Source organism: Pantoea sp. OXWO6B1, assembly GCF_001641135.1.
GTDB lineage: Bacteria > Pseudomonadota > Gammaproteobacteria > Enterobacterales > Enterobacteriaceae > Pantoea > Pantoea allii.
Genome location: NZ_LWLR01000001.1, coordinates 3703959 through 3761629, shown reverse-complemented (window position 1 = coordinate 3761629; position 57671 = coordinate 3703959). Strand labels below are relative to the sequence as shown.

Genomic DNA, 57671 nt, shown 5'->3' with positions numbered 1-57671 from the left:
AGCGACCTTGCGAGAGAAATTACACCGGTTAATATCGAAGAAGAGTTAAAAAATTCTTACCTCGATTACGCCATGTCGGTCATCGTTGGCCGAGCTTTACCCGATGTGCGTGATGGCCTGAAGCCAGTGCATCGCCGCGTACTTTTCGCGATGAGCGAACTGGGTAATGACTGGAACAAACCCTATAAAAAATCTGCCCGCGTCGTCGGTGACGTTATCGGTAAATATCACCCGCATGGTGATTCTGCCGTTTACGACACCATTGTACGTATGGCCCAGCCTTTCTCCCTGCGTTACATGCTGGTGGACGGTCAAGGCAACTTCGGCTCCATCGACGGCGACTCCGCTGCGGCGATGCGTTATACCGAAGTGCGCATGTCCAAAATCGCCCACGACCTGTTAGCTGACCTGGAAAAAGAGACCGTCGATTTCGTTCCGAACTACGACGGTACAGAGCAGATCCCTGAAGTTCTGCCCACCAAAATCCCTAACCTGCTGGTAAACGGCTCGTCCGGTATCGCAGTGGGTATGGCAACCAACATTCCGCCGCATAACCTGCGCGAAGTGATCAACGGCTGCCTCGCTTATATCGAAGATGAAAACATCAGCATTGAAGGGCTGATGGAACACATTCCGGGGCCTGACTTCCCGACAGCGGCAATCATCAATGGCCGCCGCGGCATTGAAGAAGCCTATCGCACCGGCCGTGGTAAGGTTTATATTCGTGCCCGTGGCGAAGTAGAAGTGGATGCCAAAACCGGGCGTGAAACGATCATCATTCACGAACTTCCGTATCAGGTGAACAAAGCTCGCCTGATCGAGAAAATCGCCGAGCTGGTGAAAGAAAAACGCGTCGAAGGGATCAGCGCCCTGCGTGATGAGTCCGATAAAGACGGCATGCGCATCGTCATTGAAATCAAACGCGATGCAGTCGGTGAAGTGGTCCTTAACAACCTCTATTCACTGACTCAACTGCAAACCTCTTTCGGCATCAACATGGTGGCACTGCATCAGGGCCAGCCGAAGATTATGGCGCTGAAGGAGATTCTTGAAGCCTTCGTTCGCCATCGTCGTGAAGTGGTGACGCGTCGTACTATTTTTGAACTGCGTAAGGCGCGCGATCGCGCACATATCCTTGAAGGCCTGGCGATTGCGCTGGCTAACATCGATCCGATCATCGAACTGATTCGCCGTGCACCGACGCCAGCGGAAGCCAAAGCGGGCCTGATTTCACAAGCGTGGGATCTGGGCAACGTGTCAGCCATGCTGGAGCGCGCAGGTGACGATGCAGCCCGCCCGGAGTGGCTGGAGGCGCAGTTTGGTATTCGTGACGGCCAGTATTACCTGACCGAGCAACAGGCTCAGGCCATTCTGGACTTACGTCTGCAGAAACTGACCGGTCTTGAGCATGAAAAGCTGCTGGATGAGTACAAACAGCTGCTGGATCAAATTGCCGAGTTACTGCACATCCTGGGAAGCTCAGAGCGCTTGATGGAAGTCATCCGCGAAGAGCTTGAACTGATGCGCGATCAGTTTGGTGATGAGCGCCGCACGGAAATCACCGCGAACAGCGCTGACATCAACATCGAAGACCTGATCAATCAGGAAGACGTGGTGGTTACGCTGTCGCATCAGGGTTATGTGAAATACCAGCCACTGACGGATTATGAAGCGCAGCGCCGTGGTGGCAAAGGCAAGTCAGCCGCACGCATTAAAGAAGAAGACTTTATCGATCGTCTGTTGGTGGCCAACACCCACGATACCATTCTGTGCTTCTCCAGCCGTGGCCGACTCTACTGGATGAAGGTCTACCAGTTGCCGGAAGCCAGCCGTGGTGCGCGTGGACGTCCCATCGTCAACCTGCTGCCGCTTGAAGCCAACGAACGTATCACGGCGATTCTGCCCGTGCGCGAATATACCGAAGGCTTCAACATCTTCATGGCAACCGCAAGCGGTACAGTGAAGAAAACGGGTCTGCAAGAGTTCAGCCGCCCACGCAGCGCCGGTATCATTGCCATTAACCTGCGCGATGATGATGAGCTGATTGGTGTCGCGCTGACCAACGGTAACGATGAAGCGATGTTGTTCTCGGCTGCGGGTAAAGTGGTGCGCTTCGCCGAATCTGCCGTGCGTGCCATGGGCCGTACCGCCTCGGGCGTTCGTGGTATCAAGCTGGCGCAGAACGATCGGGTGGTTTCACTCATCGTGCCGCGCGAAGAGGGCGCTATCCTGACGGTCACCCAGAACGGCTATGGTAAGCGTACAGCTAACAGCGAATACCCGACCAAGTCGCGTGCTACGCAGGGCGTTATCTCCATCAAAGTGACCGAGCGTAACGGTCCGGTGATTGGCGCAGTGCAGGTGGTCGACAGCGATCAGATCATGATGATCACCGATGCAGGCACTCTGGTGCGTACGCGGGTATCTGAAGTCAGCATCGTGGGCCGTAATACCCAGGGTGTGATTCTGATTCGTACTGCGGAAGACGAGAACGTGGTCGGACTGCAACGCGTTGCGGAGCCGGTGGAAGAAGAAGAGCTGGATTCTATCGACGGCAGCGTCGCGGAAGGGGATGAAGATATCGTGCCTGAAGTCGACAACGACGACGACGATGTCCCCGCAGCGGATGACGACGTGTAAGTCATCCAACGCACGTGAGTCATGAACGGCAGGTCAGGGGCAACCCGACCTGCCGTTTTTTTTGCGCTGGTGTTTTAGCAAGGATGATTTCCGGTAAGGTCAAACATTCCCAAACTGCGGTCGCGCTCCGCAGCCGACTGGCTTTTTTGCTGCGATAAAGCTAGTGTATGAGCATTAAAAATCCAACGATGCGACTAACCTTGCCACCTGCGAGTCACCTTTGAAATATCTAGTCTCTTTCCGCACGACGCTTCGCATTTCGCGCTATCTGTTCCGCGCGCTGGCGCTGCTAATCTGGTTACTGGGCGCGGTGCTGACCACCTTCTATATCATCAGCGTACTGCACGATAAAGAGAATAAGGTTCGTCAGGAATTCGCCAGCAACTACGGGACAATTGACTGGTACGTGCGCCACTCGGCGGGCATGATGCGTGAGCTCAAGTACATCGCTGAAAACCATTTAACCAGTAGCGGGGCCGATCCCTCAGGTCGGTTACCGGCCGGCAAAACCATTCAACCGCAGTTTACGCCACTGTATTCAGGCGACGACTGCGCCTCCATGAGCACCACCTGGCGCACCTCACTGGACTCACTTGGCAACTACATTAATTACTGGAAAAGCAACTTTGCCTCATCTTATGATCTCAGCCGGGTTTTCCTGATTAGTGGGGATAGTAAGTGCCTGGCGGATTTTGCTATCGGCAATAACGTCAGTCGCGATCGCAGTCTGAAACTGCTGCAAGAAAACCTACAACGCTACCGCAACAGCTCGGAAGAGGACCGGCGCAATCCCGCTTACTGGGTAAACAGTAGCGCGCAGCCTGGCGTGGGTAGCTTCTCTGTTGTGATGCCGATATACGTTGCCGATAAGCTTCAGGCCTTGCTGGGGGTGGAACAAAACATTCAGCTTGAGGAGTTTATTCAGCCCGGTAGCCTGCCCGTAACAGCCACGATCACGGATGAAAACTATTATCCGCTCCTGACCTCGCGCCGGGGTGGTTTAGGTTTTTCACTAAATGAATTGCCCGATGACAAAACCTGGTTTGGCTATCTTGACGGTTATCGTCAACTGGTGCTGAAAAAACCGCTGCCGCCCTCGAATCTTAACGTGGTGTGGTCGGTATCGACCGATGTACTGGTCGATCAGCTTAAGCTGATGATGATTAATGCCTTATTGCTTAATATCCTGAGCGCGATTGTGCTGTTTACGCTGGCCTGGCTATTTGAGCGGCGCATGTTTCTGCCAGCGGAAGAAAATGCCCACCGGCTGGAAGAGCATGAGCAGTTTAACCGTAAAATCGTAGCCTCGGCCCCGGTCGGGATTTGTATTCTGCGCACCAGCGATGGCACCAACATTCTCAGTAATGAGCTGGCGCACAACTATCTCACGCTGCTGACGCAAGAAGATCGTAAGCGATTGAATGAGATTATCGGTGGTCAGCAGGTTAACTTTGTCGATGTGCTGACCGGCAGCAACACCAACCTGCAAATCAGTTTCGTGCATTCCCGCTATCGAAATGAGAACGTAGCCATCTGTGTGCTGGTGGACGTGTCCGCGCGTGTCCGTATGGAGCAATCGCTACAGGAAATGGCCCATGCTGCTGAACAGGCCAGCCAGTCGAAATCGATGTTCCTCGCGACGGTCAGCCACGAACTTCGTACGCCGCTGTATGGCATCATTGGCAACCTGGATCTGCTGCAGACGCGCCAGTTGCCGAGCGGGATAGCGTCGCTGGTCACTGCAATGAATAACTCCTCCAGCCTGCTGCTGAAAATCATCAGCGACATTCTCGATTTCTCCAAAATTGAGTCGGAGCAGCTGAAGATAGAACCGCGTCCTTTCTCGCCGCGAGAAGTGATTACCCACATTGTCGGTAACTACCTCTCCCTGGTGGTAAAGAAACGTCTGACGCTTTACTGCTATATCGAGCACGATGTGCCGCAGGCGCTTGATGGCGATCCACTGCGCCTGCAACAGGTGATTTCTAACCTGCTGAATAATGCCATTAAATTTACCCATACGGGCTGCATTATCCTGCATGCCTATGTCACACAAGGCTATCTGGCGTTCCGCACGCGGGATACCGGCGTCGGCATTCCGGCAAAAGAGTTAACCCGACTGTTCGATCCTTTTTTCCAGGTGGGTAATGGCGTACAGCGTAATTTCCAGGGCACCGGGCTGGGTTTAGCGATTTGCGAAAAGCTTATCAATATGATGGACGGTGACATTGAGGTTGAGTCTGAGCCAGGAATGGGAAGCCAGTTTATTGTGCGCATTCCCATCTATAACGGTAAGCAGCCTTCAATCCCGCTGCTGGATGGGTTACAGGATAAGAAAATCTGGCTGGCGATGCGTAATGAATACCTGGCGCAGTATCTTGAACGGTTGTTAAAGCAGCATGGTATTCAGGTCGCCGAATATCAGGCTGATCCCGGCAGTGATGATGTGGTGTTAACGGATTATTCGTTAGACGTTAGCTCTCCGGTTCGCGCAGTTATCACCGTTGACGGCTCACACGTGGACATGCCGCGTGAGCCCCAGGCCGGGCGCTGGATTCACAGCACCGCTACCCTGCATGAGCTGCCAACCCTGCTGGCGCGCATTTACCGCATTGCGGTTGAATCCGACGTGAACGATGCGTTGTCGCTGGCCAGTCCGGTGGAAGAGAAAATTCATAACGACGACATTATGGTGCTGATCGTTGACGATCATCCTATCAACCGTATGTTGCTGTCAGAGCAGCTTGGCACCCTGGGTTATCAGGTTAAAACGGCACAGGATGGCGTTGATGCGTTAAATGTCCTCAGCCGTAACAGCATTGATATTGTGCTGACCGATGTGAACATGCCGAATATGGATGGCTATCGCCTGACACAGCGGTTGCGTCAGCTTGGGCATGTATTCCCGGTGGTGGGCGTGACGGCGAATGCGCTGGCGGAAGAAAAACAGCGTTGTATGGATGCCGGAATGGACAACTGTCTGTCGAAGCCAGTGACGTTAGACGTGCTGAAAACGACGCTGGGTATTTATGCGGAGCGGGTACGTAAAACGCGGGAAGGATAGCCGGGAAGAGAGGCGGTGCGTAAACGCACCGCCTGCGGACTTAATCTTTATCGATTTGGGTCGCACTCACCGATGACAGGTAGTTGAGCAGGGCGATATCGTTATCCACACCCAACTTCATCATGGCTGATTTTTTCTGGCTACTGATGGTTTTAATACTGCGGTTCAGCTTCTTGGCAATTTCTGTGACCAGGAAACCTTCAGCAAAGAGGCGCAATACTTCGCTCTCTTTTGGCGACAAACGTTTGTCGCCATAACCGCCCGCACTGATTTTCTCCAGCAGTTTAGCCACGCTTTCTGGCGTATATTTCTTGCCTTTCTGCAGGGCTGCCAGCGCTTTTGGCAGATCGGTTGGCGCACCCTGTTTCAGTACGATCCCTTCAATATCCAGATCCAGTACCGAGCTCAGAATCGCCGGGTTATTGTTCATGGTAAGAACAATAATGGACAGGTCGGGATAGTGACGTTTGATATATTTAATCAGCGTAATACCGTCACCATACTTTTCACCTGGCATGGAGAGGTCGGTGATCAGAACATTCGCATCAAGCTTGGACAGGTTGTTGATCAGCGCCGTTGAATCTTCAAATTCGCCTACAACGTTAACCCACTCAATTTGTTCCAGAGATTTTCGGATACCGAAAAGAACAATTGGGTGATCATCCGCAATAATTACATTCAAGTTATTCATCTTATTGGTTACCTTGCTGCAGCAGTTGATTGACATAAGCGTCAATATTACTGGTGGTATTTGTAATGTTTGAATCGTCACACACTTTAATGTGGTGTTCTAACTCTTCACAAAGCTGTTTGCCCGGTGTCAAATTGAGCATAGCAAACACGCCTTTAAGGCGATGAGCTGTCTGAGCAAGCGAGGCATAATCTGATATCGCTGACTCAGTATACAATCTCTTTACATCATCCGGTACTGTCTCAGTAAACAGCTGGAAATAGCCACCACTTAACAGTGGCGTGCTGGCGTCATCGTCGGTGTCATCCTCCATCACATCGTGGGACAATTGCTTCTCAATCAGTGCCAGTAATGCATCAAGTAGTGCATTGCTGAGATTGAAATTGACGCGATACTGTTGATCGTTTAAAGCATGATGGCCGGGTTCATCTTCCGCCAGCAATAAAGCCCAGCCACATAATTTGCTGGGGTCGTCAGTAATTTGTACATCATGATCCTGGCCTGAGATGCGTTCATCTGGCGTCAGGCAACGTGCGCCCCAGTTCTCCAGATGGCGACAGACGATCTTGTGAACGTCTTCAACCGCGATCTCCACCAGGGCGGTAATCCCTTCGAGAATTTTCTCTTCATCCTCTTCGCGCTTTTCTTCAAGCGTAAGCGGAAGCTGAATATTATAGCGAGTACCAATATCCGCTTTGGCGACGATTTCCAGACTGCCGCCCATCTGCTTACACAGCTGTTTACACAGGAAAAACGCCATCCCGGAAGCCTGACCATAACGATCCTGGCTGGTATCGCCCAGGAACGGGAAGTCGACATTCGCCAGTTCATCCACGGTGAGTCCGGCACCGGTGTCCACCAGCTCGATATAAAGGCGGTCGGGATGGTGCTCCGCCGTTTTCACTTCGAGCGTTATCTTGCCCCAGCGCGTCGTGATCAAGGCATAATGCATCAGCGTCGTCAGCACTTTGCGCAGGGCACGGCGATCGCCAAACCGCATTTCATCATTCGCCTGATGATTATTCACCACGAGCGATAATCCCTTGCGACGCAGCAGCGGCAGACTTTCCAGAGTGATCTCGTCCAGCAGTTCCTGCAGGTTAAACACCGAGGCATCCGGGGACCAGTCATGCGCTTCAAGGCGATTGAGCAGCACGATATCGTCAACCAGGCGGGCCAGTGACTGACTCTCATCCAGAATATCCAGCACGCTCTCGTCGTTCTCACGCTGGCTCAGGTGAACCAGCTGCGAAACGATCTTTTCCAGCGGCTGGTTTAACGCGTGACCAAGGTGATGGAGCAACTGCTGACGCATCTGGTGGTTACGATCTAACACCTGTTGCGCTTTCTGCAGCTTCTTGTTCACCAGTAGCTCACGATCCTGATCGCGCATCATAAACAGCTGAGTATGCGGTGATAAGACGCTGCGCGCGTGGCGGATTTCATACACCTCATTGTTAATCGTGGCTTGCAGTACGCCCTGATGCTGATCGGACATATTGATGATCTTCTGCAAATTAAGGTGAGGCAAAAGATGCTCAGCGATTTTATTGCTTAACAAGGTGCGATTGCTGGCGAAGTCATAGACCAGCAAGCCAACCGGTAAACTGGCGACAATCTCCTGATTGAGCACACGGAGCGAATCCAGCTCGGCGCTCTGGTTTTCACTCGGGCGCAGAGACTGTTGACGTAATAACAACATTCCGCCAAGTGACAGCAAGAACAGCACCAGGTTAATCAGCAACGGCCACATCAAATTATGCGCGCTGTCGAGCAACAGGCGTAAGAAGGGCACCTGATAGACCAGCTGTAACGATGTGCTCGGGAGCGTTGCGGCTATTTCGATATTGTGACTGACCAACGAAACCTGCGTGGTTTCGACATCTTCCTGGTTGCTGCTGGCGCTGTTATTCAGCGGAGCATCCTGACGCAGCTGGAAGTTTTCCACCGGCATATTGAGTGGAATCAAGTCATTAACAGGTAAATCAAATGCCACCACGGTGGCCAGATGGCCCGGCTGATTGAACGTCGTACGCAGGGTAAAATAGTGGTCATTCTGGAAAGCGAGATGACGCAGCGGTGAAAAGCTTTCACGCTCATCCAGCGCATTAGCCTGTTGCAGCATTTCTGCACGCCGTGCCTCAACCAGAGAACTGATGGCGTTCTCTTTGTAGCGCGTGGTCATGTCTTTCAGGGGCAGGGTGGAAATCATGATCAGGCTGTTGTCCTGACCATTTAAAAAATACATTGACCATGTCGGCGTTTCTGCACCCCATAACGTATCCAGGTAACTGGACATCCGCATCGACATATCCAGCGTGCTGCTGTCATGCGAACCGAAAATCAGCGCTTCGGTTTTGCGTCGGGTTTTTTCCAGATAGTAGACATCCGGACGCAGGCGCGTCTCTTGTAAATTCGTGGCGGGTGTCGAACCGGCGGCGCTGGTCGACAGGTTTTCATAGATCTGCCAGGTCACAAAGCGATAGGCATCAATGCGTTTTTGAATATCACGCGCCATATCCGCCATGGCATAACGTTTATCCGTCAACCAGGCATTGACGGAATTTTGCACCATAAAGCCCAGCGCCAGTAACAGCACCAGATTAAATACGATAAAAAAGCGAGTGACATTACCGGATGTCAGCGGAAACTTATACAACATAGCGCTCAGATACCTGAATTATCGCGCAACGTTGCGCGCACTGACAGCCACAGCTAACAATAACAGTGCAATAAGCAAAAATGCACCGCTAAGGCTAATCCATTGAGAAATGAACCCGATCAACGCCGGACCAGAAAGAATACCTGCATATCCCAACGTTGTCATGGCAGAAATCGCCAGGTTCGCCGGCATATCATGCTGATTACCTGCCGAATTAAATAACATGGGCACGGTGTTCGATAAACCAAAACCCACCAGTAAGAAAGCCAGCAGTGAGGCTTCTGGCCAGGGCAGGAGCACGGCTAAGGTCATGCCTGAAGCCGCCGCCAGCGCGCCCATCAACATGACCGGGTAGCGGCCAACGCGGTGAATGATTTTATCGCCGCTAAAACGTCCAATCGTCATGGCGACGGAAAACAGGGCATAGCCCAGCCCGGCATGCGCCGTTGTCATTGAGGGGTTTTGTAACAGCAGAAGTGCGCCCCAGTCGAGCACGGCTCCTTCCGCTAAAAACAGAATAAAACACAGCATGCCCAGAAAGGCGACGCGTCCACGCGGAATCACCAGCCACGACTGATCGGGCTGATGTAAGCGCTGATTCATATAGGTTGGCAGACGCCAGAGCAACAGTACCCCCATCACGGCCATAATGATTAACACGGCTATTAACGGGGTAAACGTCAGGCTTAACAGCAGGCTAACCGCACCGGCACCCAGAATACCGCCCAGGCTAAAAAAAGCATGGAAGCCTGACATCATCGGTCTGCCGGCTGCTTTTTCCACTTCTACCGCCTGATAGTTCATGGCGACGTCCAGCATGCCCAGTCCGGCACCAAACAGCATCAATGTTGCTGCCATTAACAGATGTGTTTGCACTGTGGCGAGCAGCGGCATCATGAATAACACCACTAACGTCGAACAGACCATCACCCTGCGGCAGCCAAAGCGCGCCACTAAGGTGCCGGTCACCGGCATGGCAAGGAGTGAGCCAATTCCCAGACACAGCAAAAGCGCACCCAATGAGGCGCCATCTAAGTGCAACCGATCGCGTGCATAGGGCACCAACGGAGCCCAGGCAGACATCCCCAATCCGTTGATCAAAAAAATAGTACGGGTGCCCCCGCTCAGGCGGCTGTCAGATTGGCTTGATTTTGCGGCATCCAGTGCTGTCATGGCTCTAATTCATCAGTAGCAAAGCAGAAAAGTGTAGCATCAATTTCCTGTAAAACGCTGTGAGAACACAGGTTTAACAGGTTAAGCGGCCTGCTGTAACAGGTCATGAGAAAAGCCAGTGTACCGACTTTTATCCTGATGGATTTGTTTTCCAGAACTTTCCTGGCACAGCCCGCGAATAAACCCCAAACAGCTCCCTTTCCAGGACGATCTTCATCACAAATTCGCAAGGTGAATAGCTTAGCTGAATTTGAGTATCTGGCAGAAAGCCAAGAACCCAAAAAAGAGAGTCTTTTCCGTCACTTTTGCTCTTTACTGGAAACATTTAGCAATGTTTTGACATGGGAGATCATCTTTCCCACCCTGTGCTCTACTGATTAATCACAAATATGGCTAATGTTATTTTGATTAATTCATAAATAAAACTGCATCTTATGATTGATTTTTAAACGCGATAAGTTAACTATTGATTGCATGGTGTTGCTGTTTATGAACATCGGTTAACAAGAATTTTAAAAAATAAAGTAAATGCTTAGGACATGGTCGGTTTTCTGTGTCTTTTTGTCGCACTGCCCACACCAGACTGAAACGTTTTCTGATACACAGCATGAAAAAACGTCAATGTGAAATCATAACTTATTTTTATGGTTTTACATTTCAGATAATTAGATATTCTGGTGGAGCAAGGTCAAGATGGCAGAACTCACTCAAAGTCGCGTCGATATCATTTCTCGTGCAAATGGTACGCTCACGTCTCAGGTCAACGGCGGCATAACACAAACGATTACGCTCAGTGAACCCAGCGTTGTACGCATCAACGGGACACGTGAGGCCGTCGTACAATACCAGCGTCAGGGCGACGATCTTATCGTCCAGATGCGTGACGGAAGTTCTGTTCGCTACAAAAAATTCTTCCTGGATGATGCCGCAGGCGATCACAGTGAACTTGTCTTTGACGATGGCGTGAACCCGCCCGATCATGCGCTCTTTCCCACCACGGCTGGTGCAACCGATTTAGCCACGACAACCGTGACGCCCAGCTATGAGTCGCTGGATAGCGTGGAGCCGCTTCTGCTGGCAGATAACAGCAATATTTCCACCGGCCTGATGACGGCGAGTGGTGTCGGCTTGCTGGGTCTTGCGGGCGCTGCACTTGGCACCCGCCGTGGCGGTGGTGGTGGTGGCGGAGAAGACAACGCGGCTACGCCAGGAACTCCAGGTACACCGGGAACGCCAGGCACACCCAATACACCTTCCCTTAGCGTTAATCCGTTTGCCGGTGACAACGTACTGAACAATACCGAGAAGGCCAGCGATCAGCCGGTGTCGGGCACCACCACCAACGTCGAGGCGGGGCAGACCGTTACCGTAACGCTGGGCGGGCAGACCTACACCACCACCGTCGGGCCAGACGGCAGCTGGAGCGTGACGGTGCCGTCGGCGGCGCTGACCGCGCTGGCGGCGGGCACCACCACGCTTAACGTCACCGTCAGCAATGCGGCGGGCACTACCGCCAGCGCAGAGCAGGTTGTGACGGTGGATGCTCCGGTTACCACGCCGGGCGCACCGACGCTGACCGTTGATCCGTTTGCCGGTGACAACGTTCTTGATAATACCGAGAAGGCCAGCGATCAGCCGGTGTCGGGCACCACCACCAACGTCGAGGCGGGCCAGACCGTCACCGTAACGCTGGGCGGGCAGACGTACACCACCACCGTCGGGCCAGACGGCAGCTGGAGCGTGACGGTGCCGTCGGCGGCGCTGACCGCGCTGGCGGCGGGCACCACCACGCTTAACGTCACTGTCAGCAATGCGGCAGGCACTATCGCAAGCACGCAGGAAACCATTACGGTGGATGCCCCGGTTACGCCACCGGGCCCACCGACCATCACGGTGGACAACTTCGCCGGTGACAACGTACTGGATAACGCCGAAAAGGCCAGCGATCAGCTGGTATCGGGCACCACCACCAACGTCGAGGCGGGGCGGACCGTCACCGTAACGCTGGGCGGGCAGACGTACACCACCACCGTCGGACCAGACGGCAACTGGAGCGTGACGGTGCCATCCGCAGCGCTCGGGGCGCTGGCAGCCGGTTCCACCACCATTGACGTCAGCGTCAGCAATAGTGCAGGCGCCAGTGCAACCAATAATGAATCCATTACCGTCGAACCGGCAACGGGTACGCCTGGTACATTGACCATATCGCAGCCACTGGGCGGTGATGGCTTCCTCAATGCCCTTGAAGCAGGACAAGGATTAACCGTAAAAGGGTCGATCGCGGGTGGTTCGCCAGGGCAGCAGGTTGCAGTCAATTTTAATGGCGTTAATTACAACGGAACGGTAGATGCGAATGGCCTCTGGTCCGTCACCATTCCGTCAACCGCGTTTAACGGGGTAAGCGATGGGCTGAAGCAGATCACCGTCAGTACGGTAGACGCCAACGGTAATCTGTTATCCGATACTGCAGACGTTACGTTGCAGGCTACGACCCTGCCAGCCATTACCCTGGATGCCGGATCGGTGAGCGATGGGGTGATTAACAACCTGGACACCGCCAGCGATCAGGTGCTGAGCGGCAGTACCGGGATTACCGGTGCCGGGCAACAGGTGCAGGTTCAGTTGGGTGGCAAAACCTATGATGTTCCGGTTAACAGCGACGGCAGCTGGAGCGTGACGCTACCCGCAGGCGATCTTGCTGTGCTGCCCCAGGGCAACAATTCACTGATCGTTAGCGCAATCGATCAGGCCGGAAACGTGGTTACCCAGACCAGCACCGTAACCATTGATACGCTGCCACCCTCATTGGGCGTGGACCCCGTGGGCGGCGATAATACGCTCAGCGTAAGCGATTTGACGCAACCGCTGGTATTGAGCGGTACCGGTCAGAATGGCGATCAGGTCACCATGTCACTCAATGGCCGGTTCTATCGCACATTTGTCACGACTAATGGGCGCTGGTCGTTACGCATCGATCAGTCCGATCTGGCTGCGTTGCCTTCAGGTAATAATCCTTTTACGGTGACCATCACCAACGCGAATGGCAGTCAGACGACCTATACCAGCGAGCTGAATGTCGCCACAGCACCAGAAGTGCAACCCACGCTGAGCGTTGACAGCGGGACTTTTGCTGGCAACGGTGTGCTGGATGGGTCAGAGCAAAAACTCCCTCAAACCCTTACCGGCACATCGACTAACGTAGAGGCCGGCCAGCAAGTCACCGTAACCATTAACGGTGTCACTTACAGCGGCACCGTTGAGGCAAGCGGAAACTGGAGCATCAGTATACCGCCAGCCGCACTGGCAACCCTGAATGAGGGTAATCAGGCCCTGACCGTCACCGTGGTGAATGCCGCAGGTAACACGACCAGCACTGAGCTTAACTTTGTGGTTGACGCAACGGGAAGCAGCGTTGCTCTGGCTCCTGCAGGCAACAACAACTATCTCAATGCCGATGACGTGGCAAGCGAGGTGGTGCTTAGCGGCAGCACCAGCAATATTCCGGCGGGCAGCATTGTTAACGTCAACGTTAACGGCACGAACTACACCGGTACGGTGGGTGCGGATGGCAACTGGACGGTTACGCTGCCGGCCGGCAGCCTCGTGGGATTACCTAACGGTGCACTTCCGGTGACGACCACCATCACTGACGCTGACGGCAATACGCTGGCGACCAGTACCTCAGATATTAATGTCGTGGCGACGGACGTGCCGGTTGCCACACCGGGTGATGCCTTTGTTGATGGCGTACTGAATGCCAGTGAAGCGGCAGCGGGCGGTTTTATCACCGGCAACAGTGGTGTAACCGGAGAAGGGCAGCGCGTTGTCGTCAGTCTTAATGGCGTCAACTACACCGGTATCGTCGATAACGCCGGTAACTGGCAGGTCAATATTCCTTCTGGCGTGCTCACCGCCTTACCCCAGGGAACGGTGCCTTATACAGTGACCGTTACCGACATTGCCGGTAACACCAGCAATGCGTCCGGCAATGTCACAGTGGATACCTTACCGCCAGCGCTGACGGTGGCTACGCCGTCTGGTGATGGCGTTCTCAATGCTGCTGAACTTCAGCAACCACTGGTCTTGAGCGGTAACAGCGAAGGCAATGCCGTTATCGTGGCGAATATTAACGGCACAACGGTCAGCACCACCGCCAATCCAGACGGTAGCTGGACGCTGGAAGTACCGCCTGCTGCGTTCAATGGGCTGACCAACGGCAGTTATCCTTTAACCATTACCGCCACCGATCCGGCGGGCAATATCACGACCGATACCAGCAACCTGACGGTCAAGGCAGATGCGGCTTCATTACCCACACTCACGCTGAATGCTTTTGCCGGTGACAATCTGATTGATGGGGCGGAACGACAGGTTAATCAGGAACTGTCGGGTACCACGACGAACGTCGAGGCCGGGCAGGTGGTGACACTGACCGTGGGTAGCGATGTGTTTAGCGGTACCGTTCAGGCAGATGGAACATGGCGGCTGACGGTGCCAGCTACCGTTCTGTCGTCCCTGGCGGATGGCAGTGCCACCTACACGGTTGCCGTCAGCGATGCAGCAGGAAATACCACGACAGCGGATCTTGCTCTCACGGTTAACAGCAATGCATCTGGCGTGGCGCTGGATATCATAAGCGGTGATAACTTCCTGAATGCCAGCGAAGCTGGTGAGCCGTTAATCATCACGGGAACCACCGTGAATGTGGCACCAGACAGCACCGTCACGCTGCAGTTTAACAATGTCACTTATAACGCCGTGGTCTCCGCTGGCGGTACATGGAGCGTGATCATCCCGGCTGCTGCGCTGGCGAGCCTGGCGGATGGTCCTGCCACGTTGACGGTGACAGCGACGGACACGACGGGTGCCGCCCTGAGCAGTTCAGGCACCTTAAACGTTGCGATCAACAACCTGCCTAATCCTGTCGTGATTACGGCATTCGGTGACGGCACCCTCAATGCCGCTGATATTTCCAGCACACAACAGCTGAGCGGAACCACGGGCGTAAGCGGTGTGGGTCAGACCGTCAGTGTTTCACTGGGCGGCAATGTTTATAACGGTACGGTAGACGGCAATGGTAACTGGCGTGTGAGTATTCCTGCCGATGCCTTAACTACACTGAATGAAGGCAGCGCCAACTACAGGGTTACGGTCACTGACGCCGCGGGTAACAGCCGTGAGGTAGACGGTAATGTTAACGTTGATCTCACGCCACCAAACCTGACGCTGGACCCGGTCGCCGGGGATAATATCGTTGACGCTTCAGAAAGCACCGCGCCCATCGTGCTCAGCGGCAGCAGTGACGCCGGTGAAGGCCAGGTGGTGACCATCACCCTCAATAACCAGGTGTGGAATACCACGGTCGATGCGAACGGCAACTGGAGCTTTACTCTGCCCGCGGGTGCCCTTGCCGATGTTGCGGCGGGAAGCTATACCCTGGCGGTGACCGTCAGCGATGCGGCGGGCAACAGTTTTACAGAAACCCGTGATATTACGGTCGCGACGGGGACCTTAGCGATAAGCATTAATACGCCATTTGCCGATGATTATATCAGTCAGGTCGAGGCGGCCAGCGAACAAACGCTCACGGGCACGACCGGTCTCACCGGTGCGGGCCAGATTGTGACCATCACGCTGGGCGGTAATGACTATGCGGCAACGGTGGATGCACAGGGTAACTGGACGGTCACGCTTAGCAGCGCAGTCTTGCAGGCACTGCCTGAAGGCGCGAATACGGTCGTCGTCAACGTCAGTGATGCCACGGGCAGCAATAGCGGCAGCCTGAGCACGTCGGTCACGGTCGACTTCACACCACCTGAACTCAGCCTTAATCCTGTTACCGGTGATAACCAGATTAACGCGCTGGAAATCCAGCAAAATATTCCGATTACCGGCACCGCATCGCTGGCCGATGCAGGGCAAACGGTGACGGTGACACTGCAGGGTGAAACCTATCAAACGCTGGTTTTGTCGGACGGCACCTGGCGTCTTGAGATTCCAGCCAGCGTGATGCAGGGCTTGCCGGATGGCACCTATCAACTGGACATAACGCTGACGGATGCCGCAGGCAACCAGACGGCGTTAACCCAGACGCTGACGCGCGTTGCAGACAGCGCGGCATTGCCTGTACTGACCGTTGATGCCATCAGCGATGATAATTATGTTAACCGGGTTGAAGCGGCTGCAGAGTTAACCATCAGCGGCGGCAGTACTAATCTGACGGCGGGTCAGGTGGTAACGGTCTCGCTGAATGGTCAGAATTATACGGGTGAAGTGCAGAATGATGGCCGCTGGACAATTACCGTCCCGCAGGCGGATGTGAGTGCATTACCTGACGGACAGCTGAGCGTCGTCGTCAGCGCCACCGACGCTGCAGGCAACCCGACCAGCAGCAACGTAACCCTGAATGTCATTGCCAGTGACGCTGCCCAGCCGACGCTGAGTGTGGACGTGGTCGCCAATGATGACATTATTAACGCAATCGAAGCGGGTTCGGACCTTGACGTGAGCGGCGGCAGTACGCATCTGGCGCAAGGAACGGTAGTGACCGTCACGCTGAACGGCGTCGGCTATACCGGTTCGGTGGATGCCAGCGGCAACTGGACGGTGTCAGTGCCGTCTTCAGCCCTGAGTGGCCTGCCTTCTGGTTCACAACAAACCTTTGTCGTCACGGCGGATGATGTGGCAGGCAATACGGCCCTGACCAATCACAATGTGGCGGTTGATACGACCCTGCCGGTATTGAGCGATATCAACCTGAGCGCAGGCGCGTCACTTAACCAGGCGGAGTCGTTGCAGGATTTAACCGTCAATGGCAACAGCGATCCGGGCGCGCAGATTACCGTCGTGCTGAATCAGATCACTTATACCACCTTTGCAGACGGTAACGGCGCCTGGTCACTGGCGATCCCGGCTGCGGATTTGCAGCAACTTAATGATGGACGCCAGACGTTCACCATTACCGCCACGGACGTCAACGGCAATATCACGACCAATAACAGCACCACGCTGGATGTGGCCTTCCGCACATTGCCTGAGCTGACGCTGGATACGCCGTTTGGTGATGGGCTTGTCAGTCAGGCTGATGCGGCGGGCGAGCTTACACTCAGCGGCAATGCCACCAATCTGCCAGAGGGCACCCCGATCACGGTGACGATCGGCGATCAGACGTTTAATACGGCAGTCGGCGCCAACGGTGCCTGGACCTTAACGCTGGCACCGGGCGCGCTGGACGCATTACCAGATGGCGCAACGCAGGTGGTTGTCACCGCCAACGATGCAGCAGGGAATCCGGCTGAAGTCAGCGCAGGTGTAGAGATCCTGGTGACGACACCGGCCGATCCAACGATAACCCCAACGTTGTTTGGCGATAACGTCATTAACACCAGCGAAGCGGCCTCGGTGCAATTAATTACCGGCACGGCGCCGTTTGGCGACGGACAAACCGTCAGCGTCAGCGTAGATGGCACACCGCTTAACGTGACCATTGATGCGAACGGCAACTGGAGCGCCAGCCTGCCGCCAGACGTGATAGCCGGGCTGGCGGATGGAACGCACACGATCAGCGTGACCACCACTGACCGTGCCGGAAATACTTCGGCGACTGCCACGCAAGACTTCACGACGGCCACTGCCCCCATTGCGCTGCCGACGCTCAATACGCCATTTGGTGATGGCCGTATCAACGCTGTCGAAGCGCAAACCGATGGCACGTTAAGCGGCAACCTGAATATCGATAATGCAGCATCCGTTACGGTAACGGTTAACGGCACAGCCTATGCCGCGACCATCAATGGTGATGGGACCTGGTCACTGGGTCTGCCTTCAACCTTATTGCAGTCACTGCCAGACGGTAACTGGCCGGTCACGCTGACCGTGACAGACACCAACGGCAATACGGCATCCATCAACAGCAACATCGTGGTTGCCATACAAACGCTGCCAGATGTCAGCCTCAATCTGCCGTTCGGTGACGGCGCATTGAATGCCAGTGAAGCAGCACAAAATCAGACACTTACCGGTTCGACAGGCATTAGCGGGGATGGTCAGACGGTAACGGTCATCCTTAGTGGCTTTAATAATGATCAGCCGCTCAGTGCCACCGTTCAGCCTGACGGAAGCTGGTCACTGGTGCTGACGCCCGATCAAATGGCGCAGATCCCTAACGGCAGCCATGTGATTACCGTCACCGCCACGGATATTGCGGGCAATACCGACAGCACCACGCTTAATGTGGTCACCGCCGTCACCGTTCCTGTGCCAACCTTTGCCGACCTGCAGTTTGGTGGCGACAATGTGCTGAACATCAGCGAGGCCGCCGCAGGCGTAACGCTGACCGGTACGACCGGCAGCACCGGCGCAAACCAGGCAGTAAGCATCAGCGTGGATCTCAACGGAACACGCTATCCTGGGACTGTCGATGCGAATGGCAACTGGAGCGTCACGATTCCACCTAATGCATTAAATGCGATTGGCACGGGTCCCCACAGCGTCACCGTGAATGTGGTGGATGCCACGGGCAACCCCGCCACCGCGCAGTTTACCTTTAACGCCGATCTGACCCCGCCGGCACCGAGCGTCGATCCGCTGCCACGTGACGGCTATGTCAACGCCGCTGACGTGGCGAGTGGCATCTCTCTGACGGGCAGTACTGGTGAGGCTGGTGACGGGCAACAGGTGGTGGTGACCATTGGCACCACCACGTTCAATGCCCAGATCGCGGCGGACGGTAGCTGGACATTGCCGTTGAGTAACGCGCAGCTGGAAGCCTTTACCGACGGCACCTATCCGGTTTCCATCACCGTCACCGATCCCGCCGGAAACAGTACGACGCTCAGCGAATCGCTGGTGATCGATACCACGCCACCTTCGATCACCGGGGTGACGTTTGCGGGTGATAATGCGCTCGATTACGCCGAGAGTATTCAGTCTCAGGTATTGACCGGGGTCGCTGAGGGCGCGGAAACCGGCACACAGTTAACCGTTTCCTATAACGGCACCGTGCTGGGTACGGCGGTCGTGGGCGCGAATGGTGCCTGGAGCCTGACGCTGACGCCAGAGCAAATGAGCACCTTTACACAACCGACCACCACCTTAACGCTTGCCGTTAGCGATCTGGCAGGCAATCCGGTCACCCAGGATCTGACGCTACAGGTTGATCTGACACCGCCACCAGGCCCGCTCGTCACGCTGGGCACTGTGTCGGGTGACAATATCATTAGTACGGTCGATCAGCAGGCGGGCGGCGTTGTGGTCAGCGGAACATCGCAAAACCTGGGGGATAGCGGCGTCGTCACCGTCGTGATCAACGGGGTGGAGTACAGCACCACGATCGACGCTAACGGTAACTGGACCACGGCAACGCTGCCGGTCAGTGATTTCGGAAGCACTGACGGACCTGTCACCATCACCGTCAACGCCACCGACGGAACGGATACCGTGTCCACCAGCGGTACCGTTCAGATCGATCTGACGGCACCCACACTGACGATTAACAGCTTCGCAGGCGATGATGTGGTTAACGCCAGTGAGAGTTCAACGCGTCAGACGATCAGTGGTACAGCAGACACCAGCGAAACGGGCCGCACGGTGACCGTGACGCTGAACGGTAAAACCTATACAGGCATCGTCCAGAGCGACGGAACCTGGTCCACCAGCGTGCCAGCCAGCGATATGCAGGCACTGGCCAACGGTGAAACGACCATTACTGCGCAGTTGACCGATGCCGCCGGTAACACAGGCACCGCCAGCCGTAATATTGACGTTGATACGAGCGCACCATTGATTGAAATTGATAGCTTCCTCGGCGATAACCTGGTTAATGCCGCCGATCTTGCCGTCGGGCAGGTGTTAACGGGCCGTGCCACGGGGGCAGAAGAGGGACAAACCATTTCTCTGTATGTCGGAGATGGTGCCCCCATCGCGACAGGTGTCATTGGTGCTAACGGCGTCTGGAGCATTGATTTAACACCGGAGGTGCTGTCCAGCCTCAATGATGGTGCGCTGGTGTTTGGCGTTCGCGTCAACGATCAGGCGGGTAATCAAACGGATGCCACTATCACCGTGAACAAGGTGGTTAACGCCGCCTTAACGCTGGTGGTTGATTCCGTGTTTGGTGACGGCACGCTGAGCGCGATCGACACGACGGTTGCTCAGACCATTACCGGTACGGCAACGTCGGCGGGTGTAGGCGCAACGGTCGCGGTTACGCTTGGCGGCACCACGCTGACCAGCACTGTCGGTCAGGACGGTAAATGGGCGATTGTCGTGCCGCCATCTGTCCTGGGTTTGCTGAGCGATGGTGAACTGGCTGTGAACGTGACGCTAACCGACGCGGCAGGCAACACCCGCAGCGTTGGCGAAACGGTCACCGCGATTGTCGATGCCGTGCCTGTAGTGGGTAACCTGACCGGCCTGTTTGGCGGTGATAATTTGCTGAACATTGCCGAAGCGGCGGTCAATCAACAGATTGGCGGGGTGATTGAGAACGCGGCGGTAGGTTCACGCGTGACCGTTATCCTGGGAACTCACACTTATAACACCACGGTTCAGGCCGGTGGTAACTGGAGCGTGACGCTGCCGTCCAGCGATCTGACGTCGTTACTTGATGGTAATCTGACCCTGGGCGTTACCGTTACCGATGCCGTTGGCAATGTCGCCAGCAACAGCGCGACTATCGGTATCTTTACGCAAACCCCAACCATCAACCTGACGTCACTGTTCGGCGATGGTGTGCTTAACCTGGTCGATATTGCCACCAGCCAGACCATTAGCGGCGTGGTGAACAACGTTGCTGCAGGTTCACTGGTCACGCTGAACGTGGGTAACAGCCAGGTAACGGCAACAGTGGGCAGCAACGGGGCTTTCACCGCCACCGTAACGCCGGATATTCTCGGCACCCTGGCACAGGGTAATCTCACCGTTAGCGCAACGGTCACCGATCCAGCAGGAAATACCGCCTCCACCAGTGCCGGTATTCGTGTGGATACTCTTGCGCCTACGCTTACCATCAGCCCGCTGTTTGGTGACGGCTTGCTGAATGCCGCCGATGCGCTGCTGGGGCAGACCATTGGTGGCGTCGTGAGCGGTGCAGAAGCAGGTTCTCGTGTCGTGGTGACCGTGGGTGGTCAGCAAATCGTCACGGCAACCGACGCCAGTGGTAACTATTCGGTGGCGCTGACGCCAAGGCTGCTCCAGGGCCTGACGGACGGTACCTTGACGGTCGGCGTCAGCGTCACGGACAGCGCCGGTAATACCGCCAATAGTTCAGCTTCTGCCACTGTAGGTATCAACAATTTACCTAAAGTGACACTCAACCCACTGTTTGGGGATGGCGTACTGAATATTGCCGAGTCGCTGATAACCCAGACGGTTAGCGGCACCGCAACCGGTGTAGCCGCCGGCGGTACTGTAAGGCTGGCGATTGGCAGCACCACGTTAACCGCGGTGGTCAACAGTGATGGCACCTTCTCGGCAACGGTTTCACCGGCCATTCTGTCAACCCTGCTCAGCGGTAATTTTACGGTGGGTGCCTCGGTCACCGATGCTGTGGGTAATACCACGTCCACCAGCGCAGGCGTGCAGCTGGCCCTGACTCAGCCTTCTCTGACGGTCAATACCGTGTTTGGTGACGGCATTCTGAGCGCCGCCGATCTGGCTTCTAACCAGACCATCAGCGGCACATCAAACCTGTCTGCGGGGGCGACAGTCAGTGCAACGCTAAACGGCATCACCTATTCAACGAAAGTCATCAGCGGCGGCAGTTGGACGATCAGCGTGCCAAAAACCGATTTGACGGGCATCAGCGATGGCGTTAAAGCCGTTGCGGTGACCGGCACGGATGTTAACGGCAATACCGTGACGGGCAGCGGTAGCCTGAGCGTCATCAGTAACACCGCGCCTGCCTTGACGATTACCTCGCTGTTTGGCGATAACGCGTTGAACGTGGCGGATGTTAAAACCACCCAGACCATCAGCGGTACAGCCACTAACGCCGAAGGTTCGGTGGTGCAGGTGACGATTGGCAACCAGACCTTTACGACCACGGTCAGCAGCAATGGAAACTGGAGTATTCCTGTCGCTGCTTCCAGTCTCGCGGCGATTGCAGATGGGCTCTATACCGTCTCGGCCAGCGTGATCAACGGCGTGGGTAACACGGGCAATGCATCGGCTTCGCTGGGCGTCGCCAGCCGGACTACGCCAACGGCGGGCATCAACAGCTACTTCGGTGGTGATGGTTATCTGAATATCACTGAGGCGAATGTTGCAGAAACCATCAGCGGCACCAGCAGTAATGCGGTTGGGGGGCAGGTTTCCGTTAACGTGGCGGGTAATATTTTCACGACCACGATAGGCAGTAACGGTACCTGGACGATAAGTGTGCCGTCAGCCACCCTGAAAGGCATTGCAGACGGAAGCCATTCTGTTGCCGTCACCGTTACCGATGTGGGCGGTAACAGCACCACGACCACAAGTAGCTTTACGGCACTGTCGCACAACCAGCCCCTTGTGGGCGCGGACCCCGTTCTGAGCGTAGTGTCATCGTTGGTAAATGGACTCACCGTGCAAGGGGGTTCGCTTAACGCGGCTCAGGGTACAAAAGTCAGCGTCACCTTGCTACTGGCGAACGGCAACAACGGACCGACGATCAATACCACGACGGATGCGCTGGGACGTTACTCCGCTAACTTCAGCCCTTCGCTGTTGTCGGTAGGTGGACTGCTGCTGTCCTTAAATACGCTGGCTAAGATCACCATTACGGATGTGGCCGGTAACAGCTACACCACAACCAATACGTTGCTGGCAGGTGCTGTGTTGCCGGTGGCCACCACGTCGGCGACCGAATCCGTTGCGCTGTTCTCGGTGGTGGACGACAGTGCTGCGTCCAGTCTGGATACGCATCACAACACGCAGTCCACTGAACAGGCAACACCTACGGTGCATGTGGCTTCAACCCTGACTACCGAGGCCGATGTGGCCGCGCCGGTCAGTGCGGCGGAGGAGAATACGGCTGTCGCGGCGGCTGCCGTGGCAGAAACCGCAGTAGATCAAACGCCAGCAGAGGAAAGCTACAGCATAGGAGGCGTGGTGATTACGCTGGCCGATGGCACGACGTCAGAAGGTGCAACGGTCAACGGTAGCAGTGGTGCTGATACGGTCACGGTAAGCGATCTGCACTTTAACCATATTGATGGCGGAGCCGGTACCGATACGCTGGTGCTGAACGGTGAACATCTGACGCTGGATCTGACCGATCTTGGTCTGAAAGTGGAAAATATTGAAGTGCTTGATCTCGGTCAGAGCGGGACGAATTCAGTGAAACTGGATCTCAACGAGGCACTGAATATTACTGACAAACAGAGCGATGATCTGATGATTAAAGGGGCTGACGGCAGCCTGGTCACCCTGGTTAACAGCCTGGGCGGTACGTGGGAGATCAGTGGAGAGCGCATGGTGAATGGCCAGTCCTATGAGGTCTACCATAACTCGGCACTCACCAATGACAACACGCTTGGGGATGTGCTGGTCCAGCACAATCTGCAGGTACACGTCGTCTAAATTGCCACATCGTAGTTAAGCAGTGACTCACAGCAGCGGTTGCGTAAGCACCCGCTGCTTTTTTCTGCAAAATTGCGGGCCGCCACGCTCTGTGAGCGATGCGCAAAATGGACGCACTGGCTGGAGGCCAGCCTGCTTATAAACCTGCACCAGGCCTTGCGTTGCCGTTTCGGGCAAAGGCTTCCTGTCTGAGTAAAGTGGGCCGCATAGCGCAAACCCGCGGGCCGTGGAAACCTCTGCGCAGTTACCTGTATCCATACGACGGGTTGGCCGCAGCCTTACTTTTGACGCTTTGGCATCCTGCATTGCCGCTTTTAAGAATGGTAAGCCCTGCAACTTATTCAAACAGGTTGTTGTTTATTTTTTCTTAACTGGTAAAGGAGGATGTAACTGATTAAAAAATCGCCTTTCAGTAAAGATATTTGATAATTGGTGATTTTTAGAATGAACCGCTGGGGGATATGTACTATTAATATTAACTCGTGCTTAGCGGTCTCTATTAAACGCATTAAGTAAATTAACAATAAAATGCGTAATGCTCATCGTGACCTTGCTTTTTTGTATGCTGAAATCACCAGGACGTCATTCAAATGATCATAAGAAAACCTGTTGGTATGAATAATGAACAAAGCGCGTTTAGCCCTGTTTTTTTACGCCCTGAATGGCGTGGTATTACCCGCGGCGTTTGCCGCACCGCTCCCCAAAGCGGAATTTAACTGGCGAGCGGCACCGAGTGAAGAGCAGGTCGCCATTTTAACGCTGCGAGATGCCATATTACGCGCCTTCTCACGTAACCCGAAGATTTCGGAGGCGGCAGCGCAGATTCATATCGGTGAAGGCGATCTCAGTGCTGCGCAGAGCGCCTGGTATCCTCAGCTATCGCTTCAGGGGGCGGCGGGGCGCTCTCATCAAACCGACTCCTCTGGCAGCCTGAATAATAATGGTTCCGGCGGGATCGTGCTGAGCCAACTGCTGTATGACTTTGGCCGCACCAATGGCGCAATAGACGAACAGCATGCCTTGTCGGATGCCTACCAGTTTAGTTTATTCGACGCGATGACGCAGGTCGCTAAAGAGGCCTTGCAGTCGTATCTGGAGGTCAAACGCTACCAGGCGCTGGCCGCTACCGCGCAGACCAATATCGCCTCGCTTGAGCACGTGCGTGACATCGCCAAAATGCGCGCGGATGCCGGGTTAAACTCTCAGTCTGACGTCCTGCAGGCCGAAACACGGATCGCCGCCATGCATGCCACGCGTGAGCAGTATCTGGCGCAACTGCGCTCTGCTAACGCACAGCTTACCGTCCTGACCGGCGTGGTGCCTGCCACGCTGCCTGAACTGCCCCAGGCACTGCTACAACAGCAAATTACCCTGGACAAAATTGCCTATGAAAGCAGTGCTGCGGTGCGCAGTGCACAATACAAACAGGAAGCCGCCAGGGAGCGGGTACGTCAGGCTCAATCGGGGCACTGGCCCAGCATCAAGGTCCAGGCCGGTCGGACACGTTATGAAAATGACACTCGCTCATACTGGGATGATGAAGTCCAGCTTCAGGTCGAAGCGCCGCTCTATCAGGGCGGTCTGGTCAATGCCAAAACACAGTCAGCAGAAGGCGATCGTCTCGCCGCGCAGGCTGCGGTACAGCAAGCCAAACTTACGATTAATCAAAATGCCTCCACATCTTACGCCGACATGATTGGCGCTCAGCAGCGTCAACTGGCGGGTGAGGCGCAGTTAGCCAGCGCTGAACATACACGCAACGTTTATGCCGATGAATACCGGCTGAGTAAACGCAGCCTGAATGATCTGCTCAGCGTCGAGCAGGATGTTTTTCAGGCCGACAGCGCGCGGATAACTGCGCTTTATGACGGCTGGGATGCCACCGTCCGCTACGCCGCTGCGGTTGATAACCTGCTCGACATCATGGGTATCGACCGTCAAAAAAGCAGTGGCGATCTTCTTCCTTCGTTGCAATAGCGAACCCGTTTTAAAAGGCGTTTACGATGAGTGCACAAAACCCGACGACCGATAACTGGATTGCTGCGATGTTGCGCGTGGCGGCCCGTTTCGGCAAACCTGCAGATGGAAAAACGTTGCGCCAGCAAATGCGCTGGTTTGAACACCTGCCGGTGGCACAGCAGCTGGAGCGCCTGTGTGGTCTCCTTGGACTTCATCTCACGATGGTGCCACAGAACAAACTACGCTGGCGGCAGGAGATCACGCCCGTTGTGCTGGTCATGGAAAATAACAGCGTTGCCGTGCTGGAAGAGATCGATGCTGACGGCGGCGCACGCTACTGGCTGAGCGAAGGCGGTGACGTGATTCGCGAAGGCGAGCTGGCCGGTCTGCTCTCCAGAGCGCAGGGTGATATCGGCGTGATTGGCGTAGCCGCACGCGGCAGAGATGCCCGTATCGATGAGTTCGTCCAGCCCTATGAACCGCACTGGTTCTGGAAAAACTTTCGCGGCATGGGACGTCGCATCGCGGAAATCTCCGTGGCGTCGGTAATCAGTAACGTGCTGGCGCTGGCCGGTATTCTCTTTTCAATGCAGGTCTACGACAGGGTGATTCCCGCCCAGTCCGAGGCCACCTTGTGGGTGCTGTTTGTCGGCGTACTGATTGCCGCCGCCATTGAATATCTGATTCGCCTGATGCGCACGCAGGTGTCTGACCTGATGGGCAAACGCATCGATTTAAAAGTTTCCGCCATGCTGTTTGCCCGGGCAATGAATATCCGCAATGAGTCACGGCCCAAATCCACCGGGTCCTTTATCTCTCAGCTGCGCGAAATCGATCAGGTGCGTGAGTTACTGACCTCAACCACCGTCGGCGCGGCTGCAGACTTGCCTTTTGTCATTCTGTTCCTGTTTATCATGTCGTTTATTGGCGGCTGGCTGGTACTGATTCCATTGGCCGCTATTCCGTTAATCATTATTCCGGGCATGTTAGTCCAGTTCCCGATGGCACGGCTGGCGAAAGCCGGATTGCGCGAAGGCGCGCTACGAAACGCCGTGCTGGTTGAAACAATCGAAGGCATTGAAGACATCAAAGCGCTGCAGGCCGAACCCTATTTTCAGCGCCAGTGGGAGCAGACACATGAGGTCAGCGCCGCGATCGGTAATCAGCAACGCCTGTGGGGAGCCAGACTGACCGGCTGGGCAGCGACCGTGCAACAACTGACCTATGCGGGCATGCTGGTGTTTGGGGTTTACCTGGTGCTGGACTCACAAATCACCACCGGAACGCTGGTCGCCTGTAGCATGCTTTCTTCGCGCACTATCGCGCCGCTGATGCAGTTAACCATGGTCTTTTCACGCTGGCAGCACGCCAAAACCGCCATGAAAGGGCTGGATGAGCTGCTGAAAAAACCACTCGATAAACCTGATTCCGCCACCATGGCGCACTGCCCGACGCTGACCGGGCATTATGAACTGCGCAACGTGCACTATACCTACGACGAAGAAAACGAAAAGAACGTGCTTAATGTGCAGCAGCTGAACGTCAAGCCGGGTGAAAAAATCGCCATTTTGGGGAAGGTCGGTGCGGGGAAATCCACCTTACTGAAGATTCTGGCGGGCCAGGCGCAGGCCAGTCAGGGAAAAGTGCTGGTAGACGGCGTGGATATGGCCCATATCGATCCGACCGACCTACGCCGACAGCTCGGCTGGCTGTCCCACGATTCCCGTCTGTTTTTTGGCACGCTGAGGCAGAATTTGCTGCTCGGCAATCCCCACGCCAGCGAGCAGGACATGCTACAGGCATTACGCATCAGTGGGGCACTGTCGCTGGTCCAGCAGGATGCGGCCAGTCTGGATCGCATTATCAATGAGGGCGGGCGCGGGCTGTCAGGCGGACAGCGTCAAATGATTATGCTCAGCCGACTGATTCTGCGCCAGCCGCAGGTCGTGCTGCTGGATGAGCCGACCGCCTCCATGGATGAGCAGCTTGAGGAGCATGTTATCCGCCAGATGCAGGGCTGGATCAGTGGACGCACGCTGATTCTGGTGACGCACCGTCCCGCCCTGTTGAAGATGGTCGATCGTATTGTCGTAATGGAAAACGGCCGCATCATCGCGGACGGCGCAAAAGATCAGATTTTACGGCGCGCGACCCACAACGTTGCGGATGCCAGTCAGGGAGGTGCGGCATGAGCGTGGTGATGGACAAAGATCTGGCCAAACATGAACGGCGTACGTCGGCAATCATCTGGTTATGTACGGCGGCGCTGGCCATTTTTCTTGTATGGGCGCACATGGCGATTCTTGATGAGGTCACGGTAGGCACCGGAAAGGTCACGCCATCCACCCGCGCACAGGTGATTGACAGCCTGGACGGCGGCATCGTTAAGCAGCTCAATGTGCATGAGGGGGATATCGTCGAAAAGGGCCAGATACTGGCCACGCTTGATCCCACCCGTTTTCAGTCAAACTTTGGCGAAGTACAAGCCAGAGTGCGCACGCTGCGTGCGTCATCAGAACGGCTCAACGCTGAACTGTCGGGGATTCCGCTTACCTTCAGTGCAGAGACGCAGAAAGAGCCGCAACTGGTGGCGCGCGAGAGGCAACTGTATGAGTCGCGCCGCCGTAATCTGACCGAAACCATCAGTAATCTGCAACAGTCTTTACGGCTGGTACAGGATGAGCTGCGTTTAACTGAACCGCTGGTGGCTAAGGGGGCAGCAGGGCAGGTAGAAGTGATCCGCCTGCGCCGCCAGGTAAGCGATCTGCGCGGTAAGATCGATGAGGCGCGTAACGACTATCTGGTCCGTGCTCATGAAGAGCAGGTAAAAAACAATGCTGAACTGGACGCCCAGCTTCAGGTCGCCGCAGGCAAAGAAGATCAGCTGACGCGCGCGACGCTCTATTCACCGGTGCGTGGGATTGTGAAGGATATTCAGGTTACGACAGTCGGCGGGGTACTTGAGCCGGGCGGAAAGATAATGGAGATCGTTCCTCTGGAAGATCAATTGTTGATTGAAACCCGCATTAATCCTCGTGATATCGCCTATATCCGGCCCGGCCTGGCCGCGGTGGTCAAAGTCACCGCCTATGACTCGTCGATTTACGGTGACTTAGCAGGCGTGGTGGAAACCGTTTCTCCTGACACCTTGCAGGATGAGGTCAAGCGCGACCAGTTCTATTACCGGGTTTATGTGCGTACGCAAAAAGCGGAGCTGACGAATCGGGCGGGACGGCGCTTCCCGATTGTTCCTGGTATGGTGGCGAACGTTGAGATTAAGACGGGACAAAAATCCGTAATGGACTATTTGCTTAAGCCATTGAATAAAGTCAAAGAATCGATGCGCGAGCGCTAATATCGCCAGTCCGAATCGGGCGGCCTGTTATAGTTTCATGGAGTGACTAATTACCTGATAAGCTTTACCTGCTGACGCACTATATTTTCTTAAATCAACAAATAAATTTGGTGATAAAAACGGCAATAATCAAGGCTATTTAGCGCGTATGAAACCAGAGCAGAGGCGATCAGGCAAAAAAAAGCCGGGCAATAAGCCCGGCGATATATAAGGGTAAAAAAAAATCATTCGGGGTGAATGAAGATAAGAAATAAATGATGATAGCGGGAGTAAGTATATTGGCTGGGGCGCAATAAGTTTTACCATTGAGTGCTTAGGAATATTCCCATTAAAATCATCCTGATAACTATTATTTTCGATTGGATTATCATTTTGTGCTTTATTTTTTATCACTCTGTGCGGCTAATAAGTTCCGTGTTATTTACATGTAGAAATAAATTTTACAGATTATGAAACAGTTTCGGAAATTTAGTAGCATTTTTACGATGGATTATTACTCGCTATGAAACAACAATGGTTTGCCGACCGATATTACCATCGGTTTGCAGTGGCAAATATAAAAGGCACATAACAGAGGGTAATAAAATGAAGCGTCACATTCTCTCCCTGGCGATCCCTGCATTACTGGCAGCAGCGGGATCGGCAAATGCGGCTGAAATATACAATAAAGACGGCAATAAATTAGATTTGTTCGGCAAAGTAGACGGTTTGCACTATTTTTCGGATAACGACAGCGCCAATGGCGACCAGTCCTATGTCCGTTTTGGCTTCAAGGGTGAAACCCAGGTCACCGATCAACTGAGTGGCTATGGCCAGTGGGAATACCAGGCCGCACTCAACAATTCTGAGGCACAAGGCACGGCTGACAGCTATACCCGCGTTGGCTTTGCAGGGCTTAAGTTTGGCGATGCAGGTTCATTTGACTATGGTCGCAACTACGGCGTGGCTTATGACATCGGCGCATGGACCGACGTTCTGCCAGAGTTTGGTGGTGATACTTATGGCGCGGACAACTTTATGTTCCAGCGCGGCAACGGCATGGCGACCTATCGTAACAACGGTTTCTTCGGTCTGGTCGATGGCTGGAACTTTGCCGTCCAGTATCAGGGCAAAAATGACAACCCAACGGAAGCGAGCGGTGGTCGTGATGTGCTGGGTGAAAACGGCGACGGCTGGGGCCTGAGCACCACCTATGATCTGGGTTCCGGTTTCGGTATTGGTGCCGCAACCTTCCAGTCCGATCGTACCAGCAACCAGAATGGTAATGCTGCGGGTATTCTGGGACGCGGTGATAAAGCGGAAGCTTATACCGGCGGTCTGAAATATGATGCCAATAATATTTATCTGGCTGCGATGTATACCCGGTCGTATAACGCGACCAGCTTCGGTGACAGCACCAGCCGTAACCAGCCGAATACGGCTTACGGTTATGCGGATAAAGCGGATAACTGGGAATTAGTGGCTCAGTACCAGTTTGATTTTGGTCTGCGTCCTTCTCTGGCCTACGTGAACTCACGCGGTACCGATGTGCAGAACTGGGGCAAGCAGAATCTGAAGAAATACGTCGACGTCGGTGCGACTTACTACTTCAACAAAAACATGTCGACCTATGTTGATTACAAAATCAACTTACTGGACGACAACGACTTCACCAAAGCGGCGGGAATTAATACCGACGACGTGGTGGGCGTAGGGCTGGTTTACCAGTTCTAAAAGTCACAGGGAGCGCAAATGCGCTCCCTGGTTTTATTCATTCGTTATCTGTTCTGGCCCGGTTTCATCCTGCGGCACGATAACGTTGCCATATCTCGCCCCCTCGAATGCCACACCCGACAAGGTGAACGCAGCAAAACTTAACCAGTTTTGCATCGTAGTCATCGCAGTCTCTGTCTTCTCCATCCTACACCTCTCAGCAAATCAGACGATATGACTGGTGCAGGAATCGTGCCAGTCCGACCGCTCTCATAGCCACGGAAAAACAGGGGATCTTGCTACAATAGCGCGCGGATAAAGGGGCGGATGACCTTAAATGGTGCAGAGGCGATCAACGGCGGCGCAGATAGGCTGTCGCCACATTGCGGTTTCGACGCTGCTGCCACGTTTTATAACTTCCTAACACGAACAGGCCCAACGCAGCGGCAAGGATTAATAAAATCATCTGTTACTCCTTTTTCTGACGCCCTCAAGATCGAGCGGAACGAGCTAGTCTGGTAGAACGCATAAGTTTTATCAACCATATTTAAGTTACTTTACTTAGTGTTTGTGCTTTGAAATATGCATAAATTACCTGTTACGGATGAATATTGATGACCTTTAAGATAAATCTGCTGTTAGTGGCCGCAATGGTGCTGCTGGCAGGGTGTGATAACCCGTCGTCAAAAGAGCAAGACGCCATGGTGCTGGAAGGGAAAACAATGGGGACGGTGTGGCGAGTTAGCCTGGCAGGGGTTGATGCCGGACGTAAAGCCGTGCTCCAGCAGCGCATTCAGCAACGGCTTGATGCCGATGATGCGGAACTCTCAACCTGGAAGCCCACCTCTGTGCTGTCGCGCTTTAATCAGAGCCGTGCCACGACGCCACAGCCAGTGAGTGAAAACATGGCTGATATCGTGACGCTTGCCCTGCGAATCGGCAAGAAAACCGCAGGGGCCATGGATATTACCGTCGGTCCGCTGGTTAATTTATGGGGCTTTGGTCCCGATAAGCAGCCCAGCCATATTCCTGACGATCAGCAGATCGCCGCGGCCCGAGCCCTGACTGGCTTGCAACATTTGCGGGTGATTCAGGGAGGAGAAGGGCAGTGGCTGCAAAAAGATCTGCCAGGCTTATATGTTGACCTCTCCACGGTGGGAGAAGGTTTTGCAACGGACCATCTGGCGCGCCTGATGGAGCAGGAAGGCATTAATAATTATCTGGTCTCGGTGGGCGGCGCTGTTTTGTCGCGTGGAATGAATGCGCAGAACCAGCCGTGGCGGGTGGCGATTCAGAAACCGACCGACCGGGAAAATGCCGTTCAGGCGCGGGTCGATCTGCAGGGGCACGGTATCAGTACCTCAGGCAGCTATCGCAACTATTATGAACTGGATGGCAAACGGCTTTCACACATTATCGATCCCGCTACAGGGCGGCCAATCGACCATAAGCTGGTGTCGGCGACCGTGATTGCCACCACCGCGCTGGAAGCCGATGGTTGGGATACAGGATTAATGGTATTGGGCACTGAAAAGGCCAAAGCGCTGGCAATCAAAGAGAAACTGGCGGTGTACTTAATCAGCAAGCAAGGAGACAACTTTGTCAGCTGGATGTCGCCCCAGTTTTCCGCTTTTATTATTCCATCTGACTGACAGAGAGAACATCTATGCTGGATCTGTTTAGTGACGCCTCACCCTGGCAAGAACCGCTGGCTGAGGGCGCGGTAATTTTACGCCGCCGCGCCCGCGATGAGGCGGAAGCACTGTACCAGGCGATGATGGCGATTGCCGTGCAAAATCCGTTTGAACACCGCATCACACCAGGTGGTCATCGCATGTCGGTTGCGATGACCAACTGCGGCGATTTCGGCTGGTCTACGGACGCGCGCGGCTACCGCTATAGCGAGCAGGACAGCAGCAGTCAGCGTCAGTGGCCAGCCATGCCGGACGCGTTTCGTTTGCTGGCCCGACAATCCGCTGAAGAAGCCGGCTTTCCGGGATTCAATCCGGATGCCTGCCTGCTTAACCGCTATGAGCCAGGCGCTAAGCTCACGCTGCACCAGGACAAGGATGAGAAAGATTTGCGCCAGCCGATTGTCTCCGTTTCCCTGGGCTTACCCGCGGTTTTCCAGTTCGGTGGCTTTGAGCGAAGTGACCATGCACAGCGGGTTTTGCTGGAACATGGCGATGTGGTGGTCTGGGGCGGGCCTTCGCGCCTGCGCTATCACGGTATCTTACCGCTTAAAGCCGGTATCCATCCGCTCACCGGCGCCTTTCGCTATAACCTCACTTTCCGACGGGCGTTTTAACCCGTCGCGCAAGGTGCGAATAACGATTGCTATCATTTGCCATCACTTTACACTGCTGGCTGATTTTCATGTCTGGTAAGGTTTTATGGCACTGTTAAATGTGGTTTTTCGCCAGTATCGCTGGCCTTTTATTGGCGTAATTCTGCTCACGCTACTGAGTGCCGCCTTAGGTATTGGCATGATCGCGTTTATTAACAGCGAGATGATTGTCGCGATTAATACCTCCCTGACGGTCCTGCCCGCGTTCCTGTTCCAGGTGGTTATGTTGATGGCGGTAACGCTGGCCTCGCAGTTGGCACTGACCTGGCTGGGCCATCAGTTTGTCTGGCGTATGCGTGGTGAATTTATCAAGCGCATCCTGGACACGCGCGTGGAGCGCATCGAACAGATTGGTAGCGCACAACTGCTGGCGGGATTAACCAGCGATGTACGGGCCATCACCCTTGCTTTTGTCCGTTTGCCCGAGTTAATTCAGGGAATCATTATCACACTGGGATCGGCACTCTATCTTGCCTGGCTGTCCCCAAAGATGTTACTGGTGACCAGCGGCTGGTTGGTCGTGACGATAGCAGGCGGCTGGATGCTGGTGTCGCGCGTCTATCAGCACATGGCAAAATTGCGGGATGTTGAAGACAACCTGTATCGCGATTACCAGACCGTCATAGAGGGACGCAAAGAGCTCCAGCTTAACCGTGAGCGCGCCAGACTGATCTACGACAAGGTATATCAGCAGGATGCCAGTGATTACCGGCACCATATCGTGCGTGCCGATACCTTTCATCTCAGTGCCGTTAACTGGTCAAACATCATGATGCTTGGCGCGATTGGCATGGTATTTTTCATGGCCAACAGTCTGGGATGGGCCAATACGGCAGTGGCAGCCACCTTTTCCCTGACGCTGCTGTTTCTGCGTACGCCACTGCTGTCAGCGGTTGGGGCACTTCCGACGCTACTCAGTGCTCAGGTCGCCTTTCGCAAACTCAACAGCTTTGACCTCGCCCCGTATGAACCGGACTTTCCTGCCTTTTCTGGCGACACCGTGTGGCAAACCCTTGAGCTGCGTGATATCACCTTTCACTACGGGGAGAAGGGTTTCCAGGTCGGGCCGATTAATTTAACGCTTCATCGTGGCGAGCTGGTGTTTTTAATTGGCGGTAACGGAAGTGGGAAATCGACGCTGGCCATGTTACTCACAGGACTCTATCGGCCTCAGTCCGGCAGCCTGCTAATAGACGGCAAACCGGTTGATGTCAGCGACCTTGATAGCTGGCGGAAACACTTCTCAGCGGTCTTCACCGATGTGCATTTGTTTGACCGTCTGATAGACAGCAAAGGCGATCCCGCTTCGCCTGGCCGGGTTCAGCAATGGCTCGAAAAGCTCAAAATGCAGGACAAGCTGAAAATTGAAGGGAATAAAATACTAAATTTGCAGTTGTCGAAAGGGCAGAGTAAAAGGCTGGCGCTGCTGCTGGCCGTCGCTGAGCAACGCGACGTCCTGCTGCTGGATGAATGGGCCGCCGATCAGGACCCGCATTTCCGTCGGGTTTTCTATCGTGAGTTATTGCCCGCGTTGCAGGCTGCAGGAAAAACCGTTTTTGCCATCAGCCATGATGACCACTACTTTATCCACGCCGATCGCCTGCTGGAGATGCGTGATGGCGTCCTCTACGAGTTAACGGGTAACGAACGCGACCACGCCAGCCTGGATGCCGTCAAGCTTACCGATACGGGTTTATAATTTTTGCTGAGATCGTCTCAGGCTCGGTCAGTCACACCGTGCTGAGCGCGTTGATCATCGGCGGCGAGCGTCAGACAGGGGCACTGAGAAACGAGAAAGCCGCTCAGTGATGAGCGGCTTAGAAAAGTTCTGGTTGGCGCTTGAAATCACACGGTGCCTGGCTGTAACAACAGGGAGGCGGTGTGAGGTTGGTAGCTTGTTATAATCAATCGTTGGGCGGGATGGGGAAGTTTTTTACTGAAACGACAAAATGCTGTTGGCTTTTACTGATGCGCGCACCGCGTTCGCACCACTGACTTGCCAGACGAAAGAAATCGTCACAACCGATGTCGTATGCCAGCTCCACCTTATTGATGCCCGAGTGCAGTAAGTTTTCTGCATCCTTCAGGTTTTTAGCTTTGATGATCATATCTGTACCCTCGATTTCAGGAGCAAACAGAATACGTTTTTTTCATGACAGAATTGTTTCAATTTAATGAAAGGCTGTCATATTTGTTGTTTTTGTGAAGTAATCAACATTTGCATTTTATTAATAAATAAATGATTTTTATAATTAATGTTGTATTTATTCGCAATTTTTCAGGAAAGTCCGATACACCAACGATAAGCGCCAGGCGGGGCTGGACAGCCTGGCGGACCGAATTTGTTTAGCCCTGCTCACGTCTGAAAAAGAGCAGGCAGGGCAAAGGCTTCTCAGGTCTGGGCTTCATTATGGGTTGCCGGTTGCTGACGCTCCTGTGCCAGAAAACTCAGGTCGCTTCCTGACGGGCGCTGGTAGATGCGCAATGAAAAGACGTTAGCGATGGCATAGATATATTCGAAGATTGTCGATTGGGTATTTTCATAATCGACCCACAGAATTGATGACGTGAAGCAATAGATTTCAATGGGCAGCCCCTCAGAAGAAGGCTTCATCGACCTCACCACGATATACATGTCTTTTTTGATGTCATCTCGCTGAGCCAGCCAGGCTGTAAGATAGTGACGGAAGATCATCAGGTTAGTCATACCGTTTTCAACAAACCAGCGGTCACCTACAGCATTCAGTTCCCGACCATCCATAAGTTTGGAGAGTTGCTCACTGATGCCGCGAATCTGCGTCATGGGCTCCAGCATGGCGTGGTCCACAAAACCTATCGACGTCTGATCAATGTAAAAACTGCGCATGATTCGGCGAGCACCGGATGAGAACATGGCCTGCCAGTTGGTATAGGTTTCAGTAAGAAAGGTTTTGGTGGGAACACGGGAAAGCGTGTTGTCCCAGTTGCGAATGGTGATGGTGTGAAGGGCGATATCAATCACTTCACCACTGATGTTGTTCGCCGGGATTTCAATCCAGTCGCCCAACTGCAGCACATCATTGGATGACAGCTGAATATTCGCCACCAGCGACAACAAGGTATGCTGAAATATCAACATCAGCACCGCCGCCACCGCACCGAGACTGGAGATAATAATCACTGGCGATTTATTCGACATAATGGCCAGGATCATAATCGCCGAGATGATATGCACCAGGATTTTGCCGACCTGAATATAACCTTTAATCGAATGATTTTTACGTTTCGACTTTTTAACATAGGAGATATTGATAATCTCCAGGACTTCATTGAAAAACAGCGACAGGTAAACCATAAATAAAATGCCGCAGATAGTCTTAATCGCGATTAACAGATGCTCGGGCAAGTCCGGCATAAACTGCAGCAGAAAGTAAACGGTGATAACCGGAATGAAATTAGAGATTTTTTCAGACAACCTGACATCTTTATCGAGCGGCACCTGTTTCTTATGGGTACTAAAAAACACCTTACGTACCACTTTTACCACAAAAAACTTACAAATCAGATGCGCAACCAGGCCCGCGACGATCAACACAACGAGGTTAATAGTAACAGAAAGTGCAGGTTTGTTTTCAATATAGTGTTGTATGTCGTTCAAATAATTCATGTTAATCGTATGCCTGAAAATGTTGTTTGTATTCAACCACAAACCCAATGATGCCGATAAGCGTAGCGTGCGTTTGGGCTTCCTGCGACGAGTAAGTTAATGGAATTTATTCATAATGTCATTTCGAGGTTGCACTGTGGCAGCGCTGACCGCCGCTTTCAGACCGCCGCAGCAGGGCAGCCCAACCTCAGAGCAGATGGCCCCGCGCCTGCTCTGAGGGTGGGCTGCTTTCTGCACGCGGCAGGAAACGCGTGCTGCACGATGAGGATGTATCGTCGGTCAGCCTGGTACGTTGACGCCGTAAGGGCACTTTCACCGCGTTTTTACAACATTAAATATGCATGTTTCTGCACTGTATATTTTTAATTTTCATTATTTAACGATAATGCTTTTCATCAGGTTTATATCGATTGAGCAATATTTTAATTAACCTCTTTTACTTAAATGATTAGTTAATTCAAACCCACAAGAGGGTGAGTGAAGCGATTCTGTTTTATTCCTCTTTACTCTCCTCTTAATGCCCTTTTTGCCACCATTCAGCACGATATTTATATACAGGAAATCACACCGTTCTCCATCACAGGAGGTTACACAATGGGGGAATGTCCTCCGGCTTTTATGCCTGCATAAGCTAAATATATGGAAAATATAGTCATGATTTTGCTTATGCGAGGGTCATCGTAGGCCAAAAATAGCTCTAAAACATATGCTTATCGCCACCTCTTTTCAGGAAGGTGAAAGGTGATAAATGAAAACGAATATTACGTCAAACAGTGATACCGCTTATCGTGCCCAGCCGGTGCGTTCGGGCCGCGTTGGCTTTGTTGAAAAGGCCGGATTTGGGGCCGGTGATGCCGCCTGTAATATGCTGTTTAATCCGATAACCATGTTCTTGTCTTTTTTCTATACGGATATATTTGGACTGGCACCGGGTGTTGTGGCGACCATATTTCTTGTTGTACGTTTTGCCGATGCGGTTTTCGACCCCTTTTACGGCGCTTATATTGATAAAACCACGACGCGCTGGGGGCGTTTTCGTCCGTGGATTATTGGCTTTGCTGTGCCCTTTGCCATTAGCTGTATGGTGATGTTTTACACGCCGGATTTACAGGGCCATGCAAAGGTCATGTATGCCTTTATTACCTATCTCATCCTGTCGCTGCTTTACTCTGGGGTGAATATTCCTTACTGCTCGTTGGGCGGGGTGATCACCACCAATGCGCAGGAACGGGTTTCCTGCCAGCAGTTCCGCTTTATGGGCGCAGGGCTTGCCAGCTTGTTCTGCACCCTGACCTTACTGCCGATGGTGGCGTTTTTCGGTAACGGAAACCGGCAAATTGGTTTCTTCTGGGTCATCACGCTGTTTGCCGTGATCTCCCTGTTTCTGTTTGTTTTTTGCGTCGCGACCACCCGAGAGCGCATCACACCTAAGAGCAATGCCGGGGAGTCGATTTTCGCGATCATCCGGCAAATTACAAAAAACGATCAGTGGGTTGTTTGTGTTTTTGCCATGTTTCTCGACTGCATTCCTTCTTTTGTACGCGGCGCGGCCTGTATCTATTTCGCAAAGTATGTGATGGGACTGAACGACTATTACGCCACGCTGTTTCTGAGTACCGGCATTATTGCCGGTATTCTTGGCTCTTACATTACCCCGTATTTCACCAACCGCTGGTGTAAAGTCCAGGTTTATCAGGCCGCTAAATCGACAGCCCTGGCAATGTCGATCGTGTTCTTCTTTTTACCCGCCCAGAGTAGTGTGCTGGTTTTCATCTGGTTTTTTATCCTGTCTGTCATTCATCAGATTGGTGCACCCATCCTGTGGTCGTTCATTGGCGATGTCGATGACTACGGCGACTGGAAAACGGGCAAGCGCTTATCCGGAATCTGTGCCTCCGGCAACCTGTTTTCACTCAAAATTGCCCTGGCCGTCAGTGGCGCGATTGTGGGCGGGGTTCTGTCGTTTACCGGTTATCAGGCCAATGTGGCCGAACAAAGCCGCAGTGCGATCGATGGCATTTACGCACTGATGGTCTGGATTCCCGTGGTCGGTTATCTGCTGTCTGTGTGGCTGGTCCGCACGCGCTATATCCTGACTACCGCCAAAATGAAAACCATTGAAGACGATCTGTTCTCGACTCATCCCGACTGAGTCTCCAGCTGTAATCCATTGTGAAAACAGAAGGGAAGAAAATGATTAAGTACTTTTTTCAAAAACAAAACACCATCGATCGGGTGGACGATGCCCTGTACGGTTCCTTTGTGGAACACCTTGGACGGGCCGTCTACAGCGGCATCTATGAACCGGGCCATGCCACGGCGGACGAACAGGGTTTTCGTCAGGACGTGGGCGAACGGGTAAGAGAGCTGGGGATTAGCACCGTCCGTTATCCCGGCGGTAATTTTGTTTCGGGATACAACTGGCGCGATGGTATTGGCCCAAAATCAGCGCGCCCGGTAAGGCTGGATTACGCGTGGCTGACCAAAGAAAGCAATCAGTTTGGCATAGATGAGTTTGCCACCTGGTGCGAAAAGTATGGCGTTACGCCGATGATCGCCGTCAATCTCGGCACAGGCACGCCGCAGGAGGCCGGTTACTTCATTGAGTACTGTAATCTGGCATCCGGCACCGCACTCAGCGATCTGCGTATCCAGCATGGTCGGCAAAAACCCTATAATTTCAAGCTCTGGTGCTTGGGCAACGAGATGGATGGCGAGTGGCAGACCGGGCAGTTGAGTGCGGAAGATTACGTCAAAAAAGCGCGTGAAACGGCAAAAATCATGCGTTGGGTTGATCGGGATATCAAGCTGGTCGGATGCGGCAGTTCTAATTCGCTTCAGGCCAGCTATCCCGAATGGGATCGCATTGTACTGGAGGGGCTTTATCATCAGATTGACTACCTGTCATGCCATCATTACTTTGAAAACAGCACCGGTCATCCACAGGATTTCTTAGCCTCGTTCCAGAAAATGGATGATTTTATTCATACCATTACGGCAACGGCCGACTATGTTAAAGCCAAACTGCGCAGCGATAAAAAGATGATGCTGTCGTTTGATGAATGGAATATCTGGTCTATCGAAGGCGAGCCCTGGCAGGATCACTTTATCGACCCGAACAACCTGTATCAGGAAGCGCCGCCATTACTGGAACAATCTTATACTTTTCTGGATGCGCTGACGTTCGGTGGGCTAATGTGTTCGTTGCTCAATCACTGTGACCGGGTAAAAATGGCGTCCCTGGCTCAACTGGTCAATGTGATTGCTCCCATCTTCACCCGCCCCGGTGGTGAGGTGATTCGCCAGACCATCTTCTGGCCTTTCCAGATGGTGAGTCAGTATGGACGGGGACAGGCATTACGCTATTTTGCCAATGTTCCTACGGTGAACACCGTGCATGGCGAAACCCGACAGGTTCAGAGCGCGGCCGTTTACAACGAAGAGAAACAGCAGATCGCCTTCTTCGCGCTGAACACGCACGCCCATGATGCGGCAGACATTACCTTTGTGCTCGATGAGTTTGGTGAGGGGACATTATCACAACATGTCGTGTTAGCGGGCCATGCGCTGGACGCTAAAAATACCTTTACTGAGCCGGATAAGGTGGTGCCGCAGCCGCGCACTGTCACCGATGCACAGCGTCGCCAGAAACAGGTGTCACTTCCGCCTCTCAGCTGGAATATGGTGGTGATCGATCTGCAGCCCTGAATAGCAGCATGTCCGCCAGCATTGCGTTTCCGGAGCGGATGATATCAGGCTACGTCACGCGTAAAAAACCAACCGTGTAGGTTGGTTTTTTTACAGCGCAGGATGGGGGCAAAAAATATTATCTGTCTGACATAACCGCAATTTTGCGCGATAAAATCAGACGTGAAGATAACCTGTATTTTCTATACGTTTGACTGCCCAATATCTTTCACTGCCGCTTATCCGCCACAGAAGAATAACCCCGCCATTCTGAGTGCTGCCATTAATATTCACCCTCTGATGGCGCGTGGATTGCTCCGCTGGCATTTTTAATGGCCGCAGCATTCATTTGCGCTTACTTTCAATGAATCAGGACACTCACCTTTCCTTGAAATAGTCTTCGTTGCGCTTGCAGTGAAAATATAATATTTGCCTTTATCCACTATCCCGCATAGCGCTAATGAGGCCATCCTGTGCTGGCCAGGGAATTAACCCACGTAAACGTCTTTTATCCTTTGTCATTAACGAGCATCAATGCAGAATGCCTTCCCTGCAGGCCGAAAAATGTATCCTGTTGTCAGAAAGGTGTTTTGCCTCAAGACAGCATCAGGATGCCGGCACCTTTTTATCTACAACGAAATCAAACTTTGTTAAACCGACACTCTGTGCACTTGTCATCACAAATGCCACGCGCCCGTAAGGGGTGCCCTGATCGGCATAGATGCGTAAATGTGGCGCTTCAGGCAGTTTCGCCGCGTCCTGCAATCTGGCTTTAAAGGCCGCGTCATCAAGTGTTTCTTTATTCCAGGCGATATTGCCGTTAGCCATCAGCGAAATATCGACTGATTTAACATTCTTATCAACCAGGCTGGCGTTAGCCTTAGGTAAATTGACTTTTACCGCTGGATTGATCACGGGCAGCGTAATCATAAAGACAATCAGCAATACCAACATGACGTCAATAAAGGGCGTCATGTTGATGTCATTGACCAGCGGATCTTCATCTAACTCGAACGGCGATTTACCTGACATACTCATCTTTAGCGTCTCCTGATACGGCCGGACTTACACTGACTGACTGGCGCGGAACGGCTGAATATGACTCGACTGGCGTTTATCACCCGTATGGAGTTCCTCGACAGTAGACGCAATGCGTGAGCCAGTGAGGTAATAAGCATGCAGATCGTTTGCGAAACGCGCGATGGAATGCTGAAGGGCACGGTTGCGCCGACTGATGGCGTTAAACCCTAATACCGCCGGAATTGCCACGAAAAGGCCAAACGCCGTCATGATAAGCGCTTCGCCCACCGGGCCTGCAACGTGAGCCAGATCAGGCTGGTCAGCCATGCTGATCGACTGCAGTGCATGATAAATGCCCCAGACGGTGCCAAGTAAACCCACAAACGGCGCGGTACTGCCGATAGAGGCAAGAATCCCCAGGCCAGACTGCAGATTGGCACAGCTGTCATCAATGCTGTTTTTCAGGGCCCGGGTCAGCCAGTCGCCGATATCAAGATTGTTGCTGATGCCTGTCTCAATATTATATTGATGAGACATGGCGGCATGGCCGGCAATCGCCAGGTCGCGAAACGGATTGTTGCCGCTGGCACCAAGCGTATCAATGGCTGCTGGCAGTGTCTTTTGGCTCCAGAATAAATGCTTGGAGCGGTGAGCTATCTTTTTCATTCCCGCGCCCTGTATGCATTTTATAATAATCACCGACCAGGACATGACCGACATTATCAGCAGGACAATGGCCACCCCACGGGTAATGATGTCGCCCTGTTGCCATACGTGTTCAATGCCAAACTCATTCATAATGCATCCTCAGTTAAAAAGAAAAGCGACCGCTCAGCACCATCCAACAGGATTAACTGGATAATTTGAACGTGATGGGTTGAATCGTCATGATGGAAATCGCCTGTCCGTTTTCCATATAGGGATTACACCTGACACGGGAAACCGCCTCCATTGCAGCCTGATCCAAATCGTCGAAGCCGCTGCTTCGGGCAATTTCGCTATGTTTCACCGTGCCATCGGCATTGATTATCAGGCGGATAAGCACTTCGCCCTGTTCCTGAAGCCGTTTTGCCCGACGGGGATAGTCCGGTGCCGGCACCTGGCAACCCACTGTCGCGACATTTTTAGGAGCCGCATTGGGGGCGCTTTTCAACATTTGCCCTTGGGAGGTTGCAGGAATCGCCGTCCGATCCGCCACTTTTGCATTTTGTACCGGTGAAGGTTTAACCGGCTCAATCGGGCGCGTTTTTTCCGGTAATTTTTTGTGCCGTATCACTGGCTTGGGTTTGGGTTTAGGCGGCACGACTTTGGTTTCAGGTGGTGGCACGACAGGCTGAGTGTCATCCTGATCTATCTCACGGGTACTGTTATCGGCGGTTAATACAGGCGGTGCTTTGACAACCTGCGGAACCGGGATCGGCTCGGCGGGTGCCTCAACCATGGTCGCTTCAATACTGGTTTGTGTTGCAGGATTAATAATATTCAGAGGTCGGTATTGCGTGGTGTGCGTAATCGCCATGGCAATGAGTGCCAGATGCACCATAACCACAGCGCTAATCGCCAGTTTTGGCATATTTTTGTTAAAGGGATTCTGCGCGCCTTGCGGAGCAATCAGGGTAGCCGTCGGTATGTCAGACACTGAAAGATGATCTTTAAAAATCAGGCGCTCTGCTTTCACTACTACCTCGCGATAAATCTCTACTGCCCGTAAATGACTTCTCTGCGGCAGTTTCAGGAAGACTTACCCTGTATGTGCAATGAGAAAGGAAAAATGACACCGGCTGGGTAAAAAAAGACAATCTTTTTAGGATTCGGCAGCTTTAATCCTGATCCAGTAATCGGTGGTGCGCGTAATCGCGATAGGCATGGTTTGAGCAAGCGCGTCGAGCGTATAAGGCACGTCATCGAGCGGGAAGTTGCCACTGACGCGCAGGTCAGCCACGGCCTGGTCTACGCGGATCACGGCGGGGCTATAATTTTTTAATGAGTTAATCACGGAACCTAACGTCGCATCTTTGACTTCCAGGCGTCCCTGAGTCCAGGCTGTCTCCTCATAAGGCGTTACGCCCAGCGGAATAAAGGATTTGTGATCAAACCACAGGCCATGGCCTGCCTGAACCTGCCGACTGTTACCACGCAGGTTGGTGACTTTCACCACCGAGTCCAGCACGGCCAGATGGATACCGCTAGAGTCCTGGCGCACATGAAAACGCGCCTCCTGGGCAAGAATGCGTCCCGCCTGGGTATCGATAATGAAAGGACGTTGATCGCTGACCACCTGGGCAATGATGCCTCCGGTGCGCAGTTCCAGATTACGTAACGTGTCACCAAAGGCAATATTCAGTGCCGTGCGGGCGTTCATATCCAGTGTGCTACCGTCATCAAGCTGAATCCTGCGCCGCTGCCCGGTGTCGGTATGCACATCGGATAACAGATAGGGCAACGGGTATTTTTGATTCAACACTAATCCACTGACCACCGCGATTGCGGCAAATCCACTGGCTTTTTGCAGGAATTTACGGCGACTTGAGGGGGCGAGCAGCGTTTGACGTAGGTTTTCCGTCGGGATGGCATGATTGAGGGTCTGAATCTTACCCAGCGTGGCTTCTATTTTACAGCAGGCGTCGTCATGGCGATGGTCGGAATAGCGCCAACGCTCATACTCCCGGAAATCATCGTCCGTGGCTTCGCCAGAGCGCAACCGCACCATCCATTCAATCGCTTCCTGCGCGGCGTCATCGGGACGCTGGGTGAGTTTCATTGTTTGCTGTTCCGCCGTTTATTTCAGTTGACCGTTGGTCACCAGATAACAATTCGTGAGCGCCTTCGCCACATATTTACGCACCATGCTGGCGGAGACGCCCAGCTCCTGTGCAATTTCCGCATAGGTCATGCCATCAAGCTGGTTGAGCAGGAACGCTTTTCTTGCATTGACGGACAGACCATCCAGGGCGCGATCAATAGCCAGTAACGACTCAATCACAATCTCAAGTTCTTCGGGTGAGGGGTGGCAATGTTGCGGGCTATCCGCCAGCGCTTTAAGGTAAGCCTGTTCAAGATCGCGTCTGCGCCAGTTTTCGTATAACACACGCTGGGCAAGCGTTGTCAGCATGGCCCGTGGCTCGCGGATGTGCGTCAATTCGGGGATTGCCGCCAGACGCAGAAATGCTTCAGACGCGATATCTTCAGCCATAGTGCCGTAACTAATACGCCGTCGTAATTTATCGGTCAGCCAGCGGTAATCACTGCGAAAAATAAGCGTTAATATGTCTGAACGGTCGGTCAGGTCGGCAGGCATAATGTTACCCCATCTGAAAAATGTCACACCACTCTCAGAGCCTACAAAGAGACCGAGAAACGGAACCCACTTTTTGCGCGCCCTGTTCAGGCGCAGTTTAAGGCGGGAAAATGTTTGCCTACCTAGCAAAAGAAAGGCCAATATGTTTCCTGGTGTCGGATTTTAAAATTTATTTTTTTTATTTATTATTTTTCAGTCTTTTATAAAACGTCATGTGCGATAACCGTGAATCTGTCTTTACCCTTCCATCCCGACAGTAAAAGCGCCAGCTACTAAAATGCACCGTAATGGTGCGTTAATACTGCTGGCTCTGCCTGTATGTTTAAAAAAACATAATAAATGAAAAGGTTATGCATTTTTTAATTAATGCGTTTCATTTTCTTCTACATCAGCCATTGATGACTGATTTACCGCGCAGGTCTATTGGCAGAAGCTAATCCCCGATTAAGCACCCTAAGAGGGCGCTAATTGATCGTCTGCTATCGGTGGGTTTGCGTTACATAATGATGAATAAGTTATAAATTTATTTTGAAATTAAACAGTTAATATTTTTAATGTTTTAACTTAAGTGATTTTTTTCACATAAATACTCAAATCCGGTGTCACTTTTTAATCTTCATTGCACATACACACTGAGAAGAATAATCGACTCATAACAATATGCTTCAACCCTTTACCTTTTCGCTGGAGCTGTAGCAATGAAACAAGTACCTCAACATGCAAGGAAAACGTATTTTACCCAAGGCCGTCTGGCATTGGCTGTCAATATTGCCCTGGCCATGGCGGCCCTTCCTCTGCTTACCTTGCAGGAGGGATACGCTGCTTCCCCCGTACAAATCAATTATTCTGTTCCAGCGGGATCTCTGGAGCAGGGGTTATTAGCGATAGCGCAACAAAGCCATCAAACTATTTCGTTCGATCCGAAACTGGTCGCGCCTTACCAGGCTAAACAGATCAAGGGTTCCTTCACGCTGAAACAGGCCATATTGCATCAGTTGCAGGGGACACCGCTCTCCGTCACGACCACGCCTAACGGCACACTGACTATCTACGCGATGAGCACCGCTACGCCGGTTAAGGCTGCCTCGGACTTCCAGGCCGTGCGCGACAATGGCCAGACGCTACCGACCATTACCGTTAACGGTGAGGCCGAACGAAGCGAAGATGAAACCGTTTATAACCCCGCCATGTCGAGCTCCGCGACGCGCACCAATTTATCGCTGCAGGATACGGCACAGTCTGTTCAGGTTATCAGTCGAAAAGTCCTCGACGATCAGCAGGCGACCTCTGTACAAGATGCACTGCGCAATGTGGGGGGAGTGAATTTCAGCTCAGGAAACAGGGGACAAAACGGCGTCAGTATTCGTGGTTTTAACATCACGTCTGGTTCAACCGATGGCGTTGCCAACCCCGGCAGCCAGATTAACGGCAGCCCGTTGGGCTATTCCAGCATTGATGGCGTAGAGCGCGTAGAAGTGCTGAAAGGGCCGCAGGCGGTATTAGCAGGAAACAGTTCTCCTGCAGGTTCGGTTAACGTAGTTCGCAAAGCCCCCACGGCTTATCCGCTGCACACGATAAAAGTCGAGGTAGCCAAATACGGCGAACTCAAAACCGCAATCGATCTCGGCGGACCGTTAAACGACGATAAAACGTTCCGCTACCGCCTTAATGCATCCACCATGCACTCCGATAACAGCTTCCCGGATTTTAATGGTAATCGTGCCGACTACCTTGCACCGGTCCTCGCATGGGAAGGTGAAAAAACACATATTAAAGTCGGGGCCGAATTCACTAATACAAGAAACTCAGGCCCTGCAGCAACCCTTTACAGTGATGGCCGCATCCAAAAACTGCCAGAATATCGCCTGGGTGATAAGGATGACCACTTCTCTCTTGATTCTAAAACTACCTATTATGAACTGAAACAGGATTTGAGTGATAACTGGTCGTTTAACAGTAAAGCCACTTATGTGGACAGCGTAAATAATTTCCGCGTTCATGAAATTTACAATGCTGCGCGCAATGGCAATTTAGTGAGCCACGAGCTTGGTGTCAGACAGGACACGACGTCCTTAAGCCTGCAGAACGATATCCGGGGCAAATTCGATACCGGGCCGTTAACGCATAATGTTCTGGTGGGTTATGATTACCAACATACAGAGACCACCGACTGGGAACTGGCTCAGGGGCGAATCTTCACGACGGGAAATTATAACAATCCTGACAGTCTTTCTTTTCCGCCAATACCTGATCCAACTGCTAAAAACTATAATACGCTCGAACAACAAAAGGGAATTATCCTTCAGGACCAGATTGATTTCTGGAAAAAACTGCATCTGCAATTGTCCGCCAAGCGAGCGCAATGGACGTCAAAATCGACGGCCTATGTTTCACCGACGCGCACTTTAATTACCTTTTCAGATGAAACGAAATGGGTGCCCAGCTACGGCGTGAGTTATGACATTACGCCTGAGGTCACCGTCTATGCTAATTTACTCAACAGTTTTCAGACAACTGGATTGCTGGACCCCCGGACCGGAAGCGCATTTGCACCTTCCACAGGCAAATCGAAGGAGGCCGGCTTTAAATTCAGTCTGCTCGACGATAACCTGACGATTACGACGTCAGCCTTTGACATTATTCAAAAAAATCTCATCATTACGAATTTTGCCGGTCAACCAGTCGGGACACAGGGAAGGGAAACCAAAGGTTTCGATTTCGATTTGAATGGTCAGATATTGCCGGGCTGGAATATCACCACCAGTTATACTTTCTCCCAGTCAAAAGATCCCGACAACGCGGCACTTATCGGTTACCAAAGTAAAGTTGTAGGTCAGCCAAAACATACCGCGAGCCTCTGGACAACTTATGAAATACAGCAAGGGAAATTACAGGGACTGGGTGCGGGTGTCGGGGTTCAGGCAGCAAGCAGTACCTGGAACGGTTACAGAAACAATTATTTTAAAGAGGGCGGTTGGGCACAAACGGATGCCTCCGTTTTCTATCATCAGCCTAAATATACGGTGACGCTGGGCGTGAATAATATATTTAATCGCACGCTCTATTATTACACCTCAACCCCTCAGTTTATCAGTGTGAAACCTGACAGGACAGCACGCCTGACGCTGACTTATTCGTTCTGATACATGTAAATCACCAGAGTATAATAACGTGGTAAATAAAATTCCATCGGATGATAACCGACCCGGCGTGTGGCAATTAATCCGTCCTTTCTGGATATCGTCGGAAAAATGGCTGGCCATCTTATTACTGGCTATTATCCTGACGATTAATTTCACCACGACATTTGCGTTTGTTGCACTCAATAAGCTGCATGGAAAGCTAACCGATGCGCTGGTGGCACTTAACTGGCCGATGATCAGCAAAACGATGGTTGAAAGCCTGATTATCGGCGCGTTAACCACGGTATTGCCTTTGATAAGCGTACTGGCGATAAACTATCTTACGTTGCGATGGCGGACATGGATGACCGCCCGCTTTGTAGAACGCTGGACTGAACACCCTGCTTATTACCAGTTAGAGCGGGATAATGTTATCAGCAACAGCGATCAACGTATTGCGGAAGACATTAATCTCTTTACCGAAGTGACAATTAATCTTTCTACCAACATTATTAATGTGGTGGTGAGTATGGTCACCTTCACCATTGTGCTGTGGGGATTGTCCGGCGCGTTATCCATTGATATAGGTGGCAGGACGTTATCTGTTCCCGGCTATATGGTGTTTGCTGTTTATATATATTCCATTGCCCATCTCGCGCTGGCCCACTGGCTGGGTAAAGTGCTGATCGGCGTGAATATGAATAAACAAACCGTGGAAGCCGATTTTCGTTTTCTGGGTATGCAGGTGCGTGAAAACGCTGAGCAAATCGCTTTTTTTAAAGGCGGTGGGCGTGAGCGGCGGCGGCTATTCTCACGTTTTGAGCGGGTGCGTGAGAATACCCTGCTTATGATGCGTAAAACATTCAGGCTCAATTTTTATCAGAGTTTTTTTTCACAGATATTTTCCCCACTGCCCACGTTACTGGCACTGCCACTCCTGCTGTCCGGCAAAATAACCATGGGCGGCCTGACGCAAATTACCATGGCTTATGGAACCTTGCTCAGCACGCTTTCGTTTTTCCCGCAGGCTTATCAGTCCTTTACCAACTGGATGGCGTTGTCGAACCGACTCCGGGATCTGCTTTGGGCGTTAAACAAAGCGCGTGATAAACCTTCAGGTATTGTGCTAAAGCACGAGGGCCGGAACCTGCAGTGTGAGAACCTGACGCTACAGCGGCCAGACGGCTCTGTCCTGTCCCATTTGCCGCACTGGCAGGTACAGGCCGGTGAGCGTTGGGTTATTCGTGGACGTTCGGGCTGTGGTAAAAGCACGCTGTTGCGTGCCTGCGCCGGACTGTGGCCGTATGGCGAAGGCAGGATTACAGCCCCGTATTCTGTCCGTCCGCTTTTTCTACCCCAGAAGAGTTATATTCCGGTTGGCACGCTAAAAAGTGCGCTGACCTATCCTCATGAACCTGACACATTCACCGATGCGCAATGCCAGCAGGCATTAATTGACTGCTGTCTGGAAGCACGCGCCGCGTCATTAACACAGTTCGATCGCTGGCAACAGGTGCTCTCCGGTGGTGAACAACAGCGGTTGGCCATCGCGCGGGTGCTGCTGCACCGACCCGATATGCTGTTTCTTGATGAAGCGACCAGTGCGCTCGATCCGCAGACAGAAAACCGACTTTATCAGGCGTTAATCGATCAGTTGCCCAACTGCACACTGATTAGCGTGGCACACCGTAAAGAGCTTGAACATTTCCACCACCATATTCTCACTCTCACTCCCGTACATGAGCGTTAACGCTTTCAAAGGAATCAGTATGACGCATAAATCCATTGAATTAACCGACACTGAACTTGATGTATTCCTGGCTGACGCTCAGGTGCCGGTCCTTGTTGATCTGTGGGCACCCTGGTGTGCACCTTGCCGCGCCATGTCGCCAACCATCGATAAGCTGGCACGCAATACTGCGGGCAATTTGTTGGTCGCTAAGCTCGATGTGGAAAAGTACCCGTCCATTATGCAGCGCTTTGGCGTGCGAGGTATCCCGACATTATTGCTGTTTAACCGTGCTAAAGATCCGGTTCGGTTGGTTGGTGCTCAGTCTCTGGCCCAACTCAACGAATGGCTGGCGAATAATCAGGTCAACGTGTCGTTGCCAGCAGTGAATGTGCAGCAGGACGAGACTCTGGAGTGGGGCAGTTTCTATGATGACAACGAACTGTTCGCGTTTATTGCCGCGCGCGCGCTGCGACATGCTACCGCCGGGGAGATTACTACCGGACAAAGCAGCTACTGGATTAACGATAAAGGTACGCTCTCGGCGGCGATGGTGCATCAACCCGGCAGCCACGCTTTTGAACGTATCACCGGGTTGCCTGTGGCCTTAGGCTGTCTGATGGATCGCAGTGAATATCTCACCGAAGAACAGGTGCACGGCCTGTTTCAGGCGTTGCGTGCAGGTAAAGATTACCGGCTGGTTCCCTCGGCATGTATGCAGTGGTGGATGAGTGAGGCTTTCTTCCCATGGGATAATCATCTGCGAGCTCCTGAGTTAAAGACGTTACTGGCGCAGTGGCGCGCGCTGTGCGCCGATCGTTTCGCTGGGCGTGAAACGGCCCCGCAGGCCTGGATTGATATTCGCAATCAGGCGGCCTTACTGTTGAACGACTATCAGAAGCCGGACCGACAGCTGGAAATGATAGTCGCCACGCTGCTCAACTATCTCGCACCGCTGCCTGCGACGACCCACGCGGAGCAGTGGGGCATCATTGCGAAGAATATGAGCTGGGCGCATTACCATATTATGCAAATCCAGATGGGCTGGAGCGACGCTGACCGCGCTACGCCAGCGGAGCGCATGAACTGGTTTATGGCTAAAGAACGTCAGACGCCAACGGGCAAGCTCAGTCAGAGTGAGATTGCTCAGCTCAGAGAGGAGTGGCAGTCGCTGAACGCTGACTTTATCAGTAAAGAAAATGCGTTTCATCAAACGCTGTCCCAACTCGCGTTGCCGCTGAGTACACAACTGCAGACGGTGTTAAATCGCCTGCTCACTGAAGCACCGGACTTGTAATGATGACGGATAAACAGGGGACTGTTATGCCGAATACTTTTGCGCACAGCCGGGTTCAGCTGTCAGATCTGGCGGATAGCGTCATCAGGCTGGCCTTACAGGAGGGGGCATCCGATGCCCAGGTCGTGTTTAACGAAAGCACGGGTCTGCTGATTGAGATGCGCCAGGGGCGATTAAAAACCCGTACACGCGCCAGCCAATCCAGCATGTTCCTTACCGTTTACCGCGGACATCATCAGGGGACGACCCGTTCGACAAACTATTCGCCTACAAGTCTGCGTGAGACTGTGCAGGCCGCATGCCGCATTGCCGGTTACACCGGCGAAGATCGTTTTGCCGGGCTGGCGGCGGAGCACTACCTTTGTCGCAAATCTGACCACCTTGACCTCTGGCATCCCTGGGATATTGATGAGGCCAGTGCAGCAGGACTGGCACAGCGTATTGAGGCTGGCATTGTTTCAGCCGGCGACGGCGTGGTCAGCGACGGTGTTACCGTCCATTCCGGGCTGTCGGATTGTTTCATGATGGACAGTCGTGGTTTTACCTGTAGTGAGCGCCAGAGCAATCACCTGATGGGCGCGCGGGCGCTCGCCAGTAAACAGGGGCGCAGCCTGCTGGATTTTCATTTTTCGAGTGCCCGGCAGGCACAATCGCTGATGATACCCGAAGATATTGGACATCGGGCAGGCTGCGGGGCGCTGGCGGCGCTGGACACCTTACCGCTTCAGGGCAGCCGACGCTGTCCGGTTTTGTTTGACGCCAAATGCGCACTGTCTTTGCTTGAACATTTGGTCCAGGCGACCAGCGATAGTGTGGTTTATCGCCGCAACAGTTTTCTCGCCAACAGGCTGGGTGAAGACGTCTTTAGCCATCATGTCAGCGTTACCGAAGATCCCTTTGCGCCGCAGGGGCTCGCCAGTCGATCATTCGACGGCGACGGGGTCAGTGGCACAACCCGACAGGTCGTTGAACAAGGTGCCCTGACAGGGTTTTTCCTCTCCGCCTATGCCGCGCGGCATCTGGACAGGGTCCCCACCGGCAGTGGCTGGGGACCGGGTAACCTGTCACTGACCAGTAGTTTGACGCAGAAGGGAGACGATTTCGCCGCGATGGTGAAAAAACTCCATAGCGGGCTGATCGTCACCCATTTTAGCGGCGGCGGGCCAAGGCTGATTAACGGTGATTACTCGCGAAGCCTGCGTGGTTTTTGGGTCGAAGAAGGTGAAATACGTTACGCCGTTGATGGCGTAACCGTGGCGGGCAACCTGGGCGAGATGTTCCGTAACATTGTGGCTATCGGGAGCGATGTTACTACTCAGGGCGCTCTGACTTCCGGGTCTGTATTAATTGATCACCTTCAGGTGGCAGGACGCTAAGCCAAAGGAGTTTTACTATGAGTCAAACAGGCACAACTACTCGCCTGGTGCAGGCCAAACAGCAACTGCTGGAACCCTATGGCATCAGCGATGCCATGCTACACGACGTCATGGGTCGGGTGCTCGTGCATCGAATTGACTACGCCGATTTGTATGTCCAGAGCCTGCGCCAGGAAAGTTGGTCAATGGAAAACGGGGTCGTCAATTTTGGCTCGTTCAATGTCGATCAGGGTTTTGGCCTGCGTGCAATTGAACACGATCAGACCGCCTTTGCGTATTCTCAGCATATTGATCTTAAGCATTTGCGGGAAGCCGCAAAATCCGTACGAACCATCGCTAAGCAAGGCTGGCTGGCTCTCCCCGAACCCGTACCCGGCCGACCCGAGGCCGTCCATTTTAGCGCCGGTGATCCCTTACTCACATGGGATTCGGCAGAGAAAATTAACCTGCTGGAAAAAATCAATCGGTTAACGCGCGCACTTGATCCCCGGGTGGTGCAGGTTACAGCCAGCCTCGCGTTGTCCCATTCAGTAAACTTCGTCATGCGACATGATTTTTATCAGGCGGCGGACATTCGCCCGATGCTGCTGCTGCAAATTGGCGTCATCGTAGAGCAGCGAGGCGTTCGGGAGTCTGCCAGTACCGGCATGGGGGGACGCGGCGACTTCACCCTGTTCAACGATGAAGATTTGCTTATTACTTTGCGGACGATGGTCGATTCAGCGCTGATAAACCTGGAGGCCGTCGCAGCCCCTTCCGGCGGTATGCCGGTCGTGATTGCTGCCGGCTGGCCAGGCATGTTACTGCACGAAGCCATGGGACACGGTTTTGAAGGCGACTATAACCGGCTGGGTACCTCAGTGTACTCAGGGCGCATCGGCGAGCGGGTGGCACCACCGGGCGTGAATATTGTTGATGACGGCACGCTGCAGGGACGCCGTGGTTCATTGAATACCGACGATGAGGGGCACCCGACGCAGTGCACCACGCTGATCGAAGACGGAATTTTACAGGGTTATATGCACGACAGCCTGAGTGCACGGCTGATGAAACTGCCTCCCACAGGCAATGGACGACGCCAGTCCTATGCGTATCTTCCCATGCCGCGCATGACGAACACCTTTATGCGCAACGGCCAGTATGAGCCTGAGGAGATCATTGCGTCCGTCAAACGTGGCTTATTCCTGGCGAATTTGGGCAGCGGGCAGGTGGATATCGTCAGCGGCCAATACAGCTTCCAGACTGCGCTGGCCTACCTGATAGAAGACGGGAAAATTACTGCACCCGTCAAAGGCGCCACGCTGACGGGCAAAGGGCCGGAAACGCTGCAACAGATCAGCATGGTCGGTAACGATCTGGCCCTGGATCGTGGCATCGCCACCTGCGGTAAATCGGGACAGAATGTTCCGGTAGGCGTGGGACAACCCACGCTTAAAGTGGATAACCTCATCGTTGGCGGTACGCGCCAGAGATGAGGTCATCACCCGACGAAACCGATCTGTGGCGCTTGTTGCTTTGGCGGACGTTACGGGCAGGCTGACCGCTGTTCAAATGTTGATGCCAGCGTTTGCGGACGCGCGAGAGCCCGCAGCGATCATGTGTTTTAAGCCAACAATGAACCTGCCGTCACTGACTGGCGGTAAGGGGAATCTTGAGACGGTTAACACTTTCTCGGGTAAGGAATGATGATGAAATTAACGCCATCCTGGGCTGATGCGTTTGCCCGGATGCCATTAACCTATTTGCGCCAGGAATATCCCAGTCATCTTGTACACTTAATGCTTGATGACAGTGATGCCTTGTCGCCACGTGCACTGCATCCGGTTTTCTATGGCTGCTACGACTGGCACTCTGCGGTACACGGTTACTGGCTGTTGCTCCGAGCCCTGAGCCTTTATCCCACGTTGTCATGCCGTGATGAAATCATTGCTGTTTTTCATGCGCATTTTACTGAAGAAAATATCGCGCAGGAACGTGCTTATTTTACCGTACCGTTTCGCACGGCGTTCGAACGTCCTTACGGTTATGCATGGTTGCTTGGCTTATCCGGGGAGCTGAAAAAATCTGCCTTGCCGCAGGCTGCACAGTGGTATCAGAGGCTTGAGCCACTGACGCAGGACATTCGCCGTCGCTTTATCGACTACTTCAGTAAGCTGACCTACGCTATCCGGGTCGGGACCCACACCAATTCTGCCTTCGCGCTGATGTTAGCACTGGATTACGCACGCACTTTAGAGGACCGCTTGCTGGAAAACGTCATCGTTAATGTTGCAGAACGCTTTTACCGCGAGGACACCGATTATCCAGCACATTATGAACCCGGTGGGGACGAATACCTTTCTGGTGCATTAACGGAAGCCATGTTAATGAGTAAAGTCACCGTTAACTTCGCCAACTGGTTCGACGCATTTCTACCTGATATCGCCAGTCAGACCGCGCTGATGCAGCCTGCAGAGGTCAGCGATCGTACCGATCCTACCATCACTCATCTTGACGGATTGAATCTCAGCAGAGCCTGGTGCTTCAGGCATCTTGCTGTTGCATTGCCAAACGCTCATCCCGCTGTCTCGCTGCTTCAGGCCGCAGCTGAACGGCATCTGACAGCCAGTCTCCCTCATGTGGTGGGCAGCCATTATAGCGGCGGCCACTGGCTTGCCAGCTTTGCACTGCTGGCTTTGGCGTCGCCTGTTGACGGGCAGGCTCATCATCAAACGTGATCTCACGTTTGAGATCCTCTCCGGCATCCTGAGGTTACGATAACAAGATACGTAGCAGTAAACCGGTGGTCCTGTAGATATCGCAGGGAATCTGTCAGGACGCTGTTTTCAATGACAAAGCGCGGTCCGTTTCCGGCACAGAGGTTGACGCCGTTTGGCATCTTGCTGGTGGAGCCTGCGCTTTTGTTGGGTGCGGGCGTGGGACGTTTTTGGGGCACGAGGGCAGAAATGTACTGGACGATGATGTGCGAAGCGGCGTTGTCTCATGTCACACGCTTCTGATATCTGATCACAGCAAAATGATGGCTGGTTTTACCATTATTTTACCATCGCAAATCGCAGGCAATAAAAAAGCAGCCGTAACAGGCTGCTTTTTAAGGGATAATTTGGTCGGCACGAGAGGATTTGAACCTCCGACCCCTGACACCCCATGACAGTGCGCTACCAGGCTGCGCTACGTGCCGAACTTTGGAAAGCTAGTCTACTGATTCTTCGTACGAATGCAAGCTACCGGGCAACTAACTGCCGCATTATTAATCAGTTAGCAATAAAACGTTTCTCTTCTGTGAGCACCTGCAACAATAGCGCCAGCTCCGGTTTATGATCTTTCAGCACTTTTCCACTGGCGTCATAAGCGCGGTAGCTCCCGTTATTGTTCAGCACCAGCGTGATGTCACGCGTCGTGATCACCAGCTTGTTGTCTTCACTACTGGTGACCCAGTCATGGCGACGCTGAGCAGCAAACAGATCTTCGCCCTGGGCATAATTCACCGGATTCGTACTGACGTGCAGCAAGCGCTGCATCAGCGTCACCATCACATCCTGATGATCGGAAAGGCGCGTCACTGTCTGTGCTGGCGTATCCGGCCAGTGAATAACCAGTGGAACCTGCAGGATTTGGCGATTGCCTTCATTATCGGGATCGCCATCCAGCGGCACGCCATGCTGCGCCGTAATGACCACCACGGTGTTTTTCAGCAAGTCACGCTGCTGCAGCGTAGTGAGAATGGCCTGAATCTGATCATTGAGCGCCGGTGCCTGACGCATATAGCTGCGCTGCCGTGCTTTGGCGTTATCACCGCTCACTGTCGGGCCATGCAGTGCCACCCAGGAGAACCATGGCGTACCATCGCTCTTTTGAGCGCCCAGCCAGTTTTGCCATTGCGAGACGGTGCTGGCATTGGGCTGTTCTTCACTGGCAGGCAGCGAGTAGTCGGACAGCAGAGCCTGACGATAAAGTGGCTGGCTAAATCCATCCGATGAGAACAGGCCAAACTGATAGCCCTGGGTGCTCAATGCGGTGAGAAGGGCGGACGGCGTTCGCTGTGCCAGCACACCGTTCATATAGCTGGCCGAGATACCGTAGAACAGACCAAACAGGCCTTTTTCTGCATTATCGCCCGCGCTGAAATGTTGGGTAAAGCGTACGTTCTGGCTGGCAAACTGGTTCAATGCTGGCAGGGCGCTGTCACTACTGGCGCTGTTCAGCCCATCCACCGTAATCACTAACAAATTATCGCGCGCGCCTTTATCCGCAAAGGTGATATCACTGAGCGGATACTGTACTGCTGCGGCTTCAGGATCGCCTTGTTGCACCAGACGGCGCTGATATTCCTGCGCATCCAGCAAACCATGACGCTCCAGAAAGCGACGTGCCGTCATAGGATAGGAAAGGGGCAAATTTGCGCGCTGCATGGTAATCGGGCGATAAAAATTGGCATCAGCCCAGATATACATTAAGTGGCTGGCAAAGAAGGCGCTGATAAAGAGTGCTGCCAGCGGCTTGCCAAAAGAGCGGCGGTTCAGGCTGCGCAGCTTCTGCCAGCTCCAGGTGGCAAACAGAATCTCCACCAGGAAAATCAGCGGCACACCGATAAACATCAGCTGCCAGTCGCGCGCCATTTCACTTTGATCGGGGTTAATCACCAGTTCCCATACCACCGGATTAAGGTGTAAATGGAAACGGTTAAACACGGCACTGTCGACCATCAGCAACGTTAAGCCGGCGGTGGCGACCACCGTCGAAAGCACCCGCATCAAACGTTGCGACATGACAACAAACGTCAGCGGGAAGATAATCAACAGATAAGCGGCAAACACAATAAAGCTGAAGTGACCCACCCAGCTTGTGTACGCATAGATACGTCCCGCCAACGAGGCAGGCCAGTCGGCAACCAACAGATAGCGGCTACCCAGAATCAGCGCGAAAAAGATATTGAACAGAGCAAACCAGTGTCCCCAGCTAATCATCTGGGAGACTTTCTCGCGGTAGCGCTGTCGGTTGGTTACCATAGTTTTACGTCAGATCAGCGAATTAATGGGTGCTGTCGTCTACCGATGCCTGCAGAGCATCAGCAAAAGAACGTGCCAGAGAGCGACGTTGCGCAGGCGCAACATCGCTGTTAATCAGGTTGGTTACCATGTTCCCCAGTACCATCAGGGAGAGGTCGGTGGGTGCCTGGTCTTTTTGCAAAACCTGCGCCATTTCCGCGAGGAGTTGTTCAACGCGTTGGTCGCTGTAACGGGATGATTGTGGCATAGCGAAAAGTTATCTCGTCTCAAAAGGCGATATAGTACCGGAACAGCGCACTTTTTTCCGCAAATTTATCGAAAGCGCACTGTTCGCATGATGCATGGAG

Annotated in this window: 33 protein-coding genes and 1 tRNA gene (1 of these 34 only partly in view); 19 read left to right on the top strand and 15 right to left on the bottom strand. The window is 53.2% G+C overall.

Annotated elements, in window-relative coordinates:
• Both gyrA and rcsC read left to right on the top strand, forming a co-directional pair.
• A protein-coding gene (gene gyrA, locus A6A26_RS19535; RefSeq protein WP_063880274.1) for a DNA topoisomerase (ATP-hydrolyzing) subunit A crosses the window boundary here: on the top strand, positions 1-2640 show its 3' portion. The gene continues 3 nt to the left of window position 1, outside the view; only the last 2640 of its 2643 coding nucleotides appear in the window; the start codon falls outside the window, past its left edge; it ends in the stop codon at positions 2638-2640.
• Positions 2641-2860: 220 nt separating this feature from the next.
• Positions 2861-5704, top strand: coding sequence for a two-component system sensor histidine kinase RcsC (rcsC, locus tag A6A26_RS19530; RefSeq protein ID WP_063880273.1), 2844 nt, complete (start codon positions 2861-2863; stop codon positions 5702-5704).
• A 40-nt stretch (positions 5705-5744) separates the two neighbouring features.
• On the opposite strand, the gene rcsB is transcribed toward rcsC, so the two are convergent.
• The 3 genes from rcsB to A6A26_RS19515 are packed head-to-tail and all read right to left on the bottom strand — an operon-like array spanning position 5745 to position 10230.
• Complete coding sequence (gene rcsB, locus A6A26_RS19525; protein ID WP_014605387.1) at positions 5745-6395, bottom strand: response regulator transcription factor RcsB; 651 nt, start codon at positions 6393-6395, stop codon at positions 5745-5747.
• Between the two features lies 1 nt (position 6396).
• Positions 6397-9057 carry a phosphotransferase RcsD gene (gene rcsD / locus A6A26_RS19520; protein ID WP_063880272.1) on the bottom strand — a complete coding sequence of 887 codons (2661 nt, stop codon included), beginning with the start codon at positions 9055-9057 and terminating at the stop codon, positions 6397-6399.
• An 18-nt stretch (positions 9058-9075) separates the two neighbouring features.
• Positions 9076-10230, bottom strand: a complete 1155-nt coding sequence (locus tag A6A26_RS19515) for an MFS transporter (RefSeq protein WP_063880271.1) — start codon at positions 10228-10230, stop codon at positions 9076-9078.
• Positions 10231-10923: 693 nt separating this feature from the next.
• Between A6A26_RS19515 and A6A26_RS19510 the strand changes: the two genes are divergently transcribed.
• The 5 genes from A6A26_RS19510 (at position 10924) to ompC (ending at position 30814) form a co-directional block, all read left to right on the top strand.
• Positions 10924-23787 (top strand): Ig-like domain-containing protein, encoded by a 12864-nt coding sequence (locus A6A26_RS19510; protein ID WP_063880270.1) that lies wholly within the window; start codon positions 10924-10926, stop codon positions 23785-23787.
• Between the two features lie 621 nt (positions 23788-24408).
• Positions 24409-25764, top strand: a complete 1356-nt coding sequence (locus tag A6A26_RS19505) for a TolC family outer membrane protein (RefSeq protein WP_063880269.1) — start codon at positions 24409-24411, stop codon at positions 25762-25764.
• A 26-nt stretch (positions 25765-25790) separates the two neighbouring features.
• On the top strand, positions 25791-27938 hold the full coding sequence (locus A6A26_RS19500) for a type I secretion system permease/ATPase (RefSeq protein WP_063880268.1): 2148 nt from the start codon (positions 25791-25793) through the stop codon (positions 27936-27938).
• A complete protein-coding gene (locus A6A26_RS19495; RefSeq protein WP_063880267.1) occupies positions 27935-29101 on the top strand; it encodes a putative HlyD family type I secretion protein in 1167 nt (388 codons plus the stop codon). Before A6A26_RS19500 ends, A6A26_RS19495 begins: the two co-directional genes overlap by 4 nt.
• Positions 29102-29686: 585 nt before the next feature.
• Positions 29687-30814 (top strand): porin OmpC, encoded by a 1128-nt coding sequence (ompC, locus tag A6A26_RS19490; RefSeq protein WP_063880266.1) that lies wholly within the window; start codon positions 29687-29689, stop codon positions 30812-30814.
• Positions 30815-30847: 33 nt separating this feature from the next.
• Here the strand turns inward: ompC and A6A26_RS26185 are convergent, their stop codons facing one another.
• Positions 30848-30979, bottom strand: coding sequence for a hypothetical protein (locus tag A6A26_RS26185; RefSeq protein ID WP_255474476.1), 132 nt, complete (start codon positions 30977-30979; stop codon positions 30848-30850).
• A gap of 166 nt (positions 30980-31145) precedes the next feature.
• The gene (locus tag A6A26_RS19485; RefSeq protein ID WP_063880265.1) at positions 31146-31259 is read right to left on the bottom strand and encodes a hypothetical protein; all 114 of its coding nucleotides are present in this window, start codon (positions 31257-31259) and stop codon (positions 31146-31148) included.
• A gap of 145 nt (positions 31260-31404) precedes the next feature.
• Between A6A26_RS19485 and apbE the strand changes: the two genes are divergently transcribed.
• From apbE to A6A26_RS19470, 3 genes are all read left to right on the top strand, one after another.
• Positions 31405-32445 carry an FAD:protein FMN transferase ApbE gene (apbE, locus tag A6A26_RS19480; RefSeq protein WP_063880264.1) on the top strand — a complete coding sequence of 347 codons (1041 nt, stop codon included), beginning with the start codon at positions 31405-31407 and terminating at the stop codon, positions 32443-32445.
• A gap of 14 nt (positions 32446-32459) precedes the next feature.
• On the top strand, positions 32460-33101 hold the full coding sequence (alkB, locus tag A6A26_RS19475; protein ID WP_063880263.1) for a DNA oxidative demethylase AlkB: 642 nt from the start codon (positions 32460-32462) through the stop codon (positions 33099-33101).
• Between the two features lie 85 nt (positions 33102-33186).
• Complete coding sequence (locus A6A26_RS19470; RefSeq protein ID WP_063880262.1) at positions 33187-34839, top strand: multidrug ABC transporter permease/ATP-binding protein; 1653 nt, start codon at positions 33187-33189, stop codon at positions 34837-34839.
• Positions 34840-35044: 205 nt separating this feature from the next.
• Here the strand turns inward: A6A26_RS19470 and A6A26_RS19465 are convergent, their stop codons facing one another.
• Both A6A26_RS19465 and A6A26_RS19460 read right to left on the bottom strand, forming a co-directional pair.
• The gene (locus A6A26_RS19465) at positions 35045-35248 is read right to left on the bottom strand and encodes a hypothetical protein (protein ID WP_063880261.1); all 204 of its coding nucleotides are present in this window, start codon (positions 35246-35248) and stop codon (positions 35045-35047) included.
• Positions 35249-35532: 284 nt separating this feature from the next.
• A complete protein-coding gene (locus tag A6A26_RS19460) occupies positions 35533-36786 on the bottom strand; it encodes a mechanosensitive ion channel family protein (protein ID WP_063880260.1) in 1254 nt (417 codons plus the stop codon).
• Positions 36787-37534: 748 nt separating this feature from the next.
• On the opposite strand from A6A26_RS19460, the gene A6A26_RS19455 reads away from it, so the two are divergent.
• Complete coding sequence (locus A6A26_RS19455) at positions 37535-38938, top strand: glycoside-pentoside-hexuronide (GPH):cation symporter (RefSeq protein WP_063880259.1); 1404 nt, start codon at positions 37535-37537, stop codon at positions 38936-38938.
• Positions 38939-38979: 41 nt separating this feature from the next.
• Positions 38980-40494, top strand: a complete 1515-nt coding sequence (locus A6A26_RS19450; protein WP_063880258.1) for an arabinosylfuranosidase ArfA — start codon at positions 38980-38982, stop codon at positions 40492-40494.
• A gap of 585 nt (positions 40495-41079) precedes the next feature.
• Here A6A26_RS19450 and A6A26_RS19445 read toward each other — a convergent pair.
• The 5 genes from A6A26_RS19445 to A6A26_RS19425 all read right to left on the bottom strand — a co-directional run bounded on the left by A6A26_RS19445 (position 41080) and on the right by A6A26_RS19425 (position 44791).
• Positions 41080-41511, bottom strand: coding sequence for an ExbD/TolR family protein (locus A6A26_RS19445; RefSeq protein ID WP_082875216.1), 432 nt, complete (start codon positions 41509-41511; stop codon positions 41080-41082).
• Between the two features lie 27 nt (positions 41512-41538).
• Positions 41539-42291, bottom strand: coding sequence for a MotA/TolQ/ExbB proton channel family protein (locus tag A6A26_RS19440; RefSeq protein WP_063880257.1), 753 nt, complete (start codon positions 42289-42291; stop codon positions 41539-41541).
• A 52-nt stretch (positions 42292-42343) separates the two neighbouring features.
• Positions 42344-43132, bottom strand: coding sequence for an energy transducer TonB (locus A6A26_RS19435; RefSeq protein ID WP_253851910.1), 789 nt, complete (start codon positions 43130-43132; stop codon positions 42344-42346).
• 165 nt (positions 43133-43297) lie between these two features.
• Entirely contained in the window at positions 43298-44254 is a 957-nt protein-coding gene (locus A6A26_RS19430) for a FecR family protein (RefSeq protein WP_063880255.1), read from the bottom strand.
• Positions 44255-44272: 18 nt separating this feature from the next.
• Entirely contained in the window at positions 44273-44791 is a 519-nt protein-coding gene (locus A6A26_RS19425; protein WP_063880254.1) for a sigma-70 family RNA polymerase sigma factor, read from the bottom strand.
• Positions 44792-45489: 698 nt separating this feature from the next.
• Here A6A26_RS19425 and A6A26_RS19420 point away from each other — a divergent pair.
• From A6A26_RS19420 to A6A26_RS25780, 7 genes are all read left to right on the top strand, one after another.
• Positions 45490-47934, top strand: a complete 2445-nt coding sequence (locus A6A26_RS19420) for a TonB-dependent siderophore receptor (RefSeq protein WP_063880253.1) — start codon at positions 45490-45492, stop codon at positions 47932-47934.
• Between the two features lie 28 nt (positions 47935-47962).
• Positions 47963-49663 (top strand): ABC transporter ATP-binding protein/permease, encoded by a 1701-nt coding sequence (locus A6A26_RS19415; RefSeq protein ID WP_063880252.1) that lies wholly within the window; start codon positions 47963-47965, stop codon positions 49661-49663.
• A 19-nt stretch (positions 49664-49682) separates the two neighbouring features.
• Positions 49683-50939: a thioredoxin family protein gene (locus tag A6A26_RS19410; protein WP_063880251.1), complete on the top strand. Its 1257-nt coding sequence runs from the start codon at positions 49683-49685 to the stop codon at positions 50937-50939.
• 26 nt (positions 50940-50965) lie between these two features.
• Complete coding sequence (locus A6A26_RS19405) at positions 50966-52315, top strand: TldD/PmbA family protein (protein ID WP_063880250.1); 1350 nt, start codon at positions 50966-50968, stop codon at positions 52313-52315.
• A 17-nt stretch (positions 52316-52332) separates the two neighbouring features.
• Entirely contained in the window at positions 52333-53790 is a 1458-nt protein-coding gene (tldD, locus tag A6A26_RS19400) for a metalloprotease TldD (protein ID WP_063880249.1), read from the top strand.
• Positions 53791-54003: 213 nt separating this feature from the next.
• Positions 54004-55032 (top strand): DUF2891 domain-containing protein, encoded by a 1029-nt coding sequence (locus tag A6A26_RS19390; RefSeq protein ID WP_063880247.1) that lies wholly within the window; start codon positions 54004-54006, stop codon positions 55030-55032.
• A gap of 111 nt (positions 55033-55143) precedes the next feature.
• Positions 55144-55314 carry a hypothetical protein gene (locus tag A6A26_RS25780; RefSeq protein WP_172823906.1) on the top strand — a complete coding sequence of 57 codons (171 nt, stop codon included), beginning with the start codon at positions 55144-55146 and terminating at the stop codon, positions 55312-55314.
• A 105-nt stretch (positions 55315-55419) separates the two neighbouring features.
• On the opposite strand, the gene A6A26_RS19385 is transcribed toward A6A26_RS25780, so the two are convergent.
• The 3 genes from A6A26_RS19385 to A6A26_RS19375 all read right to left on the bottom strand — a co-directional run bounded on the left by A6A26_RS19385 (position 55420) and on the right by A6A26_RS19375 (position 57571).
• Positions 55420-55496 (bottom strand) — tRNA-Pro (locus tag A6A26_RS19385).
• Between the two features lie 73 nt (positions 55497-55569).
• Positions 55570-57324, bottom strand: coding sequence for an LPS biosynthesis-modulating metalloenzyme YejM (gene yejM / locus A6A26_RS19380; protein ID WP_063880246.1), 1755 nt, complete (start codon positions 57322-57324; stop codon positions 55570-55572).
• 22 nt (positions 57325-57346) lie between these two features.
• Positions 57347-57571: a YejL family protein gene (locus A6A26_RS19375; protein ID WP_063880245.1), complete on the bottom strand. Its 225-nt coding sequence runs from the start codon at positions 57569-57571 to the stop codon at positions 57347-57349.
• Positions 57572-57671: the final 100 nt, after the last annotated feature.

Coding starts and splice junctions, on each gene's coding strand:
- rcsB (WP_014605387.1), bottom strand. CDS start 6,395: ATGAATAACTTGAATGTAATTATTGCGGATGATCACCCAATTGTTCTT.
- rcsD (WP_063880272.1), bottom strand. CDS start 9,057: ATGTTGTATAAGTTTCCGCTGACATCCGGTAATGTCACTCGCTTTTTT.
- A6A26_RS19515 (WP_063880271.1), bottom strand. CDS start 10,230: ATGACAGCACTGGATGCCGCAAAATCAAGCCAATCTGACAGCCGCCTG.
- A6A26_RS19510 (WP_063880270.1), top strand. CDS start 10,924: ATGGCAGAACTCACTCAAAGTCGCGTCGATATCATTTCTCGTGCAAAT.
- A6A26_RS19505 (WP_063880269.1), top strand. CDS start 24,409: ATGAACAAAGCGCGTTTAGCCCTGTTTTTTTACGCCCTGAATGGCGTG.
- A6A26_RS19500 (WP_063880268.1), top strand. CDS start 25,791: ATGAGTGCACAAAACCCGACGACCGATAACTGGATTGCTGCGATGTTG.
- A6A26_RS19495 (WP_063880267.1), top strand. CDS start 27,935: ATGAGCGTGGTGATGGACAAAGATCTGGCCAAACATGAACGGCGTACG.
- ompC (WP_063880266.1), top strand. CDS start 29,687: ATGAAGCGTCACATTCTCTCCCTGGCGATCCCTGCATTACTGGCAGCA.
- A6A26_RS26185 (WP_255474476.1), bottom strand. CDS start 30,979: ATGACTACGATGCAAAACTGGTTAAGTTTTGCTGCGTTCACCTTGTCG.
- A6A26_RS19485 (WP_063880265.1), bottom strand. CDS start 31,259: ATGATTTTATTAATCCTTGCCGCTGCGTTGGGCCTGTTCGTGTTAGGA.
- alkB (WP_063880263.1), top strand. CDS start 32,460: ATGCTGGATCTGTTTAGTGACGCCTCACCCTGGCAAGAACCGCTGGCT.
- A6A26_RS19470 (WP_063880262.1), top strand. CDS start 33,187: ATGGCACTGTTAAATGTGGTTTTTCGCCAGTATCGCTGGCCTTTTATT.
- A6A26_RS19465 (WP_063880261.1), bottom strand. CDS start 35,248: ATGATCATCAAAGCTAAAAACCTGAAGGATGCAGAAAACTTACTGCAC.
- A6A26_RS19460 (WP_063880260.1), bottom strand. CDS start 36,786: ATGAATTATTTGAACGACATACAACACTATATTGAAAACAAACCTGCA.
- A6A26_RS19455 (WP_063880259.1), top strand. CDS start 37,535: ATGAAAACGAATATTACGTCAAACAGTGATACCGCTTATCGTGCCCAG.
- A6A26_RS19450 (WP_063880258.1), top strand. CDS start 38,980: ATGATTAAGTACTTTTTTCAAAAACAAAACACCATCGATCGGGTGGAC.
- A6A26_RS19445 (WP_082875216.1), bottom strand. CDS start 41,511: ATGAGTATGTCAGGTAAATCGCCGTTCGAGTTAGATGAAGATCCGCTG.
- A6A26_RS19440 (WP_063880257.1), bottom strand. CDS start 42,291: ATGAATGAGTTTGGCATTGAACACGTATGGCAACAGGGCGACATCATT.
- A6A26_RS19430 (WP_063880255.1), bottom strand. CDS start 44,254: ATGAAACTCACCCAGCGTCCCGATGACGCCGCGCAGGAAGCGATTGAA.
- A6A26_RS19425 (WP_063880254.1), bottom strand. CDS start 44,791: ATGCCTGCCGACCTGACCGACCGTTCAGACATATTAACGCTTATTTTT.
- A6A26_RS19420 (WP_063880253.1), top strand. CDS start 45,490: ATGAAACAAGTACCTCAACATGCAAGGAAAACGTATTTTACCCAAGGC.
- A6A26_RS19410 (WP_063880251.1), top strand. CDS start 49,683: ATGACGCATAAATCCATTGAATTAACCGACACTGAACTTGATGTATTC.
- A6A26_RS19405 (WP_063880250.1), top strand. CDS start 50,966: ATGCCGAATACTTTTGCGCACAGCCGGGTTCAGCTGTCAGATCTGGCG.
- tldD (WP_063880249.1), top strand. CDS start 52,333: ATGAGTCAAACAGGCACAACTACTCGCCTGGTGCAGGCCAAACAGCAA.
- A6A26_RS19390 (WP_063880247.1), top strand. CDS start 54,004: ATGAAATTAACGCCATCCTGGGCTGATGCGTTTGCCCGGATGCCATTA.
- A6A26_RS25780 (WP_172823906.1), top strand. CDS start 55,144: ATGACAAAGCGCGGTCCGTTTCCGGCACAGAGGTTGACGCCGTTTGGC.
- yejM (WP_063880246.1), bottom strand. CDS start 57,324: ATGGTAACCAACCGACAGCGCTACCGCGAGAAAGTCTCCCAGATGATT.
- A6A26_RS19375 (WP_063880245.1), bottom strand. CDS start 57,571: ATGCCACAATCATCCCGTTACAGCGACCAACGCGTTGAACAACTCCTC.